Source organism: Hwangdonia seohaensis, assembly GCF_031932625.1.
Classification (GTDB): Bacteria; Bacteroidota; Bacteroidia; order Flavobacteriales; family Flavobacteriaceae; genus Hwangdonia; species Hwangdonia seohaensis.
Genome location: NZ_JAVSCK010000002.1, coordinates 173,015 through 230,685 on the forward strand (window position 1 = coordinate 173,015; position 57,671 = coordinate 230,685).

The 57,671-nt window shown below is 37.2% G+C and carries 49 protein-coding genes (1 of these 49 cut by a window edge); 31 read left to right on the plus strand and 18 right to left on the minus strand.

Annotated elements, in window-relative coordinates; genetic code table 11:
• Positions 1-52: 52 nt before the first annotated feature.
• Together RNZ47_RS06105 and RNZ47_RS06110 are read right to left on the minus strand one after the other, a co-directional pair.
• Entirely contained in the window at positions 53-1,405 is a 1,353-nt protein-coding gene (locus RNZ47_RS06105) for a DEAD/DEAH box helicase (RefSeq protein ID WP_311937835.1), read from the minus strand.
• 36 nt (positions 1,406-1,441) lie between these two features.
• On the minus strand, positions 1,442-2,332 hold the full coding sequence (locus RNZ47_RS06110) for an aldose 1-epimerase family protein (RefSeq protein WP_311939046.1): 891 nt from the start codon (positions 2,330-2,332) through the stop codon (positions 1,442-1,444).
• A gap of 79 nt (positions 2,333-2,411) precedes the next feature.
• Between RNZ47_RS06110 and pabB the strand changes: the two genes are divergently transcribed.
• On the plus strand, positions 2,412-3,725 hold the full coding sequence (gene pabB / locus RNZ47_RS06115) for an aminodeoxychorismate synthase component I (RefSeq protein WP_311937837.1): 1,314 nt from the start codon (positions 2,412-2,414) through the stop codon (positions 3,723-3,725).
• Here the strand turns inward: pabB and RNZ47_RS06120 are convergent.
• Positions 3,722-4,414 (minus strand): sigma-70 RNA polymerase sigma factor region 4 domain-containing protein, encoded by a 693-nt coding sequence (locus RNZ47_RS06120; protein WP_311937839.1) that lies wholly within the window; start codon positions 4,412-4,414, stop codon positions 3,722-3,724. The two genes, pabB and RNZ47_RS06120, sit on opposite strands and share 4 nt — an antisense overlap.
• Before the next feature lie 123 nt (positions 4,415-4,537).
• On the opposite strand from RNZ47_RS06120, the gene tilS reads away from it, so the two are divergent.
• The 3 genes from tilS to RNZ47_RS06135 all read left to right on the plus strand — a co-directional run bounded on the left by tilS (position 4,538) and on the right by RNZ47_RS06135 (position 8,646).
• On the plus strand, positions 4,538-5,848 hold the full coding sequence (gene tilS, locus RNZ47_RS06125; protein ID WP_311937841.1) for a tRNA lysidine(34) synthetase TilS: 1,311 nt from the start codon (positions 4,538-4,540) through the stop codon (positions 5,846-5,848).
• 143 nt (positions 5,849-5,991) lie between these two features.
• Positions 5,992-7,611: an adenine deaminase gene (gene ade / locus RNZ47_RS06130; RefSeq protein WP_311939048.1), complete on the plus strand. Its 1,620-nt coding sequence runs from the start codon at positions 5,992-5,994 to the stop codon at positions 7,609-7,611.
• Between the two features lie 72 nt (positions 7,612-7,683).
• Positions 7,684-8,646: a YheT family hydrolase gene (locus RNZ47_RS06135; protein ID WP_311937843.1), complete on the plus strand. Its 963-nt coding sequence runs from the start codon at positions 7,684-7,686 to the stop codon at positions 8,644-8,646.
• Here RNZ47_RS06135 and RNZ47_RS06140 read toward each other — a convergent pair.
• The gene (locus tag RNZ47_RS06140) at positions 8,643-10,112 is read right to left on the minus strand and encodes an SLC13 family permease (RefSeq protein ID WP_376717820.1); all 1,470 of its coding nucleotides are present in this window, start codon (positions 10,110-10,112) and stop codon (positions 8,643-8,645) included. The two genes, RNZ47_RS06135 and RNZ47_RS06140, sit on opposite strands and share 4 nt — an antisense overlap.
• Before the next feature lie 130 nt (positions 10,113-10,242).
• Between RNZ47_RS06140 and RNZ47_RS06145 the strand changes: the two genes are divergently transcribed.
• The 6 genes from RNZ47_RS06145 to RNZ47_RS06170 all read left to right on the plus strand — a co-directional run bounded on the left by RNZ47_RS06145 (position 10,243) and on the right by RNZ47_RS06170 (position 17,712).
• Positions 10,243-10,704: a (2Fe-2S)-binding protein gene (locus RNZ47_RS06145; protein ID WP_311937847.1), complete on the plus strand. Its 462-nt coding sequence runs from the start codon at positions 10,243-10,245 to the stop codon at positions 10,702-10,704.
• 19 nt (positions 10,705-10,723) lie between these two features.
• A complete protein-coding gene (locus RNZ47_RS06150; protein ID WP_311937849.1) occupies positions 10,724-12,943 on the plus strand; it encodes a xanthine dehydrogenase family protein molybdopterin-binding subunit in 2,220 nt (739 codons plus the stop codon).
• 60 nt (positions 12,944-13,003) lie between these two features.
• The gene (locus RNZ47_RS06155) at positions 13,004-14,023 is read left to right on the plus strand and encodes an XdhC family protein (protein WP_311937851.1); all 1,020 of its coding nucleotides are present in this window, start codon (positions 13,004-13,006) and stop codon (positions 14,021-14,023) included.
• A gap of 9 nt (positions 14,024-14,032) precedes the next feature.
• The gene (locus tag RNZ47_RS06160; protein ID WP_311937853.1) at positions 14,033-14,647 is read left to right on the plus strand and encodes a nucleotidyltransferase family protein; all 615 of its coding nucleotides are present in this window, start codon (positions 14,033-14,035) and stop codon (positions 14,645-14,647) included.
• Between the two features lie 153 nt (positions 14,648-14,800).
• Positions 14,801-17,095, plus strand: coding sequence for an FdhF/YdeP family oxidoreductase (locus RNZ47_RS06165; RefSeq protein ID WP_311937856.1), 2,295 nt, complete (start codon positions 14,801-14,803; stop codon positions 17,093-17,095).
• A gap of 23 nt (positions 17,096-17,118) precedes the next feature.
• On the plus strand, positions 17,119-17,712 hold the full coding sequence (locus RNZ47_RS06170) for a DUF4202 domain-containing protein (protein ID WP_311937858.1): 594 nt from the start codon (positions 17,119-17,121) through the stop codon (positions 17,710-17,712).
• Here the strand turns inward: RNZ47_RS06170 and moaA are convergent.
• The 9 genes from moaA to RNZ47_RS06215 all read right to left on the minus strand — a co-directional run bounded on the left by moaA (position 17,709) and on the right by RNZ47_RS06215 (position 24,380).
• Positions 17,709-18,716 carry a GTP 3',8-cyclase MoaA gene (gene moaA / locus RNZ47_RS06175; RefSeq protein ID WP_311937860.1) on the minus strand — a complete coding sequence of 336 codons (1,008 nt, stop codon included), beginning with the start codon at positions 18,714-18,716 and terminating at the stop codon, positions 17,709-17,711. The genes RNZ47_RS06170 and moaA overlap by 4 nt on opposite strands.
• 27 nt (positions 18,717-18,743) lie before the next feature.
• A complete protein-coding gene (moaCB, locus tag RNZ47_RS06180) occupies positions 18,744-19,655 on the minus strand; it encodes a bifunctional molybdenum cofactor biosynthesis protein MoaC/MoaB (protein ID WP_311937862.1) in 912 nt (303 codons plus the stop codon).
• 64 nt (positions 19,656-19,719) lie between these two features.
• Positions 19,720-20,163: a molybdenum cofactor biosynthesis protein MoaE gene (locus RNZ47_RS06185; protein ID WP_311937863.1), complete on the minus strand. Its 444-nt coding sequence runs from the start codon at positions 20,161-20,163 to the stop codon at positions 19,720-19,722.
• Between the two features lie 13 nt (positions 20,164-20,176).
• A complete protein-coding gene (gene moeB, locus RNZ47_RS06190; RefSeq protein WP_311937864.1) occupies positions 20,177-21,262 on the minus strand; it encodes a molybdopterin-synthase adenylyltransferase MoeB in 1,086 nt (361 codons plus the stop codon).
• Positions 21,263-21,315: 53 nt separating this feature from the next.
• A complete protein-coding gene (locus tag RNZ47_RS06195) occupies positions 21,316-21,549 on the minus strand; it encodes a MoaD/ThiS family protein (RefSeq protein WP_311937866.1) in 234 nt (77 codons plus the stop codon).
• On the minus strand, positions 21,533-22,117 hold the full coding sequence (gene mobA / locus RNZ47_RS06200) for a molybdenum cofactor guanylyltransferase (RefSeq protein WP_311937867.1): 585 nt from the start codon (positions 22,115-22,117) through the stop codon (positions 21,533-21,535). Before mobA ends, RNZ47_RS06195 begins: the two co-directional genes overlap by 17 nt.
• A gap of 1 nt (position 22,118) precedes the next feature.
• Positions 22,119-22,859 carry a sulfite exporter TauE/SafE family protein gene (locus RNZ47_RS06205; protein WP_311937868.1) on the minus strand — a complete coding sequence of 247 codons (741 nt, stop codon included), beginning with the start codon at positions 22,857-22,859 and terminating at the stop codon, positions 22,119-22,121.
• Position 22,860: 1 nt separating this feature from the next.
• Complete coding sequence (locus tag RNZ47_RS06210; protein WP_311937871.1) at positions 22,861-23,199, minus strand: winged helix-turn-helix domain-containing protein; 339 nt, start codon at positions 23,197-23,199, stop codon at positions 22,861-22,863.
• 2 nt (positions 23,200-23,201) lie between these two features.
• Positions 23,202-24,380, minus strand: coding sequence for a molybdopterin molybdotransferase MoeA (locus tag RNZ47_RS06215; protein WP_311937873.1), 1,179 nt, complete (start codon positions 24,378-24,380; stop codon positions 23,202-23,204).
• Positions 24,381-24,558: 178 nt separating this feature from the next.
• Here RNZ47_RS06215 and RNZ47_RS06220 point away from each other — a divergent pair, with 178 nt between their 5' ends.
• From RNZ47_RS06220 to RNZ47_RS06320, 21 genes are all read left to right on the plus strand, one after another.
• Positions 24,559-24,801, plus strand: a complete 243-nt coding sequence (locus tag RNZ47_RS06220) for a hypothetical protein (protein WP_311937875.1) — start codon at positions 24,559-24,561, stop codon at positions 24,799-24,801.
• Between the two features lies 1 nt (position 24,802).
• Positions 24,803-27,130, plus strand: a complete 2,328-nt coding sequence (locus RNZ47_RS06225) for a molybdopterin-dependent oxidoreductase (protein ID WP_311937876.1) — start codon at positions 24,803-24,805, stop codon at positions 27,128-27,130.
• 3 nt (positions 27,131-27,133) lie between these two features.
• Positions 27,134-27,832 carry a nitrate reductase cytochrome c-type subunit gene (locus RNZ47_RS06230; RefSeq protein WP_311937878.1) on the plus strand — a complete coding sequence of 233 codons (699 nt, stop codon included), beginning with the start codon at positions 27,134-27,136 and terminating at the stop codon, positions 27,830-27,832.
• Positions 27,825-28,460 (plus strand): cytochrome c3 family protein, encoded by a 636-nt coding sequence (locus tag RNZ47_RS06235; protein ID WP_311937880.1) that lies wholly within the window; start codon positions 27,825-27,827, stop codon positions 28,458-28,460. Before RNZ47_RS06230 ends, RNZ47_RS06235 begins: the two co-directional genes overlap by 8 nt.
• A 10-nt stretch (positions 28,461-28,470) precedes the next feature.
• Entirely contained in the window at positions 28,471-29,592 is a 1,122-nt protein-coding gene (locus RNZ47_RS06240) for a 4Fe-4S dicluster domain-containing protein (protein WP_311937882.1), read from the plus strand.
• A gap of 220 nt (positions 29,593-29,812) precedes the next feature.
• Positions 29,813-31,036: a sulfate reduction electron transfer complex DsrMKJOP subunit DsrP gene (gene dsrP / locus RNZ47_RS06245; protein ID WP_311937884.1), complete on the plus strand. Its 1,224-nt coding sequence runs from the start codon at positions 29,813-29,815 to the stop codon at positions 31,034-31,036.
• A 107-nt stretch (positions 31,037-31,143) separates the two neighbouring features.
• Positions 31,144-32,406, plus strand: a complete 1,263-nt coding sequence (locus tag RNZ47_RS06250; RefSeq protein ID WP_311937886.1) for an alginate export family protein — start codon at positions 31,144-31,146, stop codon at positions 32,404-32,406.
• 156 nt (positions 32,407-32,562) lie between these two features.
• Entirely contained in the window at positions 32,563-34,098 is a 1,536-nt protein-coding gene (locus RNZ47_RS06255) for a YifB family Mg chelatase-like AAA ATPase (protein WP_311937888.1), read from the plus strand.
• Between the two features lie 33 nt (positions 34,099-34,131).
• Positions 34,132-37,221, plus strand: coding sequence for a tetratricopeptide repeat protein (locus RNZ47_RS06260; RefSeq protein ID WP_311937890.1), 3,090 nt, complete (start codon positions 34,132-34,134; stop codon positions 37,219-37,221).
• 133 nt (positions 37,222-37,354) lie between these two features.
• Positions 37,355-38,065: a DUF4488 domain-containing protein gene (locus RNZ47_RS06265; protein ID WP_311937891.1), complete on the plus strand. Its 711-nt coding sequence runs from the start codon at positions 37,355-37,357 to the stop codon at positions 38,063-38,065.
• Positions 38,066-38,163: 98 nt separating this feature from the next.
• A complete protein-coding gene (locus RNZ47_RS06270) occupies positions 38,164-39,255 on the plus strand; it encodes a DUF695 domain-containing protein (protein WP_311937893.1) in 1,092 nt (363 codons plus the stop codon).
• 340 nt (positions 39,256-39,595) lie between these two features.
• Positions 39,596-39,937 (plus strand): DMT family transporter, encoded by a 342-nt coding sequence (locus RNZ47_RS06275; RefSeq protein ID WP_311939050.1) that lies wholly within the window; start codon positions 39,596-39,598, stop codon positions 39,935-39,937.
• Positions 39,938-40,376: 439 nt separating this feature from the next.
• Complete coding sequence (locus RNZ47_RS06280) at positions 40,377-40,751, plus strand: effector-associated constant component EACC1 (protein ID WP_311937895.1); 375 nt, start codon at positions 40,377-40,379, stop codon at positions 40,749-40,751.
• A gap of 1 nt (position 40,752) precedes the next feature.
• Complete coding sequence (locus tag RNZ47_RS06285; RefSeq protein WP_311937897.1) at positions 40,753-42,672, plus strand: caspase family protein; 1,920 nt, start codon at positions 40,753-40,755, stop codon at positions 42,670-42,672.
• A 605-nt stretch (positions 42,673-43,277) separates the two neighbouring features.
• Positions 43,278-44,417: a DUF2891 domain-containing protein gene (locus RNZ47_RS06290; RefSeq protein ID WP_311937898.1), complete on the plus strand. Its 1,140-nt coding sequence runs from the start codon at positions 43,278-43,280 to the stop codon at positions 44,415-44,417.
• Between the two features lie 89 nt (positions 44,418-44,506).
• Positions 44,507-47,737 (plus strand): S41 family peptidase, encoded by a 3,231-nt coding sequence (locus tag RNZ47_RS06295; protein WP_311937900.1) that lies wholly within the window; start codon positions 44,507-44,509, stop codon positions 47,735-47,737.
• Between the two features lie 12 nt (positions 47,738-47,749).
• Positions 47,750-48,979: an Nramp family divalent metal transporter gene (locus RNZ47_RS06300; RefSeq protein WP_311937901.1), complete on the plus strand. Its 1,230-nt coding sequence runs from the start codon at positions 47,750-47,752 to the stop codon at positions 48,977-48,979.
• Complete coding sequence (gene pxpA, locus RNZ47_RS06305) at positions 48,979-49,719, plus strand: 5-oxoprolinase subunit PxpA (protein ID WP_311937903.1); 741 nt, start codon at positions 48,979-48,981, stop codon at positions 49,717-49,719. The genes RNZ47_RS06300 and pxpA overlap by 1 nt, the downstream gene beginning before the upstream one ends.
• 5 nt (positions 49,720-49,724) lie before the next feature.
• Positions 49,725-50,429 carry a 5-oxoprolinase subunit PxpB gene (gene pxpB / locus RNZ47_RS06310; protein ID WP_311937905.1) on the plus strand — a complete coding sequence of 235 codons (705 nt, stop codon included), beginning with the start codon at positions 49,725-49,727 and terminating at the stop codon, positions 50,427-50,429.
• Positions 50,413-51,297 carry a 5-oxoprolinase subunit C family protein gene (locus tag RNZ47_RS06315; protein WP_311937907.1) on the plus strand — a complete coding sequence of 295 codons (885 nt, stop codon included), beginning with the start codon at positions 50,413-50,415 and terminating at the stop codon, positions 51,295-51,297. Before pxpB ends, RNZ47_RS06315 begins: the two co-directional genes overlap by 17 nt.
• A 64-nt stretch (positions 51,298-51,361) precedes the next feature.
• Positions 51,362-52,099, plus strand: a complete 738-nt coding sequence (locus RNZ47_RS06320; protein ID WP_311937908.1) for a DUF6503 family protein — start codon at positions 51,362-51,364, stop codon at positions 52,097-52,099.
• On the opposite strand, the gene RNZ47_RS06325 is transcribed toward RNZ47_RS06320, so the two are convergent.
• The 5 genes from RNZ47_RS06325 to clpB all read right to left on the minus strand — a co-directional run.
• Positions 52,086-52,598, minus strand: a complete 513-nt coding sequence (locus tag RNZ47_RS06325) for a histidine phosphatase family protein (protein ID WP_311937910.1) — start codon at positions 52,596-52,598, stop codon at positions 52,086-52,088. The two genes, RNZ47_RS06320 and RNZ47_RS06325, sit on opposite strands and share 14 nt — an antisense overlap.
• 72 nt (positions 52,599-52,670) lie before the next feature.
• On the minus strand, positions 52,671-53,369 hold the full coding sequence (deoD, locus tag RNZ47_RS06330; protein ID WP_311937912.1) for a purine-nucleoside phosphorylase: 699 nt from the start codon (positions 53,367-53,369) through the stop codon (positions 52,671-52,673).
• Positions 53,370-53,411: 42 nt separating this feature from the next.
• A complete protein-coding gene (gene deoC / locus RNZ47_RS06335) occupies positions 53,412-54,080 on the minus strand; it encodes a deoxyribose-phosphate aldolase (protein WP_311937913.1) in 669 nt (222 codons plus the stop codon).
• Positions 54,081-54,301: 221 nt separating this feature from the next.
• Positions 54,302-55,039: a deoxyribose-phosphate aldolase gene (gene deoC / locus RNZ47_RS06340; RefSeq protein WP_311937915.1), complete on the minus strand. Its 738-nt coding sequence runs from the start codon at positions 55,037-55,039 to the stop codon at positions 54,302-54,304.
• A 414-nt stretch (positions 55,040-55,453) separates the two neighbouring features.
• Positions 55,454-57,671, minus strand: the 3' portion of a protein-coding gene (gene clpB / locus RNZ47_RS06345; protein WP_311937917.1) for an ATP-dependent chaperone ClpB. Its footprint extends 389 nt past the window's final position; the window shows 2,218 of its 2,607 coding nt (coding positions 390-2,607); its start codon lies beyond the right edge, outside the window; it ends in the stop codon at positions 55,454-55,456.

Below are 57,671 nucleotides of genomic sequence, written 5' to 3' on the forward strand. Positions count from 1 at the left end.
ACCATTTCTGCTCACCCCAATAACTATCGAAACTGTCAACTAAAAGCTGCAACTACTTCCGTTTATTCCGTTTATTATAATTTTTATCGCCGCGAGTTTTCGGCTTTTTATACTTTTTGGCAATTTTAAATTTATACGATCCACCCAAATTCTCTTTCGAGTTCTTTTCGGACTTCTCGTGGAATGCAGGCCCCAAAGTATCGTCGTCTCCTCGTTTGGTCGGGTTGTTGCGTTCTTTTATTTGCGGACGTTCTTCTTCAATAAGTTCGGTGGAAATTTCAACAGCATCTGGGATGCTTAGCATCGGAATTTCCATTTGCATCAAATCCTCGATATTTTCAATAGCCTCTTGTTCCTTTTCAGTAGTAAACACAAGGGCTTCACCTTTGCGTTCAGCACGACCGGTTCTTCCAATTCGGTGCATATAATTTTCAGGATAATCGGGCGTATCAAAATTTATAACATGACTAACATTATCAATATCCAATCCACGTGCCATCACGTCGGTAGCAATTAAAATACGGTTCTCGCCAGTCCTAAATTGCTCAATGCTTCGCAATCTGTAATTTTGTGTTTTATTGGAATGAATCACGCAAAGTTCTTCATGGAATATTTCGTCTAATTTTTCAAATAAACGATCTGCCATCTTTTTATAAGCCACAAAAACTAAAACCTTATTGAAGGTTTCGGTGTCATTCAATAAGTGAACCAATAGATTTACTTTGGTATAAAAATTTGGGACAATATATCGGGTTTGGCTAATATTTTCTAAAGGCGTACCCGAAACGGCTATGGAAACACGCTCAGGACTTTTAAAGAAATCATTAATTAGTTCGTCTACATCTTGCGTCATGGTTGCCGAAAACATGATGTTTTGTCGGCGTTGTGGTAGGATATCAAATATATTAATAAGCTGATGCCTAAACCCTAAATCGAGCATGACATCGACTTCATCAATCACTAATTTCTGAATCGATTTTAATTGCAACACACGGCTTAAAGCCAAATCGTATAAACGACCCGGAGTGGCTACCAAAATATCTATACCTTCGGCAATTGCCTGTTTTTGTGTGTTGATATTAGTACCGCCATAAACCCCCAAAACCCGATTGTTAATGTATTTTGAAAGCTTTTCAATTTCATCAACCACTTGCACAACCAACTCGCGCGTTGGTACTAAAATTAAAACGCGTGGGTTTTCTTGCGTCGAAAATTTTAGGTTTTTAAGAATTGGAAGCATGTACGCAAAGGTTTTTCCTGTGCCGGTTTGCGCAATACCAACCATATCTTTTCCCGAAGCCACCACGTTAAAAGCCTCAGCCTGAATGGGCGTTGGCGTGGTAAACCCTAAATCGTTTAAGGCGTTGTGTAAAGGTGTGTTTATGTTTAAATCTGTAAAAGTCACAATCTTGTTTTAAGCTGCAAATCTACCATTAATTTGTTAGACTAAATGTGTGTTGTTAACTTCAATGGTATAAGTGGCTTTAAAAGTTTTGCCGGCAAGTAATGCAATAATGCCTTCTTTGGTTTTAAAATCTTGATTGGTGTTTTCGCTATCGGCAACGCCCAACCACGGTTCAATGCACACATAGTCGCCCTCTGGTTTTGCCCAAATACCCAAGTACGGAAAATCGTGATAGCTCACTGAAAGTAGTTCGCCATTCAATTGGCTTTTTAAAGTCACTTTTCTAGATCTTAAATCTTTAAAAACAAGTGCATCTCTATTAAATAGATTGTGGGTTAAATTGATGGTGTTCGAGCTGTTTAAAACGGTTTCGGTTTCAGAGGAAATCAACCCATTTTTCATATTTATTAAATGCGTTTTGGCGGTTTCAGTGTGTTCAAACTCCAAACTGTAATCTTCGTAAATTTCATTTTCAAACACGGGGCATTTAAAAGCGGGGTGTCCACCAACCGAAAAATATATGGTTTTATCATCCACATTTTTAATCCGGTGAATCACATCTATCTTATTATCAACAAGTAAATAAGTGATGTAAAACTCAAATTTAAACGGATAATTTTTCAGCGTTTCATCGTCGTAAAACAGAGCGAAAGTTAAACTGTTTTCGGTCTGTTCGTGCAAAAAAATATCGTTGTTATGCCTTATAAAACCGTGTTTTGGCATGCTGAATTTCTTGTCTTCAAAAATATAGCTTCCATCTTTTAAAGCCCCGATAATAGGGAATAGATTGGGTGCGTAACTGCCCCAAACATTGGGGTTGGCATCCCACATAAATTGGGTTTTGTTTTGTGTTGAAGATATGTCGCAAAGTTCTGCGCCAATATTTTTTACCGCTATTTTTAGCTTGTTGTTTTGTAAAACGTGCATCAAAAAAATAATTTGTATGCTACAAAACTCTTAATTTTTTAAGTATTCTGAGTAACTTTACCCCATAAACTTTTTTTTGTTGAGAACCACAAAGATTTTTAAAGTAGAAAACACCGATACGTTTAAGCACCAAATATTGGCTTGGGCGCAACAATTTGACGATGTGGCTTGGTTGGATTCCAATCCCCAAAGCGATGGTGACAAACAGAACCATGCCAATTACGATGCTGTTTTAGCGGTGGATGCGTTTACAAGTATCCAAACGGATTTTTATGATGCATTTGAAAAGTTAAAAGAATACCAAACCACCGTAAACGATTGGATTTTTGGTTATTTAACCTACGATTTAAAAAATGATGTTGAAGCCTTGAGTTCCAATAATTTTGACGGCTTAGCGTTCCCCGATTTATATTTTTTTCAACCTAAAAAACTATTCCTTTTTAAGGGCAATCATATTGAGATTCAATATTTAAATAGTGTTGAAGATGAATGGGAAGACGATTTAAAAAACATCCGTCATTGCGAGAACGGAGGACGTGGCAATCTGCAAAAAGAGAGCAACAACATCAAAATAAAACTCCGCATTCACAAAGACGAGTATTTTGAAAAAATAAACACTATGCTCGCACACATCCATCGTGGCGATATTTACGAAGCAAATTTTTGTCAGGAATTTTATGCCGAGGACACCGTTATAAACCCGTTGGAAACATACAATAAGCTCAATGCGATTTCAAATCCGCCTTTTGCAACCTTTTTAAAATGCCACGATAAGTATTTGCTATCGGCTTCTCCCGAGCGTTATTTGAGAAAGGACGGGAATACCATTATCTCGCAACCCATAAAAGGAACGGCGAAGCGTTCGGACAATATTGAAGAAGATGAGCAATTAAAAAACGCCTTGTTAAAAGACGAAAAGGAGCGCAGCGAAAACATTATGATTGTGGATTTGGTGCGTAACGACCTTTCTAAAACAGCCATAAAAGGCAGTGTTAAAGTTGAAGAGTTATGCAAAATTTATACGTTTGACCAAGTGCATCAAATGATTTCTACGGTAACTTCAAAAGTAGGACAACACACGCACCCCGTTGATGTTATAAAAAGCACATTCCCCATGGGAAGTATGACGGGCGCACCCAAAATTTCGGCCATGAAAATTATTGAAGACTTAGAGGAAACCAAACGCGGACTCTATTCTGGTGCCGTGGGTTATTTTTCGCCAATTGGCGATTTCGATTTCAACGTGGTTATCCGAAGTATTTTGTACAATGAGACCAAAAATTATGTATCGTATTCCGTTGGTGGTGCGATAACGGCAAAAAGCAAACCTTTAAACGAATACGAAGAATGTTTGGTAAAAGCCAAAGCGATGCGAACGGTTTTAGAGCACTAACCCAAACGTTCCTTTAAGCTTTCAATGGTTAAATTTAAAATGCGTTTTACACGTTTTGCTTCAATGTTTTTAATTTCGGCAACTTCATCGTAATCCAGTCTTCCAAAAACGAATAAATCTACAATTTCCGATACTTTTAAGGGCAATAAGGTATAGAATTTACCTAAAATATTTTTGTTGTTTAAAGCCGACATATCTTCAACCTCAAGCGCATTTTGTATCGAGATGTCATCATTATCATAAATAAAAAGAGGCTTGTGTTTATGGTCTTGTTTGTACGAAATATCATTGAGCTCTTCGTTCATAATAAAATCAAAATCCTCATCAACTGTAAAAAGCTCTTCCAATCCGTCCAATTCTTCTTCTAAAATATCGTTCGTACTTAGCGTGTGTTGATGAAAAGCTTCTTTTTCAAACAGCTCATTTAAATCAGAATCCACAATTTTGAAAAGCTTGATTTTTATGGCGAAAGCATCCATGTCTACATCGTAACCACCTTCGTAAAATTTGGCAATAGCCTCGTCTGTAAAATCGTTTGAGGCATACATGTTTTTTGGAATGATGCCTTTTGATTCCGCTATATACAACCGATGCTTTATGTATGACTGCAAATGTTGCGTTGCCGAAACAACTTTTTTATTAAAGGTATCTATGGTGGTTTTGTCGTTTAATTTATCTGTTGAGCACATAATTTCAGGTATTAAATTTATACTTTAAAGTTACAAAAAACATAGTTTTTAAACATGATTTTTGTCATTGTTATCTGCTTATAAGTTGTGTATATAAAGGGGCAATGTTGTATATTTGAAAACATGCTGGAACAATTCAAAGACCATATAAAAAAGGATTTTTCATTCCTAAAAAAAAGTAAGTTGCTCATTGCCATTTCCGGCGGAATGGACAGCGTGGTTTTAACGCATTTATGCCATCAATTAAAACTAAATATGGCTCTGGCGCATTGTAATTTTAATTTACGAGGAAATGAAAGTGATGCCGATGAAGCCTTCGTTTTAGATTTAGCCGAGGATTTGGAATTGGAAGTGTTTATTGAAAGTTTTGATACCGAAACGTTTGCAAAAGACAATAAGCTTTCTATACAAATGGCGGCGCGTGAGTTGCGTTATAATTGGTTTGACGAATTGGCCGAACAATTGCAATTTGACTATATTTTAACGGCACATCACGCTGATGACAATATGGAAACCTTTCTCATCAATCTATCTCGGGGTACCGGTTTAGAGGGGTTAACAGGAATTCCTGCGATTAACAATAAATTGGTACGACCGTTATTGCCCTTTTCCCGCGAAGCGATTGAAACCTACGCCAAAGCTAAAAACCTAAGATGGCAAGAGGATAGCAGTAATGCCTCAACCAAATATTTAAGGAACAAATTGCGGCACGATGTGATTCCTGTTTTAAAGGAAGTGAATCCGCAATGGCTTCAGAATTTTCAAAACACCTTAAAACACCTAAGAGGGTCATCTCATATTGTTGCCGAAAGTGTCGATGTTATTTTGAACAAAGCCATTGAAAGCATGGACAACAACGAGATTAAATTTAAGATTTCGGCTTTTAAAAAACTCGCACACCCAAAGCCTTATTTGTATGAAACTTTTAAGGAATTCGGCTTTACTCAATGGGATGATATTCTCAATTTGTTGGATGCCGAAACCGGGAAACAGGTGTTTTCAGCAACGTATAGACTTGTTAAAAACAGGGAGCATTTATTGTTAAGTGAAATATATAACGATAAAAGTGAACCGGTTTCAATTTCAGAAAAAGACAATAAAGTAGAAACTCCATTCGGAATTCTATTTTTTGATGAAGCGGACGCGATTTCAGAAAAACGAAACAACATTATTTACGTTGATAATGAAAAATTACAATACCCTTTAATTCTTAGAAAATGGGAGGAAGGCGACGTATTTTATCCCTTAGGAATGAAGGGCAAAAAGAAATTAAGCAAATACTTTAAAGACGAAAAATTATCACTTTTAGATAAAGAAAAAGTGTGGTTGTTGTGTTCAAATAATGAGATTGTTTGGGTAATCAATAAACGTGCAGACAATCGATTTAAAGTAACCGAAAACACAAAACATATTATTAAAATAGAAATGCAATAATTTTTTTATTCCTGCCTTTCGGCTATCGTTCAAGATAAACTTTGGCAGGAAACCACTTTAAAAAATAAAACTTAAAGACTAATTAAAAACTATAATGTCACACTGAGCTTGTCGAAGTGTCACATAAAATATTAAGTATTGATTTGAAACTACAGGGCAACATCGTCGATATACCGAACAAGTGCATTTTTAAAGGTGAAATTGTTATTGAAAACAAAAGGATAATATCCATCACCGAAAAAAATCACAACGTTAACCATTTCATACTTCCGGGTTTTGTCGATGCCCATATTCATATAGAAAGTTCCATGCTCGTTCCAAGCGAATTTGCGCGTTTAGCGGTAACACACGGTACGGTGGCAACCGTTTCCGATCCGCACGAAATCGCAAATGTTTTGGGTGTAAAGGGCGTGGAATTCATGGTTGAAAACGGCAAGCAAACCCCATTCAAATTCAATTTTGGTGCGCCGTCCTGTGTGCCGGCAACCACATTCGAATCGGCCGGAGCGGTTATAAATTCAGGAGCTATCAAAACGCTTCTCGAAAATCCAGATATCAAGTATTTGGCAGAAATGATGAATTACCCCGGTGTTTTATTTGATGATGACGAAGTGATGAAAAAGATAGCTTGGGCAAAACAGTATAACAAACCCATTGATGGGCACGCACCAGGTTTAAAAGGCGACAAAATCACCAAATATATAAACGCAGGAATTTCAACGGACCACGAGTGTTTTACGTATGACGAAGGTTTGGAAAAACTTCAAAAAGGCATGAAGGTTTTAATTAGAGAGGGTAGTGCCGCCAAAAATTTTGAAGCCTTAATCGATTTGTTGCCCGAACATTACAAAAACATGATGTTTTGTAGCGATGATAAGCATCCGGACGATTTAATAATCAGCCACATCAATAACCTTTGCGCCAGAGCTGTGGCTAAAAACATAGATGTTTTTAAAGTGTTGCAGGCGGCATGTATTAATCCTGTTGAACATTATAATCTCAATGTTGGTTTGTTGCAAGAGGGCGACTTTGCGGATTGCATTGTGGTCGAGGATTTAAAGGATTTTAAAACGCTTCAAACTTACATAAATGGCGAGCTGGTTTTTAATAAAGGCCAATCGTTAATTGAATCCATTCCTTTTGAAATATTGAATAATTTCAAGTGTATTAAGAAGCAGGTTTCCGATTTTAGATTTGAATCTTCGGCAAAACAAATTCGGGTTATCGAAGCTTTGGAAGGGCAATTGGTTACCAACGAAATCGTTGAAAATGCTTTAGTTAAAGACGGAAATTTAATTTCGAATTTTGAAAAAGATATTCTGAAAATGGCTGTTGTTAATCGTTATCAAGATGAAAAACCGGCAATTGCCTTTATTAAAAACTTCGGGTTAAAAGAAGGAGCCATAGCATCTTCGGTAGGTCACGATTCGCATAATATTATTGCCGTTGGCGTGTCGGATGAAGCAATATGTAAAGCCGTTAATTTACTCATAGAAAACAAAGGAGGTATTTGTGCCGTATTAAATTCAGAAGAAAAAATAGTACCGCTTCCCGTTGCAGGAATTATGAGTGATAAAGACGGTAAAACCATTGGTAAACAATATGCCGAACTCGATAAAATGGCAAAACAACTTGGTAGCAAACTTAAAGCGCCATATATGACACTCTCGTTTATGGCGTTGTTGGTAATTCCGTCATTAAAATTAAGCGATAAAGGTTTGTTTGATGGGAATACATTTAAATTTACACCTTTAGAAATCTGATTAAATTGACCGACGAATAAAACCATACCAACTGAAAACCTGCGACCTCTACTGCCAACTGAATACTAAAACATGCCCGTAATAAAACCGACTTACAAACCGCCATTCTATTTTAAAAACGGATTTATCTCAACGGTGTATTCGGGATTATTCAGACGTGTAAATGGCGTCAATCAAAAACGGGAGCGCCTCATTTTAAACGATGGCGATTTTATAGATTTAGATTGGAGTTTTTCAAAAGAAAAAACAAAAAAACTCGTCATTTTATTACACGGTTTGGAAGGTAATGCGCAACGCCCTTACATGATTGGCGCTGCAAAACTTTTTAATAACAATAATGTTGATGCCGTTTGCGTAAACTTTAGAGGGTGTAGCGGAGAAACCAATTTAAAATACAGAAGTTACCATTCTGGAGCTACCGACGATTTAATTGAGATTATTCAGCATATTATGGCAACAAAACACTATGCTGATATTTACTTAAAAGGATTCAGTCTTGGTGGCAATGTGATTTTAAAATATTTAGGCGAAGGCAACATCATTCCCCAACCAATTAAAGCTGCTATTGCTATTTCCGTGCCTTGTTATTTAAAGGGTTCAGCCGAAGAACTGCACACCTTCAAAAACATATTGTATCACGATAGATTTAAAAGGCATTTAGTAAATAACCTAAAAAACAAACAAGTGCAATTTTCTGATGTTCTGAGTGTTGCGGATATTAAGTCCATCAAAACTTTAAGGGATTTTGACAATGTGTACACCTCTAAAGCACATGGTTTTAAAGATGCTTTTGATTATTACGAAAAAAGTAGCAGCCTTCAATTTCTTCAAAATATAAAAACACCAACCTTGATTATTAACGCGCTTAACGATTCGTTTTTATCGCCCGAATGTTATCCTGTAAAAGAAGCCAAAGCAAATTCTAATTTGTTTTTGGAAATGCCAAACCATGGCGGGCACGTTGGTTTCATCCATAAAAAAAATGTGTATTACAACGAAAAGCGCGCATTGGAATTTGTGAAATCGTTAGATTAGTTTTTAAGCGCTTCTGGAAAACCATCGGTGACAATGCCCCACAATTCCGGTAGCACAAAATAAACGAAAAGCGTTAGGATTATAATTGAAATAACATTCATAAAAAAGCCCTTGCTTACCATATCCGGGATTTTTAAATAGCCCGAACCAAAAACCACGGCGTTTGGGGGTGTGGCAACGGGCAACATAAAAGCGCACGAGGCGGCAACCGTAGCGCTTACCATTAAAATAAAGGGATGAATATCGATGCTCAAAGCCATGGGTGCCAACACGGGCAAAAGCATTGCGGTGGTTGCAAGATTGGATGTGATTTCGGTTAAAAAATTTACCGCAGTAATAATGAGCAGAATTAAAACAAAAGTGCTTAATCCAGCAAAAGTTGTCATCTGATTACCAATCCACAGCGCCAATCCCGAGGTTTCAAAACCCTTTGCCAATGCCATGCCTCCACCAAATAATAGGATGATGCCCCAAGGTAAATCTTTGGTGTCTTTCCAAGAGATTAATGTCTTGCCCTTTGTTTTCGTTGGAATTAAAAAAAGTATCAAAGCAAATAAAATGGCGATAATCGTATCGTCTAATTGTGGCAATAGTTTTTGAAGTAAAAACGACCGCGTAATCCAACAAAAAGCGGTTGCTGCAAAAACAATGGAGACCAGTTTTTCTTCGTATGTCATGTTTCCCAATAAAGAAAGCAAGCGTTTAATTTCTTGTTTTCCACCGGGGAATTCTTGTTGTTTGAATGAAAATGCCATTGAAGTCAAATATTTCCAGCAGATGAGCAATAGAATAACGGAGATGGGAAACCCGAATATAAACCATTGTAAAAAGGTGATTTCGTAACCGTAAATTTCTGAAACCACACCTGCTAAAACCAAATTTGGCGGTGTACCGATTAAGGTTGCTAATCCTCCAATTGATGCGCTATAGGCAATGGCAAGCATTAAGGCTTTTCCGAAAATTAAATTTTCGTCTTTATCCGTCTCAGGATTATCCCTCAATTGTTTTATAATAGCGATGCCAATGGGTAGCATCATTACAGAAGTGGCGGTATTGGATATCCACATCGATAAAAATGCGGTAGCCAGCATAAATCCGAGAATGATTTTTTTAATGTTAGAACCAATAAGTTTAATGATATTTAAAGCAATCCGTTTGTGCAAATTCCATTTCTCGATGGCAATGGCAATAATAAATCCGCCCAAATATAAAAACACAAATTTATGTCCGAAAGACGATGTGGTCGATGCAATGTCCAAGCTTCCCGAAAGTGGAAACAACACAATGGGTAACAGTGCCGTTGCTGCAATGGGGATGGCTTCGGTAATCCACCAAATGGCAATCCAAGCCGTAGAGGCCAAAACACCGTTGGCTTCATCTGAAAGTCCTTCTGGAGCAAAAAAAAGACGAATTAATATATATGAAACGGGACCAAGTAATAATCCTATGCGTTTAGTGTTTTTCATCATTTAGTTTTTAAATTGCATTCAACTTTATTAAATCCATGTTAAAAAAATAAGAATCTTTAAAAATAGGTTTTATTTTTTTTGTATTTTTTGAGACAATTCAACAATTCTTCAATCTAAAAAAATAATTATGCCAACATTCACATTAAAAATTAATAACAAAACCCATACTGTCGAGGCAGATATGGATACACCATTGCTTTGGGTTTTAAGAGATCAGATAGATTTGGTAGGTACTAAATATGGCTGCGGTGTTGGTCAATGCGGAGCGTGTACCGTACATGCTGATGGTACTGCGATGCGCAGTTGCTTATTGCAAATATCGCAGGCAGAAGGCATGGATATTACAACTATTGAAGGGCTTTCGGAAGATGGAAAACACCCCGTTCAAGAGGCCTGGAAAGAAGTAGATGTGCCACAATGTGGTTATTGTCAAGCTGGACAAATTATGACAGCTTCAGCATTTTTAGAGAAAAACCCTAGTCCTTCTGAATCTGAAATTAGAAATGCCATGCATGGAAATATTTGCAGATGTGCAGCATATAATAGTATTGAAGAAGCCGTAAAAGTAGCTTCTAAAAAATTAAGTTAACCAACCTAAATAGAAAACAATGATACCTTCAAATAAAAATACATTCAGTAGAAGATCTTTCTTAAAATCATCAGCTTTAGCGAGTGGTGGTATGATAATAGGTTTTAACTTGTTTAATGCTTGCAAGTCTGACGTTAAACCTTCAATCGATTTAAGCCAATTAAACTATAACGATTTTAATGCTTTTATAAAAATTTCCCCGGAAGGAAAAGTCACTATTTTTTCACCCAATCCGGAAATCGGTCAAGGTGTAAAAACATCAATGCCTATGATTATTGCTGAAGAATTGGAAGTGGCCTGGGATGATGTTTTAGTCGTTCAAGCACCTTTGGACACTAAAAATTACAATCGACAAGTGGCTGGAGGAAGCCAGTCTATTCGCCATGGTTGGACAGCTTTAAGACAAACCGGGGCTACGGCAAAACAAATGTTGGTAAACGCTGCTGCGGCAAAATGGGGCGTTGATGCTTCAGAATGTTCCGTTAAAAACGGCGTAATTACAAACGCTAAGGGAGAAACTTTAGGTTATGGCGATGTGGTTTCAGATGCGGCTGTGCTTGAAGTTCCGGAAGAAGTTAGTTTAAAAGACCCTAAAGATTTTACAATTATCGGTCAAGGTAAAGGCAATGTTGATATTGATAAAATTATTACAGGAAAACCATTATTTGGTTTAGATTATAAAGTAGAAGGCATGTTGTACGCAGCCGTTTTAAGGCCACCGGCATTTGGTCAGGTTTTAGATACTTATGATGCTTCTGTGGCCAAGTCTTTACCGGGTGTTGTTGATGTGATAACGATTGGAAAAAAAGTAAGGGAATTTCAAGAGGCTGGAAAAGGCAATTGGACAATGCAGATAAGCAGTTCTGACAAAGTAGTTGTTATAGCGAAGACCACTTGGGATGCTTTTAAAGGAAAAAATGCCATAAAAGCAACTTGGAAAACAGATACACCACTTGAAAGCACTGAGAAACATGATGACATTCTATTGGGTTTATTAAACGGAAAAAACTTTAGCACAAGACGGCAAGATGGTGATGTAAAAAAGGCTTTTGCCAATGCCGATAAGGTTATTGAGCGTATTTATGAATCTCCATTTTTGCCTCACAACACTTTAGAACCAATGAATTTTTTCGCAAATGTTACGGATGAAAAAGTAGAGTTGGTAGGTCCCGTTCAAACACCTGAAGCTGCACATAGCGTGGTCGCTGAATTATTAGGGCGCGATATTGAAAATGTTCATTTGGATATGACAAGAATGGGAGGTGGATTTGGAAGACGCCTCTATGGTGATTTTGTGTTTGAAGCAGCCGAAATTTCAGATGCCGTTAGAAAGCCAATTAAAATGGTATCATCAAGAGAAGATGATATGACAACGGGTGTTTATCGTCCAGCCATTAAATATAAAATAGCAGCATCCATTAAGGATGGAAAACTAACAGGTTATCACTTAAAGGAGGCTGCAGTTAATTCAAATATGTACGGTTTAATACCAAATTTCTTTCCGGCAGGTGCTATTGAAAATTACCAAGTCGATACGGCCAACTATCAAAGTAATATCACCACAGGAGCGTGGAGAGCACCGTACACCAACTTTTTGGCAAGTGCAGAGCAAAGCTTCTTCGATGAAATTGCTGAAGAATTAGGTGTAGATAGGGTACAGCTTCATATGGATTTATTGGATAATGTAAAAAAGAATCCAGAACCTAATATTGAGTATAATCCAGAAAGACTTCAGAATGTTTTAAAACTGGCTGTTGAAAAATCCAATTGGGGAAAAACCGAAGCAGGTGTTTATCAAGGACTTTCGGTGTATTATTGTCATAACACGCATGTAGCTGAGGTTGCAGATATTACTATGGAAAACGGATTGCCCATTGTTAAAAAAGTCACTTGCGCCATTGATTGCGGTATTGTTGTAAATCCATTAGGCGCTATAAATCAGGCAAAAGGTGGTATTCTTGATGGTATTGGTCACGCTATGTATTCCGATTTTGAATTTAAGGATGGCATCCCACAATCTAATAATTTTAATTCCTATCAGCTCATTAGAATGGGGCAAACCCCAAAAGTAGACATCCATTTTATTGAGAGTGATATTGACCCTACTGGATTGGGAGAACCTACTTTACCACCTGTTGGTGCGGCAATTGCCAACGCTATTTATAAAGCTACTGGTAAACGCTTAACAAAGCAACCTTATATGGGCAATTTGAATGTTGAAGAAAAGGTTTTAGGCTAAAAAATTAATACTAAGAATCCAAAAGCCTTTTTATGCGAAGGCTTTTTTTACTTCACATTCATGACACACGAATTTAAAAACATAGTTGAAGAAGCTTCAATAGCAAAATCAAAAGGCCTAAAATCTGTTTTGGCATCTGTTGTGGCATTGGATGGCTCATCCTATAGAAGACCAGGTGTAAGAATGCTTATTCTTGAAAATGGCAAAATGATTGGCGCTGTAAGCGGGGGTTGCGTTGAAAAAGAAATCCTATTACAATCGGAAATTGTTTTTAAAACAGGTGAATCCAAAATGATGACTTACGACGGCAGATACCGTTTAGGTTGCGAAGGTGTTTTGTATATACTTTTGGAAGTTTTCAATCCCAATGAATCTTTTAGAAATGCTTTTCAAAACTGTTTAGAAGAAAGAAACGCGTTCGAAATACAGTCTTATTTTGTAAAAAAGGAAGGTGTTTTTTCAGGAATTGGCACTCAAGTCAAAATCAATAATAAGTCGTTTTCAGTTTCCGGGAATAAGTTAGAAAACCAAAATACATCAGGCTCAACCTTCCATCAAAAGATGCCGCCCTGTTTTAAATTAATTATAATTGGTGCCGAACACGATGCGGTGCAACTCTGTAAATATGCCGCTTTAACGGGTTGGGAAGTAACTATTGTTTCAGGAGCGTCAGAAGCCAAATCGATTTCAGATTTTCCGGGTGCGCATAGTTTTTCTGCTATTTCCCCAGAGCAAATGGATGTTGAATTAATCGACAACCAAACGGCCATTGTGCTAATGACTCATAATTTCGCTACCGATTTGCGCTATTTAGTGGCTTTGAAAGATACCAATCCAAATTATATTGGACTATTGGGACCAACAAAACGGCGAGAAGATTTGCTCTCTCAATTTATTGAATATTGCCCGAATGCAGAAGATGAGTTTTTAGATAAAATCCATGGGCCAGCAGGTTTAAATATCGGTTCCGAAACGCCACAGGAAATAGCCATTTCCATAATTTCCGAAATTTTATGTGTGATAAGAAAAGAAGAACCCATATCTTTAAGTAAGAAAACGGGACGGATTCATACGTCGTAACTAATTCTTTTGCACAAACCATCAAACATATCCATCATCATATTAGCCGCCGGCGCCTCAAAACGCATGGGAACTCCCAAACAACTTCTAAAATGGGGAAATTCCACCTTATTGGGCAACGCCGTTGAGACTGCTTTAAAATTACCGGTAAAAGAAGTTGCGGTAGTTTTGGGCGCGAATTATAACGAGATTAAAAAACACATTGCACACCATCCCATAACTATTTTAAACAATGAAGAATGGCAAAAAGGCTTGGGAAAATCCTTGGCTTTTGGCATTGAATATATGGCTGTTTCAAAACAAGATATTGATGGAATTTTAGTAACTTTAGCAGACCAACCTTTAATCGATCAAGTATTTCTAAATAAATTAATTGATGCCTTCAATAAAAAAACGCACCCTATAATGGCGACATCGTATAAAAATAAAAAATATGGCGTTCCTGTTATTTTTGACAAGATGTATTTTGAGGAACTACGGAATTTGAATGATGATTTTGGTGCTAAACACATTTTAAAAAAACATAAAGCATCAGTTAAAACTTTAATACCTGAATTAGAAAACCTAGATTTAGATTTAAAAGCAGATTACGATATATTATTTAAAAAGTATTTTAATGAATGATTTAAACACAATATGTTAAAAGAATACCTACCAATAATTTTGCCAATAATATTTTTTGTTATTCTGTTTTATGTTAAATATAAGAGAAAAGAAAAAATAAACGATTCTTCATCTGATTTTGATAATTATGATTTTGATTAAAATGTAAAACAAATGAGCGCATCACCAGAACATAAAGCCAGTACATCAGAAAAGTTCACCGCTTTAAAAACCGGTAAACCGCACACCAATAGTGCCGGATTTGGTGCTTTAAAAGCGGTTTTTGGTCAGGTTACAAAATACATGAAACCTGTTGATGCCATTAAATTATCACTTAAAATAAATCAAAAAGGCGGATTTGATTGTCCGGGTTGCGCATGGCCAGACCCCGATGATGATCGTTCTGCTTTGGGTGAATATTGCGAAAACGGACTTAAAGCCATGGCCGAGGAAGCACAAAATAAAACCATTGGCGAAGATTTTTTTAGAGACCATTCCGTTGAGGCACTTGCTGAATTATCGGATTTTGAAATCGGTAAATCCGGACGTTTGTCCGAACCCATGTTTTTGGCAAAAGGCGCAACACACTATCAACCCATTTCTTGGGAAGACGCTTTTGGGAAGGTAGCAAATCACTTAAATGTTTTAAACCATCCCGATGAAGCGGTGTTTTATACCTCCGGAAGAACCACTAACGAAGCGGCTTTTTTGTATCAGTTATTTGTGCGCGAATTTGGTACGGCCAATTTGCCAGACTGCTCTAATATGTGTCATGAAGCCAGCGGCAGCGCCTTATCTGAAACCTTGGGCATTGGCAAAGGCTCGGTAACTTTAGACGATTTGTACAAAGCCGAAGTGGTTATGGTTATTGGTCAGAACCCGGGTACCAACCACCCTAGAATGTTAACCGCTTTAGAAAAATGCAAAAAAAACGGCGGTAAAATTATAGCTGTTAATCCGTTGCCCGAAGCGGGGTTGATAAAGTTTACAAATCCGCAAAACCCCATAAAATTATTAACTGGAGGCACGAGTATAGCCGATGTTTTTGTGCCGATTAAAATTAATGGCGATGTGGCTTTTATTAAAGCCTTGTTGCTTAAATTGTTGGAAGAAGAAGAGCAAAACGGTAATGTTTTTGATACCGCATTTATTGAAGAATTCACCGATGGCTATGACGCATTTATTACCGATTTGAAAACATACAATTTTGATGCATGTTTACAAGCTTCGGGAATTACAAAAGCTGTTTTTGATGAGGTTTTCAATCCTATATTGAACAACGATAAGATTATTATTTGTTGGGCCATGGGCTTAACACAACATGAAAATGCCGTTGATAATATCCGGGAACTCGTAAACCTTTTGTTGTTAAAAGGTAGTATTGGAAAAGAAGGCGCAGGCACTTGTCCGGTTCGTGGACATTCCAATGTGCAAGGCGATAGAACCGTAGGTATTTGGGAATCGGCGCCACAAGCTTTTTTAGATAAAATTGAAACCAAATACGGTTTTAAACCCACCACAAAACACGGCTATTCGGTTATCGATGCCATTAAAGCGATGTATGAAAAAAAAGCAAAAGTGTTCTTTGGTTTGGGCGGTAATTTTATCTCGGCAGTACCCGATACCAATTACGCTGCACAGGCTTTGGCGAACTGTAATTTAACCGTTCATGTAAGTACAAAACTGAATCGTTCGCATTTGGTAACCGGAAAAGAAGCGCTCATTTTACCCTGTTTGGGCCGCTCGGAAAAAGACTATCAAAAAACAGGCATCCAAACCCAGAGTGTCGAGAATTCCATGGGTATTGTGTCGTCAACCAAAGGGATTTTAGAACCGTGTTCCAATGCATTGTTAAGTGAAGTTGCCGTAGTTTGTGGCATTGCGCATGCCACTTTGAAGGAACGAAGCAAAATCGATTGGTTAAAATATACCGATGATTATAATTTGGTACGCGACGATATTCAAGAGGTTGTGGATGGTTTTGATGATTATAACAAACGCTTAAAAAATCCGTCAGGGTTTTATTTGCCCAATGGCGCTCGTGTCAGGGATTTCAAAACCAAAACGGGAAAAGCGCTTTTTTCTATCAATAAACTCCCCAATTGGAAACTTAAAGATGATGAATTAATTATGATGACCATTCGAAGTCACGACCAATTCAACACCACGATTTATGGTTTAAATGATAGATATCGAGGCATTTATAACGAAAGGCGCATCATTTTTATGAACAGAAACGATATGAAAATTAGGGGCTTGAAAGAACAGCAAGTGGTTAATTTAAAATCTGAGTTTAACGGTGTTATCCGAGTTGCGAATAAATTTAAAGTGATTGGTTACGACATTCCTAAAAGTTGTTGTGCCACTTATTTCCCAGAAACCAATGTTTTAGTGCCTTTAGATAGTTTTGCACACACCGCAAAAACACCGGCTTCAAAGAGTGTTGTAATTACTGTTGAAGCAACCTGAAAATAAATTTTAATGACTAATTTATGAAACCAACGCGATTTGAAAGCACCATGGCATTAATCGATGGGAAAAACTCTGAAGACCCCAATGTGTATCGTGTTCATGGTTTAGATTATCCGAAAGAATTATTGTACTCGCAACGCATGACGCGTAAGCTGTTGCAGTTTCATCCCAATGCATCAAAAGCGTTGCAAATTGCGGCGAGAGCACAGCATATATGCCGATGGCAAATCCCTAGAGATGACTACCCAATGGATCGCGTTGGTTATTTAAAATGGCGGGAAACCCTTAAGAAAATGCATGCAGACATTACCGCAACTATTTTAAAACAAGTGGGGTATGACGATGAATTTATTAATCGAGTTACAGCTTTAATCACCAAAAAACTCATAAAGAAAAATGAAGAGTCTCAAATTTTGGAAGACGTGGTTTGCCTCGTTTTTTTGGATTATTATTTTGAGGAATTTTCAGAAAAACACGACGCCAATAAAATGATAGACATTCTTCAAAAGACCTGGAAAAAAATGTCCGACAAAGGCAGAATAGAAGCATTAAAACTCCAATTTTCTGATAAAAATTTAAAACTCATAAATGAAGCTATTGCGCCATATTTTTAGCCACCAATAGTAATCATACTTCTATTGTTATTATGCAATTTAGGCTCTTGAAGTTTTTCCAAAGTATTCATGCCGCCACGTATTTTAAGCTTTGCTTGCACTGCTTTTTGAATGATGGGTTCAATAGAATTTCCTGCTCGAAGTGTGGTTAACAAATCAGATTCGGTAGAAGAAAACAAACAGTTTTTTAATTGCCCGTTGGCCGTTAAACGCAGTCTGTTACACGAATCGCAAAACGGATTGGTTACCGAACTGATGATAGCAAAACTACCTTGATACCCCTTTATTTTATAGTTTTTGGAGGTGTCGTTCGGGGCGTCTTTTAAGCGCTCAATGTCTGCTTCGGGAAAAGAAGTGTTTACGTAATCCATTACTTCTTTATATGACACCATTTTACTGATGTCCCATTTATTGCCATCAAAAGGCATAAACTCTATAAACCGAACGGAAATAGGTAAATCTTTTGTAAACTTGATGAAGTCTATGATTTCGTTGTCATTAAAACCTTTCATTAAAACCGCATTCAATTTTACCTTAAAGCCTTCCTTTATCAATAATAGAATATTGTTGTAAACTTTTTTAAATTCATTACGACGAGTTATATGTTTAAACTTTTCTTCATCCAAAGAATCTAAACTCACGTTGATGTTTTTTACACCATTAAGTTTCAACACATCAATAAACTTATCGATAATAACGGCGTTTGAAGTGATTGACAATTCCACAGGGAGTGTTGCCAATTTCTCTAAAATAATGGGGATGTCTTTTCTAATTAAAGGTTCGCCACCTGTTAATCTAATTTTTGTAACCCCATGTTTCACAAAGGTTCTTGCGATGTCGTAAATCTCTTCGTAAGTCATTAAATGGCTTTTAGGCGATAGTTGTACACCTTCTTCGGGCATGCAATACGAACAGCGCAAATTGCAGCGTTCAATTAGCGAAATACGCAAATAGGTGTGGTCTCTACCGTGTAAATCTTGTAATATATTTTTATTAGTGTCCATTTTTACCTATTCATTTTTAATTATAAATTAATCGTGTCTTGCACCTTTCAAAATCCCAAATACATGTAAAACCGACGGAAAAATAGCATCCATAGATTCCTTTGCACCGTTGGTTGAACCCGGTAAAGCAATCACTAAAGTGTTATTTATTGTGCCCGCCACACTTCGGGATAGCATAGCGTAGGGCATTCGGTTTTGACCGTAATTTCTAATGGTTTCCTCAATGCCTAAAATGCGTCTGTCTAACAACGGAATTAAGGCTTCGGGCGTTACATCGCGTGCCGATAATCCTGTTCCGCCCGTATAAATAATCAAGTTTACTCCCAGATTTTCATAATGTTTTACTTTGTTTTGGATGCTGTCTTTTTCATCTGGAATTATGATGTAATCTTCAACCTTAACATCGCAGGCTTCTAGTTTTTCAATAATGGCTTTTCCGGCTTTGTCTTCTTTTTGACCATTGGAAATTGAGTCCGAACACACAATAACAGCAGCGTTTAACGGTGTTCTAAATCGGTTTTTATAACTGGATTTGCCGCCTTTTTTATTCAATAATTTTATAGCGTGTATCTCGATGCCTTTGTCAATGGGTTTTAGCATATCGTACATGTTTAGTGCTACCACGCTGGCGCCATGCATCGCTTCAACCTCAACACCCGTTTTGTAAATGGTTTTAATGGTGCAGGTTACGGTAATTTCCAAGTCGTTAATTTCATACTCAATCCCAGTATATTCAATAGGCAGCGGATGGCAGTCCGGTAAAATATCCGGTGTTTTTTTTACGCCCAATAAACCAGCTGCCTTGCTCATAGCAAATACGTTGCCTTTTGGTACGGTGTCGTTTTTAATGGCTTCAATAGTGTCTGGTTTGCTCACTTTTACAATGGCTTGAGCGGTTGCTATTCGAAGGGTATTTGATTTATGTGTGATGTCGACCATTTTGATGTTTTTGTTTGATTGAGACCTGTCAGGTTTTCAATACCTAACAGGTATTGTTTGCGTTTTATGAGTTTACTTTCCACTGATGCGATTCGTCTTCAAAAATTTCTTTTCCAAAAACGGGAACATCAGCTTTTATGGCTTCAACGATAAATTCCAAAGCCTTAAAAACCACCTTTCTTCGCGGTGACGAAACGAACACAAACAAGCAAATTTCGCCTGCTTTTACCATGCCTAAACTGTGGTAAATATGCATGCAGGTAAGTTCGAATTTTTCAAAAGCGGCTTCGCGAATCTCATGGAATTTTTGATTAGCCATATCCTCGTAAGCCGTATATTCAATCGCCGAAACGGTTTTATCGTTTATTACATCAGCACGTACCTGACCTAAGAAAATATTGTGGGCGCCAATGCTGGTTTTGGTTTGATGTTTGGCGATGGAATCCCCTATAAATTCTGAGGAAATCGCGCCTTGTTTAAATACGTTTTTAGGTTTTCTATCTTTCATAATATGTATTGCTTTAGTCCTGCAAAGTTTTAAAAACCTTGTAGGTTTCAATTATTTCTGCTGCACCTTCTTTCAAGCTAAAACAGTTTTCAATTTTTAATGCTTTTAAAATAGAAACTGCTTTTTTACTGCGGATTCCCGATTGGCAAAACAGATACTTTTCTTTTTTCAAATCGATTTTATTTAGGTTGTTTTTTAGTGTGCTCAACGGCATGTATGTTACTTCTAAATTTTCAACTTTTGGCTGTTCGTGTGCTTCTCTAACATCGATAAATTGAATGTTATCTTTTGATAAAATGGAGGTGATTGAAACTTCGTCTGCATCAATTTCACAATTAAAATCGATATCGTTTTTATGAAAATTTTCCTTGTCGTTTAAAACCGAATTGATAATTTTTTCATTTCGATTGATTTTTAAGATAAATGTTTTTGATGTTTGCGCATTATAGCACAACAATTTCCCCGAAAGCACGTCGCCCAGATTTAAAATAATTTTTAAAACCTCATTGGCTTGCATACTGCCAATAATTCCGGGAAGAACTCCCAAAACACCAATTTCCGAACAATTTGGAATCGTATCTTTTTTAGGCGGATTTGGAAACAGGCAACGATAACTCGGTCCGTTGTTGTAATTAAAAACAGAAACTTGCCCTTCAAACTTATAAATAGCGCCAAAAACCAATGGTTTGTTGGTTAATAAACAAGCATCATTTGAAAGGTACCGTGTGGCGAAATTATCGGTGCCATCAACAATAATATCGTATTGATTGAATAAATTGATGGCGTTTTTGTGCGTTAGTTTTTCAGGGTAAGCGATGATGGAGATTTCATTGTTTAAATCTTCCAAACGTTGTTTTGCGGCCATGGCCTTGTTTTGACCTAAAGATGATTTGCCAAATAAAACCTGACGTTGCAAATTGGAAATTTCAACCACATCAAAATCTATAATACCAATGGTGCCAACACCCGCAGCGGTTAAATACTGCAGCACGGGGCAGCCCAAACCACCAGCGCCTATAACCAATACCTTGGCATTGGAAATTTTGTCTTGACCGGTTTGCCCGATTTCGGATAATATGATATGTCTGTTGTATCTCATTTAATGTTTTTTCAGACCTGTCAGGTTTTTAAAACCTGACAGGTCTATGTTGTTCAACCACCGGCAAAAGGCGGTAATAAGGCGATTTCGGTACCTGTAATTTCGGTTTCAACGGAAACCAATTCTTGATTGTGCGCCACTTGAAAATCCTTGTTTTTTAATGCCTTATATTTTGAGTAAAGCATATTTAAAAGCTCGGAAATCAGTTGTCCCGAAAACTCCAAAGATTCTTCTTCTTTTTGAGTCACTTCGGCTATTTGTCCAAAATATTTAATGGTTAAATGCATTTTCAATTTGTTTTAATTCTTCTTTTGTATTCACGTTCATCGTAGAAAATTCATGCGCTTTTTCTAGTTTGATGTTTTTTGATATGCAGGCTTTTACGGCCACTCGTAATCGCCGTTCGCCTTTCTGTAAAAACCCATTAAATGTGTCTTTAATGTGTCGTTTATATAAAGCAATCAACGGCATTGTTTTTCCTTGGTTTTCAATTTGAATGATTTCGGAATTGGCATCAACAGCATCAATTAATTTTTTTAAAATTTCAGAGTTTATCAGCGGAATATCGCAACTCAAAATCAAATTGTAATCGGTTGATGAAGCTTCTAATCCGGAGCAAATCCCCGCCATTGGACCCGCATTTTTTGTGATGTCGTTTACGCGTTTCAATCCGAATACATCGTAATTTAAATCATCTGAAACAATTATAATTTCCGAAACCAAAGGTTTTAAGGCCTCGATGCTATATTGAACAAAGGGTTTGTTGTTCAGCCTTAAAAAACCTTTGTCCGTTCCCATTCGCGAGCTTTTTCCGCCAGCTAAGATTATGCCCGTTATGTCTTTTTTGTCTATCATTTTATGCGAAAAATAATTTAGCACTTGCAATTACGAGAACAAAAGCCAAAATATATCGAAGCTTTTGGTTGTTGATTTTTTTACTGCCATAGTAACCACCCAAAACACCGCCAATAAGTGCAATGCCCACCAATAAAAACGATTCTTTTTCTAAAGTTACGCCGCTACTTAATTGCCCGATAAGTCCGGAAGCGGAATTTACCCAAATAAACAAAGCCGAAACTGCGGCGGCCTCCTTCATTTTGCCCCAATGTAAAAGCAAAATTATGGGCGTTAAAATAATGCCTCCGCCAATACCGATAAGTCCCGAAAAGAAACCAATGATGGCACCAACAATCAACCCTTGCCATAGTTTTATGTCTTTTATGCTGTTGCTTTCTTTTCCGAAAACATTCAACATTTTTAAAATGGCAAACACCAGTAAAATCGCTAATATTTTTTTGTAAAGTGTAGCATCAACTTCAATCGTGCCTCCCAAAAAAGCTAATGGAATTGAGGTTATGGCGAACGATAAAAATAACTTTCGGTTAAAATAACCTTCCTTATAATAATAGTAAAATGAAATACCGGCAACGAATAAATTGAGCAATAGGGCAGTAGGTTTCATGGTTTCCGTTGCGAATGAAAACAGTGCCATTAAAGCCAAATAACCGCTTGCGCCACCGTGACCAACGCTAGCGTAAAGGAATGATACGATGGGTAGTATAAAAAGGAAAATATATATGTTTTCGGTTTGTAACATTTTATAAATCTTTTATTTTTTCGAGTTGCGTATCTAAAAATTCCCAGCAGTTTTTATTAATATTGTCGAAGGCATTAACCAAAGTTTTTCCGTAATCGGTGAGTTCTGCACCGCCACCACCTTTACCACCAATACTGTTTATGGTTACCGGTTGTTTTGCCGATTTATTAACCGAATCAATAAGGCCCCAAGCTTTTTTATAGGATATATTTAAAGATTTTGCTGCTTTTGAAAGCGATCCCGTTTCATCAATGGCTTTAAGTAATTGCACGCGTCCTTCACCTAAAAACACCTTGTTTTTGGATTCGATCCAGATTCTGCTTTTAATTTTATAACTCATATTTATACAGGTAATAAAATAGTTTCAACGGTATCGTTCCTATTAATTTTGGTAACCTCTTCTGAGGCAAAAACCAAAGCATTCGACACGGCAAACGTGTGTTGCATGGCTGAACTTTGTCCTTCTAAAATTTCAACTTTTCCATCGTTATAAACCGCTTTGAGAAATTGTGGACGGTCGCCTTTTTTGTTAAAATCTGAAACGGATTTTGCTTGTATTCGAGGCAATTCAGAGGCATCCCGATTCATCATATTTTGCAAGGCGATAAACACATAAACATAAAAACAAGTAAGTGCCGCTGCGGGATTTCCGGGCAGGGCAAAAATGCTTGTGTCCTCTTTTTTCCCAAAGAACAAAGGCTTACCGGGTTTCTGTTTTACTTTATAAAAAACTTCTTTTACATTAAGTTGGTTTAGAGCCTTGCCAACAAAATCGTAATCGCCCACCGAAATACCTCCGGTTATTAGTACTAAATCATGGTTGTTAATAACGGTGTTGAGTTTTGTTACCGTTTTTTCATAATCATCTGCAACTTTATGAATGCTAACATCGTAAAACTTTAAGCTGTAAAGTGCCGCGAGCAACATTTTGGAATTGCTTTCGTAAATTTTTCCGAAAGGTAAATCTTGTCCGGCTTCAATCAATTCGTTTCCTGTGGTAACAAGGGCAATTGAAGGTTTTTTAAACACGGAAACATCTTTTATACCCAAAGAACTTAAATACCCAATTGCCGCTGGTGTTAATTTCGTTCCTTTTTTCAAGGCCAAATCGCCTGTTTTAACTTGTTCGCCTAAAGGGCGAATATTATGTTCTTTATCTATGTGGTGTTCAATTTCAAGCGTATTGCCATCCGTTTTAACTTTTTCCTGCATCATTACGGCATCTGCCGTATCCGGAATTGCCGCGCCCGTAAAAATCCTTACGGCTTCCCCTTTTTTTAAAACGGGTTGATGTTCATCGCCAGCTTTTACTTCACCTATTAAACGATATGTTAAATCGTCATGTAAATTCAAGGCATAACCATCCATGGCCGATTGCCTAAAAGGTGGCATATTTATAGGAGCATATTGGTCTTCATATAAAAAGTAACCACCAGCTTTTTCAACCTGTTTTGTGGTCTTTTTTAAAATAGGCTTTACGCTTAGTTTTACCAATTGAATAGCGTCTTCGATAGAGATCATTTAAAAATTTCGTTATATCCATACAAATATAACGGATTATATTTTATTGTAAATTAAAATATTATGAAGAATCGTTTATTTAGATTTAATGTAAATAAAGTTTATATGACATATGTTAGTTTATTTTTTACTAATTTCATGGAGATTTACGCTTTTAAACTAACGAACCAACTTTTTTATGCCCATAAAAAGCTATTTAGCGCATCCACACGAGAATAAAAAAGAAGAACTTATAACTGCATTATCAGCATTTAAGGAATGCGAGGTTATGCCTGCAACCAATGAAGATATTTTGGTGTTGGTAACCGACACTTTAGATGATGCTTCTGACGAAATTCTTAAAGAAAAAATTGAAAATATTGAAAGCCTAAAATTGTTAGCAATGGTTTCAGGTTTTAACAGTCCACAAAATCAGCAATAACATGTACAATTCATTATCAAACAGAAGAAGTTTTATAAAAAAAATGGCGCGTTTGTCTGCCATGGCGGCAGCGGCTTCCATGTTTCCGGGCATCATATTTGCCAGCGAACAAGAGGCTGGAATTCCTGATGGCGCCAATTTAGATTGGAAAAAAGGCCCTTGTAGATTCTGTGGTGTAGGCTGTGGTATTTTAGTGGGAACTGAAAACGGTAAAGCCGTGGCCGTAAAAGGCGACCCAAACAGTGCTGTAAATAAAGGCTTGCTTTGTGTGAAAGGCTATCATCAAACCATGTGTATTCAGTCTAAAGACCGATTAACCCATGCTTTGGTGAAGAAAAAAGGAACTTATGTAAAAACGCCAATAGATGAAGCTTTAGATATTGTTGCCAATAAAATGAAAGAAACCATTGCGGCACACGGGAAAGACTCGGTGGCGATGTACACTTCGGGGCAATCCACAATTCCTGAAGGCTATGTGGCTTCAAAATTAATGAAAGGCGCTATAGGTACCAATAATTTAGATTGCAACGCCCGCTTGTGTATGGCCAGTGCGGTAACCGGGTTTTTAACCTCGTTTGGTGCCGATGAGCCCATGGGGTGTTACGAAGATATTGAGTATGCCGATTATTTTGTGACTTGGGGCAATAATATGGCAGAAATGCACCCCGTTTTATTTTCTAGAATGTTAGAACAAAAAGCGAGACGAGGCGCTAAAATTATTGATTTTGCTACGCGAACCACCCGTTCTAGCACAGCATCAGATAAGTCGATTTTATTTGAACCGCAAACCGATTTAGCGGTTGCCAACGCGATTTGTTATGAGATTATTAATAATGGTTGGGTAAATAAATCTTTTGTTGAAAAGCATTGTAACTTCAATAAAGGACTTACCAATATAGGATACGGACTTGAAGACAATTTTGAGTTTACAGACAAACCGGAAAAAATAGATTTTGCTGCTTTTAAGGAATTTTTGAAAGATTACACGCCTGAGAAGGTTGCCAAATACTCAAAAGTATCGGCAAAGGATATTAAATATCTGGCTTTTATTTATGGAAACCCGAATACTAAAGTAGTCTCTTATTGGTGTATGGGCATGAACCAGCATACACGAGGCACATGGATAAACAATTTGGTTTATAACATTCATTTATTGACCGGAAAAATTTCACAACCCGGTAATGGGCCGTTTTCGTTAACAGGTCAACCTTCTGCTTGTGGAACCGCTCGTGAGGTGGGCACATTTACGCATAAATTACCCAAAGGCGTGGTAATGAATGCCGAAAACAGAGAATTTGCAGCTAAAATCTGGAAAGTTCCCGTTGAACGGATCCCATCAAAACCAACTTATCACGCTACCGAAATGTTTAGAGCGGTTGATCGTGGCGATATTAAATTTATTTGGACTCAAGCAACCAATCCTCTGGTGTCCTTGCCGAAAACGAGTCGCTACCGCCCAGGCATGCAAAAAGATTCCTGCTTTGTGGTGGTTTCCGATGTGTTTCCAACACCAACTTCCGATGTTGCCGATGTGATATTACCGGCATCGTGGCATATTGAAAAAAGTGGATTGTACGGAAATTCAGAACGAAGAACCCAGCATTGGGACAAAATGGTTGAAGGCCCTGGAGAAACCACACCAGATGCGTGGATGTTTATTGAAGTGGCAAAACGAATGGGTTATGGCGATTTGTTTCCTTACAGCAAAGAAAACCACGTTGAAGAAATTTATAACGAATACAGACAATTTCATGAAGGTGCAAAACACGGAATGGCGCCATTAGAAGTTTTAAAGAAAGAATCGGGTGTTATTTGGCCTTACGTAAATGGCAAATCTACACAATGGCGATTCAATGCTAAATACGATCCGGCATGTTCTAATGGTGAGGATTTTCATTTTTACGGCAAACCAGATGGAAGAGCCGTAATCTGGCAACGGCCTTACGAACCCGCACCGGAAGTACCAGACAGCGATTATCCGTTTTGGTTAAACACCGGTCGTGTCATCGAGCATTGGCACACAGGGTCTATGACCCGAAGAATTCCTGTATTACACAAAGCGATGCCACATGCCTATATAGAATTTCATCCGGAAGATGCCAAGGCTTTGGGGGTTAGAAATGGTGAAAACATAAAAGTAACCTCACGACGCGGTTCGTGTGTATTACCAGCCTCGATAAACGAGAGAGGGTTGCCCACCAAAGGTCAGGTTTTTGTACCTTTCTTTGATGAAAACATGATGATTAACGATGTAACGCTTGATGCTTTTTGTCCGATTTCCAAAGAACCAGATTATAAAAAATGTGCAGTTAAAGTTGAAAAAGCTTAGAATATGAAAAAAAGACTCGGAATCATATCGCTTTTTATAGTACTGTTTATAACTTTTATTGTTATTTGGAGTTTTAGCTATCAAACGGGTTTAGAAGAAGGTTATGTTCCTATAGAAAATACCGCAATACATACTAATATTCCATCTGAAAGTGGTGTATTTAAACGGTCGGAATTTGCATTGGAATATGCCAATATGCCTGTTGACGCCAATCATCAACGCACATTAGATACATATTACGATAATAGAGCGTATCATGGAGCGCCACCAAGTATTCCGCATCCCGTTAAAAACGAAAGAAGCTTGGGCGGTAATACCTGTTTGCAATGTCATCAAAATGGTGGTTTTGTAAAACGATTTGAAGCCTATGCACCCGTTACACCGCATCCAGAAATGGTTAATTGTCGCCAATGCCATGTAGCCCAAAACAGCAATTCACTTTTTAAGTCGGCCAATTTGGCAAAAGTACATGCGCCAAAAGTGGGCGTTAATAACGCATTGTTGGGCACACCACCTATGATTCCGCACCAAATACAGATGCGTGAAAACTGCTTGTCTTGTCACGCCGGACCCGCTGCACCCAAAGAAATTAGGGTAACACATCCAGAGCGTATTAACTGCAGGCAATGCCATGTGCCAACAGACCGTGTAGTTTCGGAAATCACACCTTTTTCAAGAACCAATAGTAAAGATAATGAATAGAGAAAATTACATATATATATTAGCTTGTCTGTTTGTTTTAGTCTTTTTTTCGTGTAAACATGGTGAAGGCGAATACCACAGTCTTCACGATAAAATTCAAGCCGAAAGTATAAGTCATCAGGATTCTACGTTATCTTCCGAAGCTTTTTTCAATCATTATAAAACCATGGAGATTACCGAAGGCGGGCATACGTTTTTAATTCCTGAACGGAAAAGCCAAATCACATCGTATGCATGTACGGAGTGCCATACGGAACCTCTGGATGAACTTAAGGGCAAGGACTTAAAAAAAGCACATTGGGATATTACATTAGCGCATGCCAATAGCAATACAATGAATTGTGCCACGTGCCATAATGGTAGCGATATGAATAATCTCAATACACTTACTGGTATTAAAGTAGATTTTAACTCCAGTTATAAATTATGTGCCCAGTGCCATTCCTCTCAATTTGAAGATTGGAAAGGTGGCGCACATGGTAAACGCATTGGCGGATGGGCGCCACCACGGGCATCGCTTACTTGTGTTAATTGCCACAATCCGCATAGCCCAAGTATTGAATCCAGATGGCCATCGCGATTTAATACGGAACAAATTGAAGGAGCTTACGAAGGTTTAGAGCATTAAAAAAATAGGTATGAGCAATAATAAAAAATGGTATTCATTAGATTTAAATTTTAACCGAAAAAAAGAACCTTCAGGGTCTTGTGGCTGTGGTAAAACCTCGGGTGGCTGTAACAGCCATAAAGAAGAGTTGAGCGAAGAAGCATTTCTTGAAGCTGCGGTAAATGCATCGATTGGAGATGAAGTAAAAAAGGATGGTTTCGAGCAGGTATTTGACGTTAAAATGGATAGGCGAACGGCCTTTAAAAAGTTAACCGCGAGTTTGCTAATTGGCGCTGGTGCCGTAAGTACATCGTGTAGTGTGGTTACCGGTGAAGATAGCAAAGAAAGAGCACAAATAGATTGGGAAGAGCAGTTTAAAGGCAACTATAAACTGATGAGTGATAAGGAAAAAAATGCCACGGTTGAACGCTTAATGCGCTCTTATGAATTGCGCACCGGAAAAAACATTAGTATGACCTCAGAAAACGCCAAAGACGATGTGCTTTTTGGGTATGCTTTCAATATTTCGAAATGCCAAGGGTATATGGATTGTGTGAATGCTTGTGTTGAAGAGAATAACCAAGATAGGGATTCGCAAATGCAGTACATCCGAATCCATGAAATGAAGGACGGCAATGGCTTTAAGTTTAACGAGGCCGATGATAATTATTACCACGAAGTGCCCGCGGAAGGTCATTTTTATATGGGAACCCAGTGTTTTCATTGCGATAATCCGCCATGTGTAGAGGTTTGCCCGGTGCAAGCCACTTGGAGAGAAGATGATGGTTTGGTGGTTGTAGATTACGATTGGTGCGTGGGATGCCGCTATTGTATGGCAGCTTGCCCGTATGATGGCAGACGCTTTAATTGGAGTAAACCCGAAGTGCCTGAAGCTGAAATTAATAAAAAACAACACTATTTAGGAAACAGGATGCGTAAAAAGGGCGTGGTTGAAAAATGTACGTTCTGTGTGCAGCGATCCAGAAAAGGACAAAACCCAGCTTGTGTTGAGGCTTGCCCAACGGGAGCGCGGATATTCGGGAATTTATTGGATCCCAATAGTACGATACGATGGGTTTTGGAAAACAAAAAAGTGTTTAGGCTTAAAGAGGATTTGGGCACCGAGCCTAAGTTCTGGTATTTTATGGATTAGTTGGCAAATAATTAGGCTGACGACGGACTGAATACTGCCGATTGCAGATTGATGTGCGTTAGGGATTGAGCGGCATGTTTGAGCTCGCCGACGCAGGAGGAAGCGAGTAGTGAAAGCCCGACCCTTGCGGTAACGCCCAACTTCTCGATACAATTCCAATAAAAATTGGAATTACTCGAAGTGACACAATAGATAAAACCAAGAGTTATAATAAAATGGTATGCGACGATTAAAAGTTTTTAGAAGTTTAGTTATTGATAGCCTTGATGCTACCACAAAAGGATCTGTTAAATATAATGTTTGGATGGGGGTTTTAACCTTTATTATGCTTGTTGGTATGTATTGTTACGCCATACAATTGGACCAGGGTTTGAGCGTTACGGGCATGAACGACCGGGTGAGTTGGGGTTTGTATATTTCTAATTTTACGTTTTTGGTTGGGGTAGCCGCAGCGGCGGTGATGCTGGTTATGCCAACTTATGTGCTTAAGGATATTGATTTTAAACAAGCCGTGCTTATTGGCGAAGGGCTTGCCGTGGCGGCGCTTATTATGTGTTTGGCTTTTGTGGTTGCCGATATGGGCGGCCCATCGGTACTTTGGCACATGATACCCGGAATTGGTGTGTTTAACTTCCCGAATTCGATGTTGACCTGGGATGTTATTGTGTTGAATGGTTACTTGTTTTTAAATTTGAGTATTCCGTTTTATATTCTTTTTAGGCGTTACCAAGGCAAGGTGCCCAACCCAAAAGTGTATATTCCTGGAGCCATTCTTTCAGTGCTGTGGGCGGTTGCCATTCATTTGGTTACGGCGTTTTTATATCAAGGATTACAGGCGCGTCCGTTTTGGAACAATGCCTTGTTGGGGCCTCGGTTTTTGGCATCGGCATTTGCTGCCGGACCTGCTTTGATTATTTTGGTTTTGGCGGTTATACGGTCGTTTACGGCATTTAAAATAGAAACCAAAACCATCAATAAGATTGCCATGATTGTTACGGTTGCAGCCCAAATTAATATTATTATGTTGATTTCGGAGTTGTTTAAAGAGTTTTATGCGCCAACCCACCATAGTGAAAGTGCGTATTATTTATTTTTTGGATTGGAAGGAAAAACAGCCTTGTTACCATGGATTTGGACCGCGATTTCAATGAATGTTGTGGCTACCGTAATGTTAACCTTTAAACCGCTTCGAGAAAACCTAAAGGTGCTTTACTTTTGTTGCGGATTACTTTTTGTGGCGATTTGGATTGAAAAGGGATTCGGGCTTATCGTTCCTGGATTTATCCCCGGGCCTTATGGCAAAATCGTTGAATATTTACCAACCAAAATAGAGGTGGGCGTCACTTTAGGTATTTGGGCCATGGGTGCTTTTATTTTTACCATACTCGCCAAAACTGCTATTGGTATAGAATTGGGTAAAATTAGATATAAGAAGAAATCCTGATTACCGAATTGTAATTTTATTCAAGCATTTTTTATTTGAATTTTATGAGATATGTCATAAACTGCGCCGTGCATAGCCTATATATTTGTACCATAAAAATTTAAAAAATGAAAAAACAATACGTATTCATGTGCATGTTGATGGCGACCATTCAATTCGCACAGGCACAATTTACATTAGATGGCGAGTTTAGACCCCGTAGCGAATACCGCCACGGATTTGGAAGCATTATTCCTGATGCTGCCGATGCCGGATTTGGAATTTCTACGAGAATTCGTTTAAATGCAGGCTATCAAGTTGATGCCTATAAGTTTTATTTGAGCTTGCAAGATGTGATGGTTTGGGGCGAAAATCGACAAATTCTACCTTACGATCAAAACAATTCGTTTGCTGTGTTTCAGGCTTGGGCGGAAATTAATTTAGGTGAAGGGTTTTCAACAAAATTAGGGCGTCAGGTTTTATCTTATGATGACCAGCGTATTATGGGCGGACTGGATTGGGCGCAGCAAGGGCGCAACCACGATGCGGCTTTGTTAAAGTATAAAAAAGGAAAGTTTTTAACTGATTTTGGCTTGGCATTTAATCAAGATTATTCGCATCCCACGGGTTTTGTTTCAACAGGAACGGGCTATAATACCACAGGTTTCTTTTCGTATAAAACCATGCAATATTTGTACTTAAAACAGGCTTGGGAAAACTTTTCCGGAAGCTTGTTGCTGTTAAATAATGGATTTCAGAAATTCGATACCAACAACAATCCCGATGGCGTAAATAGCATTCAAACTTTAGGGACACATTTAGATTATAATAAAGGACGATTTGGAGTAGCTGCCAATGCGTTTCTTCAAGCGGGCGATAATGTAGATGGAGCTTATTTATTAGGATTGGATTTTAGTTATAAAGCATCCGATAAAATAGAACTTGGAGCAGGTTTGGAACTTATGAGCGGAAATGATACATCAACTCCAGATACCGAAGCATTCTTTCCATTATACGGCACAAACCATAAATTCAATGGGTTTATGGATTATTTCTTCGTAGGTAACCATGCCAATTCCATTGGGTTATTTGATGTTCATGTGAGTGCCAACTTTAAATTAAGCGAGACTTCTGGTTTATTGGTTAAAGTTTTAAATTTTAACGGCGAACAAGATTTACCAAGTGGAGAAAAATCTTTAGGAACAGAGTTGGATTTGGTCTTCTCAAAAAGCTTTAAAGGATACGCTTTAAAACTGGGCTATTCGCAAATGTTTGCTAGCGATGGCATGTACGAGTTAAAAGGTGTTGCTGAAAATGCCGCATCCGATATGCAAAATTGGGCGTGGGCGATGTTGGTGATTAAGCCTAAGTTTTTAAATGGAACCAATTAAATTATAATATATTCATTTTTTTAAGAACCCTCTTTATTGAGGGTTTTTTTTTATTTCTTCATTCCAGAAATTATTCTGTAAACCCGTCAATTGTTTTGCCCCTAACTTTCTTAAAATTAAATTACATTTCTTACATTTAAGCAGTAAACGAATACTATGCTTAAAAAAGTTTTTGGAAGTGCCGTTTTTGGTGTCGAAGCCACCACCATTACCGTGGAGGTTAACGTTGATAAGGGTGTGGGCTATCACCTTGTGGGGTTGCCCGATAATGCCATAAAGGAAAGTAATTTTAGAATTGCCGCAGCGCTACAGAATAATGGTTACAGAATCCCTGGCAAAAAGATTATTATTAATATGTCGCCTGCCGATTTACGAAAGGAGGGAAGCGCGTACGATTTAACTTTAGCCATCGGAATTCTAGCATCTACAGACCAAATTAAAGCCGAAGATTTAGAAAAATATTTGATAATGGGCGAGTTGTCGCTTGACGGCAGTTTGCAACCCATTAAAGGCGCTTTGCCTATTGCGGTGAAGGCCAGGGAAGAAGGCTTTAAAGGATTTATCCTGCCAAAACAAAACGCTAAAGAAGCTGCCATTGTAGACAATTTGGAAGTTTATGGTGTTGAGAATATAAAGGAAGTCATCAATTATTTTGATAAAGATGAAGCTCTTGAACAGACCATAATCGATACCCGAAGGGAATTTGAAAAAAACCTGGACTTTCCGGAATTTGATTTTTCCGATGTAAAAGGACAGGAAAGCATTAAGCGTTGTATGGAAATTGCAGCGGCTGGCGGCCATAACATTATTTTAATCGGGCCTCCGGGAGCGGGAAAAACCATGTTAGCAAAACGCTTACCGAGTATTTTACCGCCTATGACCTTGCACGAGGCCTTGGAAACCACCAAAATACACTCTGTGGTTGGGCGCGTAAAAGATACCGGTTTGATGGCGCAACGCCCGTTTCGCAGTCCGCACCACACCATATCGAACGTCGCCCTTGTTGGCGGCGGTAGTTTTCCGCAACCGGGTGAGATTTCCCTATCGCACAATGGCGTGTTGTTTTTGGATGAATTACCGGAATTTAAACGCGATGTTTTAGAAGTGTTGCGCCAACCATTGGAGGATAGGGAAGTAACCATTTCCCGCGCAAAATTTACGGTAACCTATCCATCATCGTTTATGTTGGTGGCGAGCATGAACCCGAGTCCGGGTGGTTATTTTAACGACCCCAGTGCACCGGTAACCTCAAGTCCCGCGGAAATGCAACGGTATTTAAGTAAAATTTCCGGCCCGTTGCTCGATAGAATCGATATTCATATTGAAGTGACGCCCGTACCTTTTGAAAAATTAAGTGAGGACAGAAAAGGCGAAACCTCGGTGGATATTAGAAAACGCGTTACCAAAGCCAGGACCATACAAACGGAGCGTTTTAAGAAATCGGATTCGGTACATTATAACGCGCAAATGAACACCAAACAAATCCGTAAATATTGTGTTTTAGATGAAGCTTCAAAGCAACTTTTAAAAACCGCAATGGAGCGTTTAAACTTATCGGCACGGGCCTATGATAGAATATTAAAAGTGTCGAGAACTATTGCCGATTTGGAAGGGGTTGCAGATGTTAATGGTTCGCATATAAGTGAAGCGATTCAGTATAGAAGTTTGGATAGAGAAGGTTGGTTGGGATGAGAAAAATAATGTATCAGATATAAAATAAATGCTATGGCCAAACGAAGAAGTTTAAGGGATAAAAGAAGTAATATCAAGAATTCTAATTTTGTTGGTCGAAAGAAGCAAATTAGTGTCTTTTTGGAAAATCTAAAACTTGGTGTTGATCATGATTCTTTTATGAATATTTTTAACGTTTATGGTCAAGGAGGTGTAGGTAAAACAACATTGTCTCATAAATTTAAAGATTATGCTGAGAAAAGTGGGATGAAAGTTGTGTTAATTGACTTTGAGAATATCAAGCTCTATTCTGTTCCTATTGTGATAAATGAAATGGCAGAACAATTAATTGATTGTAGCGGTCGTGGTTTCAAAAGCTTCTCTAAAAAGTATAATTCGTACCTAGAGAAAAGAAGTAAATTGGTTGTAAATCAATATGATGGAGTAAATAAAGTAGAAAGCTTAGCGTCTGGTACTTTTAAACTAGGTGTTAGCGCAGCTTCAGAATTTATCCCTGGTGGAAGTGTTATAAAAGAATTTTTGCCTATTGATACAATGGCAGAAGGAACGGGGAAATTAGTTAATAAGGCTTGGAGCAAATTTGGGAATAAATATGATGTTGAAGAGGTTTTGCGACCCATTAAAAGCTTAACTGAAATATGGATTGAAGATTTATTTGATTATACGGAAAATGATGCGGTTTGTTTTATTTTTGATAATTACGAAACGTCCAATCCAGATTTTGATTATTGGCTTCATAATTTATTAGAAGAGCAATATGGCGCAGTACCACATAACATACTAATTATAGTAAGTGGCAGGGCAGAATTAGAAATCACTAGATGGTCGTCACTTTCAGATTTACTTGTAAAAATTCCTTTAGAACCCTTTACTATTGACGAGGCCACTGTGTTCTTGCAACAAAACGGTATTCGTGACGTAAATACCATAGAAACCATACTCTCTGTCTCTGGCAGATTACCTGTTTATTTGGCTTTGTTTGTTTTAGAAAACTCAATAGTCGATAATCAAATAGTATCGTTGCCAACCGAAAAAGTTGTTGGTCATTTTTTAAGGCGTATTGCTAACCCAGAGCATAAACACATAGCAAGATTAGGCGCTATTCCTAGGCATTTAAATTTGGATATCATTAAAAGAATATTGGATGATGTTCAAGAACCGGAAAAATTGTTTCATTGGCTAAAACACAGATCGTTTATTCAAAAAAGGAATGGTAAATGGTCGTATCATTCTATCATTAGAGAACAAATCCTCACTTATATTCAAGAAGAAAGTAAAGAAAACTGGGTTGAAATACACAATAGAATAGCCGATTACTACTTAAAAATGTCTAAAAACATGGGTTTCAAAAGTATTAATGATGCTAGAGAAAGCACAGTTTGGGTAGAGTATAATCTAGAATACCATTACCATAAGCTATGCGCCAATCATCGAACCCAAATTCCAGATTTTTTTAAAAGTTTTTTGGAATTCATAAACGGACATAAAAACTATAAAGATGCTTTGTTTTGGTTAGAAGTTTTCATACAAGCTAATAACACAGGAATAAACAGCAAATGGTTAAATGTTTTTGAAAAAGGCATTACAAATTTTGTTAATAGCCAACAAGATTTTGGCTCTGGCTTATGGAAAGAAATTCTGGATTCTGGTTGGTTTAATGAAAACTCTAAGCTTAAAGGTTACTTATTCCATTTAATGGGATATTCAAAAAGATCGCAAGGAGAATTGGAAGATGCTATATTGTATTTTGAAAAAGTCTTGGATACAAATTTTAACAGAAAGGAAGTTACACTAAATAACCTGGTTAATTTGTTTATAGATAATAAACGGTACAATGAGGCAAAAACATATAACTCAAAATTATTAGAAGATGATCATGATAGTTTAAATGGTAGGTGGAATTTAGGCAGAATCCATTCACGCTTAAAAGAATACGATAAGGCTTTCATCCAATTTAAAAAAGTTTTGGAATTGGTTCCAAACAATGCAATTGCTCATTATAATTTAGGAACCGTTTACGAAAATCAAAAAAAACTAAATAAAGCTATTGAGTGTTACAAAAACGCTTTTAAACTAGATTCAAATTATCTAGACCCTTCTTATGCCATTGCTAAGCTATTGGTAAAACAAGAAAAAAAAGATTTAGCAATACAGCAATATAAAAACATTTTAAGCATTGATCCCAACTACATAAATGCTTACAATGGGCTGAGTGAAATTTATATAAATGATAATAATGATGATCTCGCTATAAAATTATTCAAAAAAGGGATTGAGGAAAGCGGCCCAAAGGTTGCTAGTTTTTTATTGAACAAAATAGGAATTATACACCAAAACAAAGGAAACTACACAAAGGCTATTGATGTTTACAACGAGGTTATTTTAATGGATGCTACTTTTTACGCCCCATACTACAATAAAGGCATGTGTTATGGGTATTTAGAAAAATACGATAAATCAATAGAGTCATTTAAAAAATCCATAGAGTATAGCCCTACTTTCTCTGATGCTTACTGTAACCTAGGTGTTATTTATGCAACTTTGGGCAAAACAAAAAAAGCGCTCAAATATTATGATAAATCAATTGATTTAAATTCAAATAACGATGTGTCTTACTTCAATAAAGCTACCATCTATACAAAACAAGGAGAATTAGAGCAAGCCATTGAACTGTACAAAAAAAGTATTGATTGTAATCCTAAATATATTAATGCTTATCGTGGTATTATCGAGGTTTTAACTACTCAAAAGAATTATGAACAATCCATATTATATTGTAAAAAAGTTCTTGTATTAGATTCAAGTTTATATTTAATACATAATGTATTAGGCTGGAATTTAATTTTAATGGATGAATTGGATAAAGCTGAAGAATATTTAGAAAAGCATAAAGATTTATCCGATGAATTGAATAAAGTTGCATCAATGAATATTGGGCATATAAAGCTTATGAAAAAAGATATTGAAAGTGCAAAAGAAATGTACACTTTAAGCCTCAAGCTTTTTAATAAAGACAACCATTTCTTTAAAGGAATGGAACAGGATTATATAGATTTAAAGATGGAAGACAAAGGCATTCTTCTCAAGGGTTTTGAGAAAATATTACTTGATTTAAAAAGTTGAAAATTAATATTGGTCATTAATTATTATTGATAATCAGTGATAGGCTCGAAGCGATTAAATCTTGGGTATTATATAGAAAATGATGACGGTACTAGTTTACATAAAGTCATAAAAACAAAAATAATTTAAGATTATGAAAAAAATAGTTTTTATATGGATGGTCAGCATCTTATCATTTGGATTAAATGCTCAAAGCATTATTGGAGCTTGGGAAGGCAATTACAAAACCGAGACTGGCGAAAACCTAAAAAGTGTAGTCATATTTACTGATGGCTATCAAGCAACAGCAGTTTATAATGCAGACACGGGTACATTTATTAGCACTACCGGTGGTACCTGGGAATTAGATGGAGATACCATGACTGAAAAAGTAGAATTCGATACGAATAATCCAGAACGTGTTGGTACCGAAAAAAGCTTTAAGATTGTGGTAACAAATTTCGAGTTGGAAATTGTTGGCTCTGATAATAAATTAAAAAAAATAGATAACGGAACTCCTGGGAAATTACAAGGTGCATGGTTAATGTCGGGTCGGGTTAGAAACGGAGAAACCCAATCGCGAGATGTAAACAGACCCAGAAAAACCATGAAAACTTTATCGGGTACGCGTTTTCAGTGGATTGCTTATAACACAGAAACCAAACAATTTATGGGAACTGGTGGAGGAACATACACCACGATTGATGGTAAATATACCGAGAACATCGAGTTTTTCTCAAGAGATGATACACGTGTAGGAGCAAGTTTGAAATTCGATTTCAGTTTGGTTGATGGTCATTGGGTCCACCAAGGGTTCTCCAGTAAAGGCGACCCATTGCATGAAATTTGGAGTCTTCGAAATTAGTTGTTTCATTGATTAATAGTATTGGTATATGTATAGCAGGTTGGTTGTGATAAATTCCAACGAATACTAGAATCTGTTTTTAATAATTAGAATATAAAATGAGTTTTTTTAAAAAGTTTTTGGTAAAAGATAAACCTATAAAATCGTATTCCGATTTCTGGGATTGGTTTGTTCAAAATGAAGGCAAATTTCATAAAGTGATAAAGAACCAAGGAGATATTAATAAGGTTTTTTTCAGCAAACTAGCTCCAAAATTAAATGAATTGAAAGATGGCTTTTGGTTTTTAACGGGCATGTACGATAACGATATAGCTGAATTGATTCTAACGGCAGATGGAACGGTTAAAAATATTGTTTTTGTGGAGGAATTGGTTGATGCCGCTCCAAAAATTAATGGTTGGAAAATTACGGCTTTAAAACCACCGTCTAAGGCAAATACTTTTGCTATTGAAATGGGAGGCTATAAATTTGATGAAACCACAATGAGTTTTTATTCGAATGAATTATCAGGTTTTCCAGATGAAATTGACATTACTATTACTCACAAAGACTTAATGGAAGAAAATAGGAGCGAAATCACAAATGGGGTTTATTTATCCTTAGATAACTCATTAGGAGAACTTAAATCAATTTCACTTATTGATAATTTGAATGTAATTAATACAAAAGATGCTTTAAATGATTTGGTTCCAATCGACAAACTAAATGATTTTTTAATTTGGAGAGAAAAAGAGTTTGTTGAAAAATATGATGGTATAAGATATAATACCGATAAAGATAATTTCACGGGACTGGAAGCTAAATTAAAAAACGGACTTCCTTTAATTGCTATTGTTAACGCAGATTTGCTTTCCTGGGATAGCAAAGCATCTCATCCTTGGATTGCCGTTTTAGAAATTGAATATGATGGTAAAGAAAACAAAGGAATGCCGAATAAAGTGGATTATGATTTAATGAATAATATCGAAGAAGAAATACTTTTAAAGCTTAAAGATTTTGATGGTTACTTAAATGTTGGAAGGCAAACCGCGGAAAATATTAGGGAAATTTATTTTGCATGTACAGATTTTAGAAAACCTTCAAAGGTTTTTTACGAAGTTCAATCTAAATATGCCAAGGACTTTAGAATTGAATTTGATATTTATAGAGACAAATATTGGCAATCTTTTGAAAGGTTTATATCCAATTAATATAAAAAATACGTTTTAGTGTTTCTAACAACAATAGGCCTAAACGTCCATGTTTTAGAAAAAATCATCCTTCGCCACCCGCGCTACCGTACGAATCCTTTCGTGTGGCATCTAATTTTAAGCTACAATTATAAACTATAAAATAGATGAGCGGAAATTACAAATTCCATAATCCTGAAGACAATGCAAAAAAACGGGGAATTAATAATTATATTTATATTTTTTCGATTTAAAGTTTGGTTTAAAAAGTTAAATTGAATTTTGGCGACCGTTTGCTTTTAGCAAACGATGATAGTTACAAGGAGATTATGTTTTTTTTGGTAAAAATTAAATTATGAGTATAAACTGGATATTATTGGTTATTGGCGGCGTTTTTGAGACCGGTTTTGCCATAAGCTTAGGAAAAGCACAGCAAACTTCGGGTAAAGAAATGTGGCTCTGGCTATTGGCGTTCATTGTTTGCGTAAGCATTAGCATGTACCTTTTATTTAAGGCCATGGGTGGTGAAGCCGCAATTCCTGTGGGTACTGCCTATGCTGTTTGGGGTGCTATTGGCGCAATAGGTACTGTTATTGCAGGCATTGTATTGTTTAGTGAGCCTATAACATTTTGGCGAATATTTTTTCTTACAACACTGGTTATTTCAGTAGTAGGGCTACAATTGGTCGGTGCGGAAAAATAAGTCAGATTTAATGGGAATTGCTATTTACAGATTCAATTAACCGTTTCCCCCCGCAACCGCTAGTCTGTGACCAGTGGCGGAAAAAATGAACTAGAGTAAATTATATAAAGTAGCTACTATTCGAAATTTAAAACTTCAAAGTATTTCGAAAATCACAAAACCCATAAACTCCAAAACAACCATAACCATTGGGTTTAAAAATATAGCTAGCAAATATGTGCGTTAGGGATTGAGGCATTTGTTGGAGCTCGCCGACGCAGGAGGAAGCGACTGCTGAAAGCCCGACCCCTTTTGGGGGTAACGCCCAAAACCTTTCGAACAACAAGTGTTTCATGTAAACTTCTGAAAAACACGTAGGTACTTTAAAAATCGCGAAACATTTAACTGCATATCTGAAATAAATTCTATAAATTTGGTTTACAGCCAAAAAACAATAATTATGGAAAATAAACAGATAGAAGTTATTCTGAATCCATCTTCAGATTTTTTTGATGAAAACGATCAGCGATGGTCACAACAAAAAAATTTACTTGTCCGTGATTTGCAAGGAAGAGCCACAAAAGTCGAAAAGAAATCAGAGCCTATGGACGGTATGAAAGGCGGATTGGAAACCTTAATTATCACCCTAGGCCCTGCAGTAATAACAGGAATAGTAGATGTGGTTAAAGCGTGGTTGGCTAGGGATAAGTCTACCAAAATTGAATTATCGGCAAATATTAACGGAAAAACGGTTTCGTTTACCGCCGATGCCAGCGGCGTTGACAAAAATACGCTTAAAGAATTCCTTGAACAAGCCATAGAAAAAGCTTCGTAATATGAGTGTAACCTATAAAGCTATATTGATAGGGAACAGTGAATATCCTGAAGATCCGCACGAATTAAAAAAGCTTAATGGGCCCGTAAACGATGTCAAGATATTAAAACAGGCGCTTTGTAATCCTGAAAAAGGATTGTTTAAAGAAGAGCATGTTGTTGAACTTATAAACGCAACATCTGTAGAAATGCTTGCAGCTATGGAGGATTATTTCAAAAATCTAACTTATAACGATCAATCGTTGTTTTATTATAGCGGGCACGGGTTGCACAACATCATGAATAGGTTGTATTTAGCCGCTAAAAACTCAAAGAAAGACTCCTTGATTTCTACAGCGATATCAGATAACACCATCAACATGTTACTGGAATCTTGCGGAACCAGAAAGCATATTTTAATTCTCGATTGCTGCCACAGCGGCTCGTTTAAAGGCGGGGATTTGCCACAATCGTTACTTGGTGAAGGCCGTTTTGTTATAACCAGTTCAAGTTCGGAAGAATTAACGGCCGATACCAATAAACCTGATAGCCCAAGTCCTTTTACAAAATACCTTACCGAAGCGCTCTTAGCAGATGAAATAGATAGAAATCAAGACGGATATGTGAGCATTAATGAGGTTTATGAGTATATCTATCCAAGAATCAATAAAGAAACCAAGCAGCGGCCCCAAAGAAAGTTTGGAGATACTTCCGGTGATCTCCCGCTTTGCAGACGGAAACCTTTACCTAAAAAAGAATTGGATGCGATAAAAGAGAAAGACAAAACCATGAATCTGGGCAGTGGGAAACCCCGATTGAACGTATCTGAACAAAAAATTGACCACCTTGGTGTGGCATTTGACGAGGACTTGCTGGATGAAATTATAGACGTGTTTAATGAAGGAAGCGGTAAATTAAATTGGGCCGCAACTTGTGATGCCGATTGGATTGATATTGAAAACCATGACACTTACATTAAGCTAAAGTTAACCCCAAAAGTAGGCATGAACCGTGGTAGTATTCGTGTGAAAGATAAAAATGGCGGCGGCTCCAAAACTATACGTGTTACGGTTGAAAAACTAAAAGAGCCCGCTAAAAAAATGCCGGAGCCTGAAATAGTAAATAATATAGATACTGAAAAACAAGAAGCGACTGTTTTAAAAGATAATTCTTCGGCCACATCAACAAAACTCTTGGTTTCTTTCAAGGATGTGAAAATGCGGCACATCAATCAAGCCAAAGCCATTGTGGATAACTCTGAACAATCGGGGTCAATCCTTGTGTTTTCAGACCGCATAGTATTTGATGGAGAAATTAAAATCACTATAACGGATATTGATGTGTTGGACTACTATCCACAAGATATCAATCCGGGTTACACCTATAACTATATGGGGGTTTCGGGGAATTATGATGGTGTTAAAAAAATGATGTATTTCTATAATTTTAGTTGGTTTGGTGCCGGACAAACCTGGAAAATGGCGGAACAGATACACCACTTGATCAAGAATAAAAAACTGACCGTTACTGCAAACTTTAAAACACATATTAACGATAATCAAAGCAATCAAAACACTACATCAAACTTACAACCGCCACAAAAGCCCACGATTCCGCCACAGCAAAACAGCATTTACATGCCCGGGTCTTGGAACATTTATATTTACCAATTTGGGCAACAAATCTCTTATTTAAACCTCTATTTTAACGTTGGTGGAGCATTAAGCGGCACCCAGCAAAGTGTTGATGGGTTTTCGCAAATAAGCGGTACTTGGGGGTATAATCCGCTCAACAAACTGTTAACATACAATGTTATGGTTTCTTTAATGAATGGCTCAATACCAGACCATGGCAGTGTAAGCCTGAAAATGGAGGCAAATGGCAATATTTCTGGAACCGATCTTTTGGGTAGGCAATGGACGCTACAAAAAACAGGAAATTAGCAATCTTGTTTCTTTGTTTACTGTTTAGAATTTTTAGATAGAGAGGGTTGGTTGGGGCGAAAACCTTAATCTTTATTTTAAGAGTTGAATGAGTTTTATTAGACTTTCTATTTTTATCTCTGACTTAAAGGCTATGATTAGCATCATTGCTATTAATCCAAATTGCCACCAAGTCCAATTTGGTAGAGGGACTTTTAGATATTTTAATTTTTTACGACTCATACTTTGGTTTTCAATCAAATATAAAATTTAAATTAAATATCTTAAAATTAGATTGTTAACAGCATAAAGTTTTGGTGTGTATAAGATTAAATGAAGAAATAGATGAATATAAATTTATAAAAACGAAATCATAATTCAATTATATTGCAAACATAAACATAAACAAATAAAATCAAAATAAAATAAGATTTAACAAATCTTCAATATTTTGATTGATGCAAATTTATTGTTAATAACTTTCTAAATTTTTTTATATAAAAAAACTAATTACCCAACATTAGCGCTCGTTATTAAAGCACCATATTTCCTGATAGAATCGCCATCTATTTTCATAATCATAAATTGTTTTTCAAAATTTACCAACTAACTGTTATATTTACGATATGAAAAGATATATCGTACTGCTATTCGTTGTTTCAACTGTAAGCTGCAACAACTCGAAAGAAAAACAACAACCTGCTGAAACCAAAACAGAACTGGTTTCAGCATCGCAATCCAAACCCATTTTAGGCATTCCAAAACTGGACTTAAAAGGTGCAAATACCTTAGCACAATTACCGATGCATTGCATCAATACCGAATATCCAAACAAACTCAACCAAACGATTGGTAACGATGACGATTTAAAATCCCCAAGCGCATTGCATCCTGCGTTTTATGGGTGTTTCGATTGGCATTCGTCCGTTCACGGGCATTGGAGTTTGGTGAGTTTACTCAAACAGTTCCCGGATATTGATAATGCTGATGAAATTAAAAATCAACTTCTCAATAACATTTCAAAAGAAAATATTGAATCCGAAGTGCAATATTTTTATGGCAAACACAACACGTCTTACGAGCGTACCTACGGTTGGGCGTGGTTGCTTAAACTCGCCGAAGAATTGCATACTTGGGACGACGAAACCGCACGAACCCTTGAAACCAATTTACAACCGTTAACCGATTTAATTGTTGGAAAATACATAGAATTTCTTCCCAAATTAAATTACCCAATAAGAGTTGGCGAACATACAAATACCGCTTTCGGGTTGTCTTTTGCTTACGATTATGCTTCAACCGTAAATAACGAAACACTTAAAAACCTGATTGCACAACGCGCTAAAGATTTTTATTTGAAAGACGCCGGTTGCCCAATAACCTGGGAACCCAGTGGTTTTGATTTTTTATCGCCGTGTTTAGAGGAAGCCGCTTTAATGAAGCGTGTGCTATCAACTGAGGATTTCAAAGTATGGTTGCATGAATTTCTTCCGCAGTTAAAAGATAGAAACTTCAAACTCGAAACAGGAAAAGTGTCCGACAGAACCGATGGAAAATTGGTGCATTTGGATGGCGTTAATTTTTCGCGTGCATGGAGTTTAAATAAAATTGCCGAAGGATTGCCGGAGTACAATCATTTAAAAAACATCGCCAATCACCATATAAATTATTCGTTGCCAAGTATTGTAGGCGACAGTTACGAGGGCGGTCATTGGTTGGGAAGTTTCGCTATTTACGCGCTTAATTCCACAGTCAAAATCAAATAGAATCTCAATATTATGTTAAAGCCATTGCAAACAACAAGTATGTCTTTAATTTTTTATATTTTTCTTCATTAAACTAATTAACTAAACAAATGAAACCATTTTCTTTAATGCTTTTGGCATGCAGTTTTTTGTTTGCCAACGCCGTATCTGCACAAAACCCGATAGTAAATTCACCAGCTTTAAATGCCGATGGCACGCAAATAGCCTTTAATTTTCAGGGCGATATTTGGACGACAAATATAAACGGTAAAAACGCAAAACGATTAACCGTTCACGAAGGTTACGATACCAATCCGCTGTGGAGCGCAGACGGAAAAACCATTGCGTTTCAGAGCAACAGGTTTGGAAATTATGATGTTTTTACCATACCTTCAAATGGCGGATTGTCACAACGAATTACGTATCATTCAACCACCGATAATTTAACGGATTACACAAATAATGGTGATATTTTATTTTCAACACGACGGAATTTTGCCCAAGTTGAACGCGAATACGAAACGCATAAAGTAAGCGATAAAGGCGGAACACCACATAGGTTTATGAGCACATTAGGCTTCGATTCCAAATTATCACCCAACGGAAAATTTATTGTTTTTGTAAAGGGAAATTGCAGAATCCAACGTGAAGCGTATCGTGGTTCGGCAAATAGGGATTTGTGGTTGTACGATATTAAAAATGATAAATACACACAACTAACCACTTTTGATGGCAACGATTTTTATCCGCAATGGGGCGATAACAATACCATTTATTTTCAATCGGCACAAAGCGGAAAATATAACGTACACCAACTTAAGATTTCTGATACGGGCGCGAAAGAAGGACCAATAGAGCAGGTGAGTGCGTTTAAGGATATGGGCATATTTTCTTTTCATGTGAGTAGAAACGGAAATGCTATAATTATGGCTCAAGCCGATAAGGTTTTTGTAATGGATACGGCAACCAAATCCCAAAAAGAAGTAAACATTGATATCGCTTCAGATTACAGGTTCGATCCTGTGGAGCGCAAAACATACACCAACAGAATTGGCGAAATTGCCGTATCGCCAAACGGAAAATACAGTGCGTTGAATATTAGAGGCGAAGTATTTTTAAGGGAAAATGATAAAGATAAAAGCCGAACGGTAAACGTTTCAAATTCATCGTACAGAGACAGAATGGCCACTTGGGTTAACGATAGCACCTTGATTTTTATTTCGGATAGAGACGGACAGAATGATTTGTACGTGGTAACTTCCGATGATAAAAAAGAATCAAACCTCTTTAAAACCTTAAAACATCGGGTTGAAAGAATTACAAAAACCAAGGAAAACGAAAGTAATTTGGTAATGTCTCCTAACGGAAAACAATTGGCATTTCAAAGAGGTCGGGGCATGCTTGTGGTTGCGAACATAGATAACTCCGGAAAAATTTCAAACGAAACCATTTTGCTTGATGGTTGGGATGCCGCCGATAACGTGTCGTGGTCGCCAGATTCCAAATGGTTGGCGTACAGCTTGAGCGATCTGGATTTTAACAGCGAAATTTATATTCATAAAGCCGATAACTCCAAAAAACCAGTGAACATTTCGATGCATCCAAAACAAGATTATGGTCCGGTATGGAGTGCCGATGGAAAAAAATTAATGTTTTCATCCAATAGAAATAATGGCGATTACGATGTTTGGTTTACTTGGTTAAATAAGGCAGATTGGGAAAAAACAGCTGAAGATTGGAAAGAAGATGATGATGATGACAAGAATAAAAGCAAAAAGAACGACAAGAAAAACGACGATGACAAAAAAGATAAAGATGCGGTTAAGGACATTGTAATCGATTTTGAAGACATCCACGAGCGTCAAATACAGGTTACTTCGTTTACGGGCGGCGAGTTTGGTAGAGCATTTTCAAAAGACGGAAAAACCATTTACTACACTACGGGCAATGGCACCAGAGGCAATCCCGATACCGAATCCGATTTGTTTAAAATTTCATGGGAAGGAAAAGACAGAAAAGCCATTACAAATGGGAATAAAAGACCTTCCAATATTGTGGTAGACAATAAATATTCAAATTTGTACATGACCAGCGGATTTGGTAGTCTTTCAAAAATTAATATGTCGTCTGATAAAACTGAAAGCCTTCCTATTTCAGCGCGATTGAACGTGGATTACCACGAAGAATCAAATCAAATATTCGAGGAAGCTTGGAAAGCACTTAACGATGGGTTTTACGATCCCAATTTTCATGGTCGCGATTGGAATGCCCTAAAGAAAACCTACAAGCCTTTGGCTATGGACGCTTCCACCAGAATAGATTTCCAAAACATGTTCAATTGGATGTTGGGTCAGGTAAATGCAAGTCACATGGGCTTCCGTTCTGGAGAATCTCGCGAAGATTTGCAAAGACAAAGCACCGGTTTGTTAGGCTTGGAGTTTACGCCCAATAACAACGGAAGTTTAAAAGTTGAAGCGGTAATTGGCGACATGCCTGCCGATAGAAGCATGAGTAAAATACGTGTCGGCGATGTGGTTACTGCCGTAAATGGCACTAAACTTACTAAAGATTTGAATGTTTACAGCTTGTTGGAAGGCACTGCAAACGAGAAGATTTATTTAGATGTTAACCGAGGAAATAACGCCGTTGAAGTCGTAATCAGACCTACAAGTAGCAACCGTTTTGAAAACTATAAAGCTTGGGTAAAAGAACGTAAACGCCTGACTGAAAAATACTCGAATGGGCAGTTGGGTTACATTCATATTCAAGGGATGAACTGGACGAGTTTCGAGCGTTTTGAGCGCGAACTCACCGCTGCCGGTTTGGGCAAAAAAGGACTGGTGATTGATGTGCGATTTAACGGTGGTGGTTGGACAACCGATTATCTTATGGCGGTTTTAAACGTAAAGCAACACGCTTATACGGTGCCTCGCGGCGCTGCTGGAAATTTAAAAACCGAACATACAAAATTTAAAGAGCATTATCCGTTTAGCGAGCGTTTGCCTTTAGCGGCTTGGACCAAACCATCTATAGCGCTGTGTAATCATACCAGCTATTCGAATGCCGAAATATTTTCGCATGCGTACAAAGCATTGAATATTGGTACTTTGGTTGGCGAACCTACTTTTGGAGCGGTTATTTCAACAGGTTCGGCTCGATTAATAGACGGCTCTAGCGTTAGAATGCCGTTTAGAGGTTGGTATGTAAAATCGACTGGCGATAACATGGATTTTGTACCGGCAGTCCCGGATATTTTAGTGCTAAACAATCCAGATGATAAAGCAAACAACCAAGACACACAACTTAAAAAAGCAGTGGATGAATTGTTAAAGCAACTATAGATATAAACTTATATGCAAAACTGGTTTAAAAACATTGGTCCCGGGCCATTAGTCGCCGCTGCGTTTATTGGACCGGGCACCGTAACCGTTTGCACACTTGCTGGCGTGGGCTTTGGGTATGCCTTACTTTGGGCGATGTTGCTCTCCATTATAGCAACCATTGTTTTACAGGAAATGGCTGCAAGACTGGGGATTATTTCACAAAATGGATTGGCGCAAGCCATTAGAAGTGAAATTAAAAACCCCATATTAAAAACGCTAGCTATTATTTTAATACTGTCTGCCATTGTTATTGGTAATGCCGCTTACGAAGCTGGAAATATAAGCGGTGGCGTTTTAGGTTTAGAAACTATTGTTGGAAATTCAAATGTTGACATGGCAGGAATTTCAATTAATTTTCTGAGTATTGCGATAGGCATTATTGCTTTCGTTTTGCTTTATTTAGGGAATTATAAAATCCTTCAAAACGCATTGGTTTTTCTTGTGATTTTAATGAGTTTAGCCTTTCTGATTACGGCTATGATTACCAAACCCAATATTTCTGAAATTTTAAACGGCGTATTTATCCCCAAGTTTCCAAAAGATAGCATGTTAACAGTCATTGCTTTAATTGGAACAACCGTTGTGCCTTACAATTTATTTTTACATGCGTCTTTAGTGAAACAAAAATGGCATAACGAATCAGATTTAAAATTCGCAAGAAAGGATACTTTGGTCGCAGTTGTTTTAGGCGGGTTGGTTTCTATGTGTATCATTATTTCGGCCGCATCCATTCAAATCCAAGACATAAATAATGCGGCAGATTTAGCCAAAGGATTAGAGCCGTTATTCGGGAGTTTTGCAAAATATTTTTTAGCTATAGGTTTGTTTGCTGCTGGCATTACCAGTGCCATTACAGCGCCATTGGCAGCGGCTTATGTGGCAACGGGCTGTCTGGGTTGGAGCACCAATATGCAATCTAAAAAGTTTCGAGCAGTTTGGATAATTGTTTTGCTTGTTGGTGTAATATCCGCTTCATCAGGAATAAAATCAATAGAAATTATAAAATTCGCCCAAGTTACCAATGGCATCCTATTGCCCATTATTGCTGGTTTTTTAATTTGGGTTATGAATAAAAAATCTATTTTGGGAACACATGTAAATAATGTAAAACAAAATATTTTCGGGATTATTATTCTAGGAATTAGTATCTTACTATCGTTAGCTACGCTTAACAAAGTGTTTCAATTAAACCTCTTTTAATGCAAAATTACAAGATTGATATCAATGTAGATTTGGGTGAAGGCATTGGTAACGAATCACAATTAATGCCTTACATATCAAGTTGTAATATTGCCTGCGGAGGTCATGCAGGTGATGTTGAAACTATGCGAAGCGTTGTACGGTTGGCAAAAAAACACGGTGTAAAAATAGGAGCGCACCCCTCGTTTCCAGATAAAGAAAACTTTGGAAGAGTGGCCATGAAAATGCCTTCAGTGGTGTTGTACAAATCGATAAAAAAACAGATTCGCGATTTATTGAATGTTTTAAAAGAAGAGCACGCCAGATTGCATCATATTAAACCACACGGTGCCCTTTACAATATAGCAATGGTTGACGAAAAGACTGCAAAAATTATCATTGAAGCGATAAAGAGCATAGCCATTCCCGTAAAATTATACGTGCCCTATAAATCGGTAATTGCCGATGTGGCGATTAAAAATAACATCGCTATTATCTATGAAGCTTTCGCCGATAGAAATTACAACGACGATTTAACCTTGGTTTCCAGAGATAAAAGCAATGCACTGATTTGTGACGATGTAACCCTGTTTAACCATGTGTATCGCATGATTTCCACTGGAAAGGTTAGAGCTGTTAACGACTCGGAAATTGCCATAAAAGCGGATACATTTTGTGTTCATGGCGATAATACCGAGGCTGTAAACCTGGTTAAAACCCTAAGGAAAAACTTGGAAGCAAAAGGGGTGAAAATCATGTAATTTTTATGGCCTTTAACCTTGTATACAAACGCTATGGAGAACGTTCAATTTTGATTGAATGGCCATCTGTAATCGATAAAAAAACACTGTTTGATGTATTGGCTTTTAAAGATAAAATTTTAGAAAACAATATTAAATCTGTCGTTAATATAACTCACGCATATAATTCATTATTAATTACTTATGAAAAAAATATTATAGATTTTGAATCTCAATGCTCTACCTTAAAAAAAATCTATAATCAGAATGCAACTTATGAGCAACCCAAATTTAAGCAATGGAAAATTCCGGTGTGTTATGATGCTGTTTTTGGTATTGATTTAGAGCAGATGTCTAAGGCTAAAAACTGTTCAAAAAGAGACATTATTAAGCGGCATTCGCAAGCTGTTTACACCGTTTATTTTATCGGTTTTTTACCCGGATTTTTGTATTTGGGAGGTTTGGATGAAACGCTTTATTTTCCTCGAAAAGATACCCCGAGATTAAAAATCGAAAAAGGGGCTGTGGCCATTGGCGGTCATCAAACTGGGGTTTATCCGAATGAAAGCCCTGGCGGTTGGAATATTATCGGGAATACACCCATTCCTTTTTTCGACGTAAAAAAAGAGAATCCGTGTTTTGCATCATCCGGAGACCGTATAGAGTTTTATCCAATTTCATTAAATAAACACCACGAAATTAAAACACGTGTTGATGCGGGCGATTATTAATTGGAAAGCGAGGTCATCTATGGTTAAAGTCATTAAAACAGGGTTTTATTCAAGTATTCAGGATTTAGGTCGTTTCGGTTTTCAGCATTACGGCGTGCCATATTCCGGAGCTATGGATCGTTATTCGGCAACCATGGCTAATGCTGTATTGGGCAACGATGAAAATGCAGCGGTAATTGAAATGACGATGACGGGCGCCACACTTCAATTTTATGGCAATGCAAACATTTGCATTTCTGGAGCAGATATGTCGCCAAAAATCAATTCAAACCAAGTCCAACTTTATAAAAATATAGCTGTGAAAACCGGAGACGTTTTGTCTTTTGGAAAACTGAATTATGGATTTAGATGTTATTTGGCGATTTCGGGTGGTTTTAAAACCGAAAAAGTCATGCGCAGCAGAAGTATGTACAAAGGCATTACCAATTCGTTTAATCTGCGTATAAATGACGAGTTGCCGTTTTCGGATTTTATCGAAATTAATTCAAAGCATGCTCGAATTAAAATAAATGCCAATCATTTTAATGCAAATGAAATCGAAGTATATAAAGGGCCGGAATTCGATTTGCTTTCCAAAGAACAACAAGAAAAACTGTTTTCAAAACCATTTAAAATTTCAAAAGAAAATAACCGAATGGCTTACCAATTGGAGGACACTTTGGATAATAGCTTGCAGCCCATAATCACCTCGTTGGTGCTTCCGGGAACGGTGCAACTAACGCCTTCTGGAAAACTTATTGTTTTAATGCGCGATTGCCAAACTACGGGCGGTTATCCCAGAATTTTACAGTTAAAAGAATCATCGATTAGTGTTTTGGCGCAAAAGTTTACGGGGCAAAACATCAGCTTTAAACTTCTGGAATATTAAGAAAATTTTATAACGGTAATTGGTAAGTTGTGCGTAGTTTTACGACAGAGATTAAAAGCAAAAAATGAAAAAACACTTTCTACTTATTACGGTTGCCATGTTCTTTTTAAGTTGTGAAAAGGAAAAGGAATTCAGCGCACAAGAAATCATTGATAAAACCATTGAGGTTACCGGAGGCGATAAAATTAAAAACGCCACCATCGCATTCGATTTTAGGGATAAACACTATAAAGCAACGCGAAATAATGGGTTGTTTAAATTGGAAAGAACGTTTAAAGATTCTATAAACACGATCAGGGATGTCCTGTCAAACGAGGGTTTTCAGCGATACATCAATAATGAAATCGTGAAGGTTTCAGATACTATGGTTCCAAAATACGCGGCTTCGGTGAATTCGGTTCACTATTTTTCGGTTTTGCCTTATGGGTTAAATGATGCGGCCGTTAACAAAAAATATATTGAAAAAGTTAATGTGAAAGGCAAGCCGTACCATAAAATAGAAATCACTTTTAATCAAGAAGGTGGAGGAGAAGATTTTGAAGATGTTTTTGTGTATTGGGTAAACGCTGAAAACTTTAAAACCGATTATTTGGCCTATTCGTATCGCGAAAACCATGGAATAGGATTGCGGTTTAGAGAGGCTTATAACGAGCGTTTTGTAAATACAATTAGGTTTGTGGATTATAAAAATTATAAATCTAATGACACAACGGTTTCGGTTTCAGATTTAGATGATTTATTCGAAAATAACAAGTTGGAATTATTATCTAAAATAGATTTAGAAAATATTAGTGTAAATTAACGGTTAGCACTTGATCTGCAATTTTCCCATCAATTATGGTAACCATGTATAAGTTACCGTTGTTGCTGTCATCAATGTCTTCGTGTTTTTTAAAACCTAAAATTTCGTTTACAAACATGGGTGTTGTATTGCTATGCCCAACAACGAGGACGGTTTTTCCTTTAGTATCGTTTAAAAAGATTTTCTTGTCGAGTTTATAAGGATTGTAAAGCGTTAATTTCAGTCCGTTTTTTGTAGCGGTTGGCAGTGCCGTTTCTTTGGTTCTTTTGTAATCGGTTGAATAGACGGCATCAAATTTTATATTTGAGAATACATCACTCCAATTTAGCGCACGTTTTTTGCCGGCTTCGGTTAAATGCGGATCTTTGTTTGATTGGTCACTACGATCTTTTTCAGCATGTCGAATAAAATAATAGGTAGACGTTTCTGCGGCTGTTTTTTCTTGTGAAAACGTTAACGTTGACAGTAATGCGAATGTGAAAAGAAAGAAATATTTCATCGGTTAAATTTTGAATATTCTCAAATATAAAAGTTTTAAACGACTTGTGCTCGGTTATGGTTAAAGTTGATGTTAAGCCAACTGCATCGCAATTTCAACCATTTCGGTAAACGTGGTTTCGCGCTCTTTACTTGATGTGCGTTCTCCGGTGACCAAAGAATCTGATATGGTTAAAATAGACAGCGCATTCACATTGTGTTTTGCGGCTATGGTGTATAAACCGGCGCTTTCCATTTCTACACAAAGCACACCGAATTTAGACCACTTTTTGTACGATTCAAAATCATCGGCGTAAAATTCATCCGAGGTAAAAACATTACCAGCTTTTATAAAAATTTGCTTTTCTTTAGCGGCTTCAACTGCTTTTTGAAACAATTCAAAATTGGCTGTGGGCGCGTAGTCTGCACCACCAAAACGCAATTCGTTAACCCCGGAATTTGACGATGCCGCCATGGCCAAAACAATATCCCGTATTTTAACATGCTTTTGATAGGAGCCTGCGCTACCAACCCTAATTAGGTTTTTAACGCCATATTCAGTAATAAGTTCGTGCGCATAAATGGATATTGAGGGCACGCCCATACCCGTACCCATTACCGAAATACGTTTGCCGTTATAAGTCCCCGTATAACCAAACATGTTTCTTACTTTATTAAAGCAAACTGGGTTTTCAAAAAAAGTTTCTGCAATCCATTTGGCGCGTAACGGATCGCCCGGGAGTAAAATTGTTTCAGCTATATCGCCTTTTTTGGCTTCAATATGTACACTCATTTATTTTAATTGAAAGTTGAAAATTTAATATTTAAACGTGATTTAATAATTGGTCTCTATCGTGGATTTTCCTGTAACTATGGCAATTCCAGAGGATGTGCCCAAGCGTTCTACGCCAAGACGTATGTATTCCAATGCTGTTTTGGTATCTTTTATTCCGCCAGAGGCTTTTATTTTTACCTGCTTATTTGCAACTTTTTGCATCAGTTTTACATCTTTTATGGTGGCGCCACCAGTTCCAAATCCGGTGGATGTTTTTATAAAATCAGCGCCGCTTTGTATGGCGAGTTCACTGGCTTTTATAATTTCCAGTTCTTCCAAATAACAGGTTTCTAAAATCACTTTTAAAACCTTTTGGGGCATTATTTTTTTTACGGCTTCAATATCTTTCCAAACCGCATCAAAATCTTTGCTTTTAAGAAATCCTAAATTAATAACCATATCAACTTCATCGGCACCGCTTTTTAATGCAGATTTGGCTTCGTCAACTTTTGCTTGCGTAGACATGCTTCCTAAAGGAAAGCCAATCACGCTGCAAACCTTTACATTGCTATTTTTTAACTGTGCTTTAGCTAAAGGCACATAGCAACTATTAACGCACACCGAGAAAAACTGATGCTCCTTAGCTTCGTTACAAAGCTTTATAATATCATTTTTAGTTGCCGTAGGTTTTAAAAGCGTGTGGTCTATGTAAGTGTTTAAAAGTTTCATGGTGTTGATAAAAGTAAGATTATTTTTTAAATAAAAAATAGATTCAAAACAAACAATTTAAGGTAGCAAGTTGCTTAAAAAATGATGTCTAAACTATGATTTAAGTCAGTTTTAGCAATATTAGTCGCACACTAATTGGGTCTTAAAAATAACTTGATGCAAAAAAAGCTAAACAAAACGTTTTGGTTTTGTTTAGCTTTTTTAATTGATTTGAATTAGTCTTAAATTTTCTCAACGACACTTTCAGCTGCTAAAGCGTCTTCCGTTTTAAATGTTTTAATGTACTGTTTAAATATTTTAGAATTTCTTTTGGCGCGCTTGTTGTCAAAGAGTTCTACACCGTAATTAATACCAACGATGTTTGCACCGGATTCCAGATATTTTACTGCGGTTTCGTGATCTTCAATCCCATCAAAAGCGATAATTTTAATCTGGTTTCTAACTGTTTTTTTAATAATTTTTACAGTAGTAAGTGTGGCTCCATTTTTTGAAAAACCACTTGATGTTTTTATGAAATCTATTTTGGCATCCAAACAGATTTCACAAATTCTTATGACTTCATTTTTATTTAATTCCGAAATCTCTATAATCACTTTTAATGGCGTGTCTCCAATGGCCAACTTTACATCGGTAATGTCTTTTAAAACCGAAACATAATTTTTGCTTTTAAGTAAGCCTTGGTTAATTACCATTTCAATTTCATCGGCGCCATCGTGTAGGGCTTGTTTTGCTTCGTAAACTTTTGATGCTGTTGCCATAGCTCCTAACGGGAAACCAATGGGCGTACTTACTTTAATATCCGTTTTACTTAGTAATTCTTTAGCTAAACTTATATAATAACTGTTTATATTAACAGCGCGGAAGTTGTTTTTTTGTGCGGCTAAACATAATTCTATAACATCTCTTTCAGTGGCTGACGGATGTAGTAACGAGTATTCTATATAATTGTCAATTTGCATTGAATAAGTAGGTTTTAATTGTTTTTCTTTGTGTTGACAAACAGCATTTCGTATCGTATTTTATATAATCTTTTAACTAATAACCGTGTAAAAGTAGGATTTTAAAACGCATTTTTTGGAATTTTAACAAGTTTTTAATTAACAATACATTGTTAGTAAGTTAAACGGTAATTTTCGTTTTATATTTTTTAAGTTGATTTATTGGTGTTTCAAATAAATTTGATTACTGTCTAATGCGAACAATATGAGGGGATTGCTATATAAATAAAAAAAGTGTTTGTGAATTTTCCAATTGCTATTTATTAAAAGGAAAAGCAACAATCCTCTTGTAAAAGATTCATGTTGCTTTTCAACTAACCAACCAATTATATAGACTGTTTAAAAACCATTTTGTTACAAACGATTGTTTTTAGTCTATAATTCTTCAGTAATTAAACTGCTTTGATTTCTAAAAACCAATTCATCATCAAAGGCATCGAGTAGAATAATACTATCAGTTGTTACTTTTCCTGCTAATATTTCTTTACTCAAAGCGTTTAAAACTTCTTTTTGAATCACACGTTTTACGGGTCTTGCACCATATTCCGGATTGTAACCTTTGTTTGCTAAATACGCAATAGCTTCTGGCGTTGCATCAAAAGTAATGCCTTGTTGTGCTATAGTTTTAGTCACGTTTTTTAGCTGCATACCTACAATGGCTACAATGTTTTCTTTACTTAACGGCGTAAACATAATGGTGTCGTCAATTCTGTTTAAAAACTCCGGACGTACACTTTGTTTCAATAAACCTAAAACATCAATTTTGGCTGCTTCAACGGCAGAATCTAAGTCTTTTGTAGCTTCAAAACGCTCTTGAATTAAATGACTTCCAATATTTGAGGTCATAATAATAATCGTGTTTTTAAAGTCCGCTACACGACCTTTATTATCCGTTAAATGCCCTTCATCAAGCACTTGCAATAAGATGTTAAAGGTGTCTGGATGTGCTTTTTCAATTTCATCCAACAAAACAACCGAATAGGGTTTTCTACGAACAGCCTCGGTTAATTGACCGCCTTCATCATAACCTACATATCCCGGAGGCGCTCCAACCAATCTGCTTACCGCATGTCGTTCTTGGTATTCGCTCATGTCAATTCTGGTCATGGCGCTTTCATCATCAAACAAATATTCGGCTAAAGCCTTTGCGAGCTCTGTTTTACCAACGCCGGTGGTTCCTAAAAACAAGAATGTTCCAATAGGTTTTTTCGGGTTTTGTAAGCCTGCACGACTTCTGCGAACAGCATCACTTACGGCAACAATGGCCTCTTCTTGCCCAACCACGCGCTTGTGTAGTTCATCTTCTAATTTTAAAAGTTTTTCACGTTCGCTTTGTAGCATTTTGGTAACCGGAATTCCGGTCCATTTGGCAACTACTTCGGCAATATCATCATAGGTTACTTCTTCCTTAATTAAAGAGGTTTCAGACTGCGCCTCCAGCTGCTTTTGAAATACTTCGAGTTGCTCTTGGGCTTCCTTAATTTTTCCGTAACGCAATTCGGCTACTTTGCCGTAATCGCCATCACGCTCTGCACGTTCCGCTTCCAGTTTGAAGTTTTCAATGTCCTGTTTTGTGTTTTGGATATTATCAACCACTTCCTTTTCGCTTTTCCATTTCGCATTGATTTCGTTGCGCTCTTCTTTTAAGTTTGCCAAATCCGATCGGAGCGATTTTAATTTCGCCTCGTCTTTTTCACGTTTAATGGCCTCAATTTCAATTTCCAGCTGCATGATTTTTCTATCCAAAACATCCAGTTCTTCGGGTTTTGAGTTGATTTCCATACGTAATTTTGAAGCCGATTCATCCATTAAATCAATGGCTTTATCTGGTAAAAAACGATTGGTAATGTAGCGTTGCGACAATTCAACGGCGCCAATAATAGCCTCGTCTTTAATACGTACTTTATGGTGCGTTTCGTACTTTTCCTTGATGCCTCTTAAAATTGAAATGGCACTTTCGGTATCGGGCTCATCCACCATAACTTTTTGAAAACGACGCTCTAAAGCTTTGTCTTTTTCAAAGTACTTTTGATACTCATCTAAGGTGGTTGCGCCAATAGCGCGCAGTTCCCCACGGGCCAAAGCGGGCTTTAAAATATTGGCGGCATCCATAGCGCCCTGTCCGCCACCGGCACCAACAAGCGTGTGGATTTCGTCGATAAACAATACAATATCGCCATCGCTGGTTGTAACTTCCTTAATTACGGCTTTTAAGCGTTCTTCAAACTCACCTTTATATTTTGCGCCAGCAATTAGGGCACCCATATCTAAGGCAAAAATTTGTTTGTCCTTTAGGTTTTCCGGAATATCGCCATCAATAATTCTGTGTGCTAAACCTTCGGCAATAGCGGTTTTGCCCGTTCCTGGTTCACCCACTAAAATGGGATTGTTTTTGGTACGGCGCGATAAAATTTGAAGAATACGGCGTATTTCTTCGTCGCGACCAATTACAGGATCCAACTTACCGTCTTTGGCCAATTGGTTTAAATTTTTTGCATATTTATTAAGGGCGTTGTATGTTTCCTCCTGACTTTGCGAGGTTACATTTTCGCCTTTGCGCAATTCTTGAATACTGGCACTAAGCGTTTTTTCT

Excerpts from the sequence above, each read along its gene's own strand:
- RNZ47_RS06225 (WP_311937876.1), top strand. The coding sequence starts at position 24,803 with ATGTACAATTCATTATCAAACAGAAGAAGTTTTATAAAAAAAATGGCG.
- RNZ47_RS06165 (WP_311937856.1), top strand. The coding sequence starts at position 14,801 with ATGAGCGCATCACCAGAACATAAAGCCAGTACATCAGAAAAGTTCACC.
- RNZ47_RS06220 (WP_311937875.1), top strand. The coding sequence starts at position 24,559 with ATGCCCATAAAAAGCTATTTAGCGCATCCACACGAGAATAAAAAAGAA.
- RNZ47_RS06150 (WP_311937849.1), top strand. The coding sequence starts at position 10,724 with ATGATACCTTCAAATAAAAATACATTCAGTAGAAGATCTTTCTTAAAA.
- RNZ47_RS06300 (WP_311937901.1), top strand. The coding sequence starts at position 47,750 with ATGCAAAACTGGTTTAAAAACATTGGTCCCGGGCCATTAGTCGCCGCT.
- pxpB (WP_311937905.1), top strand. The coding sequence starts at position 49,725 with ATGGCCTTTAACCTTGTATACAAACGCTATGGAGAACGTTCAATTTTG.
- RNZ47_RS06270 (WP_311937893.1), top strand. The coding sequence starts at position 38,164 with ATGAGTTTTTTTAAAAAGTTTTTGGTAAAAGATAAACCTATAAAATCG.
- dsrP (WP_311937884.1), top strand. The coding sequence starts at position 29,813 with ATGCGACGATTAAAAGTTTTTAGAAGTTTAGTTATTGATAGCCTTGAT.
- RNZ47_RS06240 (WP_311937882.1), top strand. The coding sequence starts at position 28,471 with ATGAGCAATAATAAAAAATGGTATTCATTAGATTTAAATTTTAACCGA.
- RNZ47_RS06295 (WP_311937900.1), top strand. The coding sequence starts at position 44,507 with ATGAAACCATTTTCTTTAATGCTTTTGGCATGCAGTTTTTTGTTTGCC.
- moaA (WP_311937860.1), bottom strand. The coding sequence starts at position 18,716 with ATGGACACTAATAAAAATATATTACAAGATTTACACGGTAGAGACCAC.
- RNZ47_RS06195 (WP_311937866.1), bottom strand. The coding sequence starts at position 21,549 with ATGCATTTAACCATTAAATATTTTGGACAAATAGCCGAAGTGACTCAA.
- RNZ47_RS06320 (WP_311937908.1), top strand. The coding sequence starts at position 51,362 with ATGAAAAAACACTTTCTACTTATTACGGTTGCCATGTTCTTTTTAAGT.
- RNZ47_RS06140 (WP_376717820.1), bottom strand. The coding sequence starts at position 10,112 with ATGAAAAACACTAAACGCATAGGATTATTACTTGGTCCCGTTTCATAT.
- moaCB (WP_311937862.1), bottom strand. The coding sequence starts at position 19,655 with ATGGTCGACATCACACATAAATCAAATACCCTTCGAATAGCAACCGCT.
- deoC (WP_311937913.1), bottom strand. The coding sequence starts at position 54,080 with ATGAAACTTTTAAACACTTACATAGACCACACGCTTTTAAAACCTACG.
- tilS (WP_311937841.1), top strand. The coding sequence starts at position 4,538 with ATGCTGGAACAATTCAAAGACCATATAAAAAAGGATTTTTCATTCCTA.
- RNZ47_RS06315 (WP_311937907.1), top strand. The coding sequence starts at position 50,413 with ATGCGGGCGATTATTAATTGGAAAGCGAGGTCATCTATGGTTAAAGTC.
- RNZ47_RS06215 (WP_311937873.1), bottom strand. The coding sequence starts at position 24,380 with ATGATCTCTATCGAAGACGCTATTCAATTGGTAAAACTAAGCGTAAAG.
- deoD (WP_311937912.1), bottom strand. The coding sequence starts at position 53,369 with ATGAGTGTACATATTGAAGCCAAAAAAGGCGATATAGCTGAAACAATT.
- deoC (WP_311937915.1), bottom strand. The coding sequence starts at position 55,039 with ATGCAAATTGACAATTATATAGAATACTCGTTACTACATCCGTCAGCC.
- RNZ47_RS06325 (WP_311937910.1), bottom strand. The coding sequence starts at position 52,598 with ATGAAATATTTCTTTCTTTTCACATTCGCATTACTGTCAACGTTAACG.
- moeB (WP_311937864.1), bottom strand. The coding sequence starts at position 21,262 with ATGAGATACAACAGACATATCATATTATCCGAAATCGGGCAAACCGGT.
- RNZ47_RS06170 (WP_311937858.1), top strand. The coding sequence starts at position 17,119 with ATGAAACCAACGCGATTTGAAAGCACCATGGCATTAATCGATGGGAAA.
- pxpA (WP_311937903.1), top strand. The coding sequence starts at position 48,979 with ATGCAAAATTACAAGATTGATATCAATGTAGATTTGGGTGAAGGCATT.
- RNZ47_RS06155 (WP_311937851.1), top strand. The coding sequence starts at position 13,004 with ATGACACACGAATTTAAAAACATAGTTGAAGAAGCTTCAATAGCAAAA.
- RNZ47_RS06120 (WP_311937839.1), bottom strand. The coding sequence starts at position 4,414 with ATGTGCTCAACAGATAAATTAAACGACAAAACCACCATAGATACCTTT.
- RNZ47_RS06185 (WP_311937863.1), bottom strand. The coding sequence starts at position 20,163 with ATGAAAGATAGAAAACCTAAAAACGTATTTAAACAAGGCGCGATTTCC.
- RNZ47_RS06230 (WP_311937878.1), top strand. The coding sequence starts at position 27,134 with ATGAAAAAAAGACTCGGAATCATATCGCTTTTTATAGTACTGTTTATA.
- RNZ47_RS06235 (WP_311937880.1), top strand. The coding sequence starts at position 27,825 with ATGAATAGAGAAAATTACATATATATATTAGCTTGTCTGTTTGTTTTA.
- mobA (WP_311937867.1), bottom strand. The coding sequence starts at position 22,117 with ATGATAGACAAAAAAGACATAACGGGCATAATCTTAGCTGGCGGAAAA.
- RNZ47_RS06135 (WP_311937843.1), top strand. The coding sequence starts at position 7,684 with ATGCCCGTAATAAAACCGACTTACAAACCGCCATTCTATTTTAAAAAC.
- RNZ47_RS06255 (WP_311937888.1), top strand. The coding sequence starts at position 32,563 with ATGCTTAAAAAAGTTTTTGGAAGTGCCGTTTTTGGTGTCGAAGCCACC.
- RNZ47_RS06285 (WP_311937897.1), top strand. The coding sequence starts at position 40,753 with ATGAGTGTAACCTATAAAGCTATATTGATAGGGAACAGTGAATATCCT.
- RNZ47_RS06205 (WP_311937868.1), bottom strand. The coding sequence starts at position 22,859 with ATGTTACAAACCGAAAACATATATATTTTCCTTTTTATACTACCCATC.
- RNZ47_RS06260 (WP_311937890.1), top strand. The coding sequence starts at position 34,132 with ATGGCCAAACGAAGAAGTTTAAGGGATAAAAGAAGTAATATCAAGAAT.
- RNZ47_RS06210 (WP_311937871.1), bottom strand. The coding sequence starts at position 23,199 with ATGAGTTATAAAATTAAAAGCAGAATCTGGATCGAATCCAAAAACAAG.
- RNZ47_RS06265 (WP_311937891.1), top strand. The coding sequence starts at position 37,355 with ATGAAAAAAATAGTTTTTATATGGATGGTCAGCATCTTATCATTTGGA.
- RNZ47_RS06280 (WP_311937895.1), top strand. The coding sequence starts at position 40,377 with ATGGAAAATAAACAGATAGAAGTTATTCTGAATCCATCTTCAGATTTT.
- RNZ47_RS06145 (WP_311937847.1), top strand. The coding sequence starts at position 10,243 with ATGCCAACATTCACATTAAAAATTAATAACAAAACCCATACTGTCGAG.
- RNZ47_RS06250 (WP_311937886.1), top strand. The coding sequence starts at position 31,144 with ATGAAAAAACAATACGTATTCATGTGCATGTTGATGGCGACCATTCAA.
- RNZ47_RS06110 (WP_311939046.1), bottom strand. The coding sequence starts at position 2,332 with ATGCACGTTTTACAAAACAACAAGCTAAAAATAGCGGTAAAAAATATT.
- RNZ47_RS06290 (WP_311937898.1), top strand. The coding sequence starts at position 43,278 with ATGAAAAGATATATCGTACTGCTATTCGTTGTTTCAACTGTAAGCTGC.